The following is a 51,128-nucleotide window of genomic DNA, read 5'->3' as shown; positions in this document are numbered from 1 at the left end:
TAACTATCAGCGCGGGGCGCGTTGCCACGATCACAGCTCCATCGGGGGACTGGAATGGCAGCGAAACGATCACTTTTACGGCAAAAGACCCGGGCCTTTTGAGCGACAGCGATGCTGCCACTTTCACGGTCACCTCGGTCAACGATGCCCCGGTGGTGAGTAACATTCCCGATCAAACGATCAGTGAAGGGAACACCTTTACCACGATCAACCTGGATGATTACGTGAGCGATGCTGACCATGCAGATTCGGAGATAAGCTGGAGTTATGCAGGAAATACGGACTTGACAGTGAGCATCAGTGCAAGCCGGGTTGCTACGATCACGGCACCATCGCCCACCTGGAACGGCAACGAGACAATTACCTTTACGGCGACCGACCCTGGCCTTTTGAGCGACAGCGATGCTGCCACTTTCACGGTCACCTCAGTCAACGATGCCCCGGTGGTTGGCGATATACCGGGGCAGACGATTGCCGAAGGGAGCAGTTTCATCACGATCAGTTTGGATAATTATGTGACCGATCCGGACAATTCGGATTCGGAGATGACCTGGACGGCAACGGGTCAAAGCCAATTGACGGTAACCATCAGCGCAAGCCGCGTTGCCACGATCACCGCTCCATCTGCTGAATGGAACGGCAGCGAAACGATCACCTTTACGGCTACCGACCCGGGCAGTCTGAGCGACAGTGACGCGGCTACGTTCAGGGTAACAGCGATTAACGATGCTCCTGTGGTAAGTAACATTTCGGATCAGAACATCAGTGAGGGCAATATTTTTTCTACGATCAACCTTGATGCGTATGTTTCTGATATCGACAATTTGGATTCAGAGATAATTTGGACTGCATCCGGGCAAAGTCAACTGTCTGTTGTTATTAGTATTGGCCGTGTTGCGACGATCACAGCTCCATCGGAGGACTGGAATGGCAGCGAAACGATCACCTTTACGGCTACCGACCCAGGCAGTTTGAGCGACAGCGATGCTGCAACTTTCACGGTGACAGCCGAAAATGATGCCCCCGTTGTGAGTGATATTCCACCTCAAACTATTTCGGAGGGGGGTAGCTTCGGAACAATCAGTTTAGATATATTTGTTAATGATCCGGATAATGCAGATTCCGAGATTACCTGGACCTATTCTGGTAATACAGACCTGATTGTTACTATAACCAATCGTGTCGCAACGATCACAACACCTTCGTCAAAATGGTTTGGGGTCGAAACAATCACCTTTACAGCGAGAGATCCGGGTGGCTTGGAGGGAAGCGATGCGGCTGTATTCACTGTAAATGAAGTTCCGGATACAACCCCACCCACGATTAGTAATTGTCCCGGGAATATTACTGTAACAACGCAAGCAGGAAGTCCTGGCTCTTGTAAGCAAACTGTCAGTTGGGCTGAACCTACGGCTATCGATGATGAAGATGGTCTGTTAACCACCCCTTTCAGTCAAACCCACTCTTCAGGAGATGAATTCCCCAAAGGAACGACAACGGTAACTTATATTTTTAAGGATAGTGCCGGAAATGAAAGCACGTGTTCTTTTACCGTAACTGTGGTGGATAATACTTCTCCTGTTATCAACGGGTGTCCGTCAAATATTACTTTGTACAGCGAAAGCGGTAATCCGTCGACTTGTTCCCAGATTTACAGCTGGACAGAGCCTACGGCTACTGATAATTGCGATGGGCCAGTGGTGGTCAGCAGCAAAACTCATTCTCCAGGGGCATCGTTCCCTAAAGGAACAACAGAGGTAACTTATACCTTTAAAGATGCTGCCAACAACACAGCCACTTGTTCTTTCACCGTAACGGTGGAGGATAATACCAAACCGGTAATCAGTGGTTGTCCTAATGACATTATTTTTAACACCAGCAGCGGAAACCCGTCAAATTGTAACCAGGCGGTAAGCTGGGCCGAACCTACTGCTACGGATAATTGTGGCGGATCGCTGAGTTACAAAAGTCGTACCCATGCTCCCGGTGAAACGTTTAATGTAGGTACGGTAACTCCGGTTACCTATATTTTTGAAGATACTGATGGAAACCAGAATACTTGCACATTCAATGTATCAGTGGTTGACAATACTGCTCCGGTGATTTCAGACTGCCCGGAAGATATAATCGTTTACAGTACCGAAGAAACAAAAAGCGCCAGCCTGGTAACAGTTAGCTGGACTGAACCTACAGCGAGTGATAATTGCGAGGGCCCTGTTCCCTATAAGAGCCGTTCTCATGCTCCGGGCGATGAATTTCCGAAGGGAACCACGGAAGTTACCTATGTTTTTGAAGATAGCAAAGGAAACCAGAGCACCTGTATCTTTGACGTGACCGTGATCGACGAAGCGGCACCAATCATTAGCAATTGCCCCATTGATATCACGGTTTCTACCGAAGACGGTAACCCGGTTAATTGTGCTCAGTCAGTTACCTGGACAGAACCTACTGCCGTTGATGATTACGACGGGCCGGTTCCGTATTTCAGCAGGACACACGCGCCGGGATCTGCTTTCCCGGAAGGAACAACAAAGGTTGTCTATGTATTCAAGGACAGCGAAGACAACCAAAGCTCTTGCTCCTTCGATGTGACGGTTATCGATAATACAGCTCCGGTAATCAGCTCTTGTCCGGGCAATGTGGTCTTTTACACCGAAGACGGAGACCCCAACGCTTGTTTGCAGGCGGTGAGCTGGACCGAACCTGCTGCAACCGATAATTGTGATGGCCCGCTTGCTTTTACCAGCCGGAGCCATGCTCCCGGTACTCCATTTAATGAAGGGGAAACAACGGTGAGTTATACCTTCCGAGATAGCGAGGGGAACCAGGCGACCTGTTCATTTACGGTGACGGTTATTGATAATACTCCGCCTGCAATTAGCGGTTGCCCGGCAAATATTACCGTTTACAGCGACGACGATGAAACGCAAGGTTCAAAACCGGTCAGTTGGATAGAGCCAACTGCCGAGGATAATTGCGATGGTTCACTGACTTTCGTGAGCCGCAGCCATACACCAGGTGATGTTTTTAGCAAGGGTACTACAACGGTTACCTATGTTTTTGAAGACAGCAATGGTAATCAAAATACCTGTTCTTTTTCGGTAACCCTGGTGGACAATACAGCCCCTATCATTAGCAATTGTCCGGGCAACATCACCTTTTACAGTAATGACGGTGATCGTTCAACTTGTTCGCAACGGGTTAGCTGGACGGAACCGACCGCTACGGACAGTTTCGATGGAGATGTGCCGGTTTACAGCCAAACCCAAGCTCCGGGCGACGAATTCCCGAAAGGAACTACGCAGGTTACCTATGTTTTCCGCGACAGTGAAGGAAATGAGAGCCGGTGTTCTTTTAATCTAACCGTTGTTGATAATACACCACCAGCCATTTCATGTGCCGAAAGTGTGACGGAAACCTTCCGGTCAGGTAGTGTGTGCAGCGTATTTGTTGATGTTCCCGATCCGGTTTACAGCGATAATTGCGGCATGGCATCGGCGGTAAACAGCTTCAATAACACTTCCAATGCTGATGGTAATTATCCGGTTGGACAAACGGTTGTCTTTTGGGTATTCGTTGATGTGAATCAGAATATATCAACCTGCATTCAAACGGTAACCGTAAAAAGCTCACCCTTGGCTCTGGATGATGTCTTTTCGGTGGATGAAGACGCTACTTCCCGCCTTTCGGTGTTGCTAAATGATTTGGATTGCGACAATAATCTGTTAGCTAATACGCTGAGTGTGGTTACCAGTCCTGCGAACGGAACGGCGGTGATCAATACCGATGGTACCATTTCATACACCTCTTCGAAGAATTATTACGGGCCCGACCAGTTTACGTACCAGATTTGTGATGCCGACGGACAATGTGACGATGCCGTGGTGTCGCTGACGGTGATGCCGAAAAATGATCCGCCTGTAGCTGTGGACGATATCAACAATACATTTGTAGATGTATCGGTTTCCGGGAATGTGCTGACCAATGATTATGATGTGGACGGCGATGTCTTGATCCCTTCCTTGCTGACCAATCCGGTTAACGGGGCCGTGGTTTTCAATTCGGATGGCTCGTACCTGTATGCACCCAATACTGGCTATGTTGGCGAAGATCTGTTTACCTACCAATTAGCTGACGGTGCAGGTGGTGAAAGAAGCGCTACCGTGTTCATCACCGTAATCAATGACCGACCGACAGAAAATCAGTCCCCGGTAGCGAACGATGATATTTTGCAGGGACAGATGAACCTCCCGGTTTCGGGCAATGTGTTAACCAATGATTTTGATCCGGACGGTGATCCGTTGAGTTTGAATACGACCCCGCAGGTGGCTCCGTCAGCCGGAACGTTGGCGCTGAACGCGGATGGCACGTTCGTTTATACGCCACCAACCGGTTTTACGGGGAAAGTTTCGTTTAAATATGAAGTGTGCGACCCCGCAGTAGTGCCGAAATGTAACTCGGCCTATGTCAATATTTTCATTGATCCGAATGCCAGCAACAATACCACAGTGGCTGTTGACGACAGTTATGCCACCAAGATCAATGGGTCGGTTTCCCGGAATGTTTCCCGGAATGATTACGATCCGCAAGGTGAAGAGACCGCTTATACTCTGCTGGATCAACCAGCGCATGGTTCGCTTCTTTTCAATAGTGACGGGTCTTTCAATTACCAGCCCGAGGTAGATTACAGTGGTCCTGACCAGTTTACTTATCAGGTCTGCGATACCGGAGATCCTGTAGCCTGCGATCAGGCAACCGTTTACCTGAATGTGTCTGGTGAAAATCACCGGCCCATCGCAATTAATGATTACTTCATTTGGACCGATGAGCTGGCCAACATATTGGATAACGACTACGATCCTGATGGTGATCCGGTTACTGCAAATACCGTTGTGGTTTTGGCACCCGAGCATGGCACGGTCATCCTCACGGCCGACGGTACATTTACATATACTCCTGATGCCTTTTATTTCGGCAAAGATTCGTTTATCTATGAAGTGTGTGATGATGCTTTCCCTGCACTGTGCGCCCAGGCAAAGGTAGTGCTGGTTCTGGATACGGATGGCGACGGTATTGATGACTTTGCTGATATCGATGATGATAATGACGGCATTTTGGATGTGGACGAGATGGATGAGTTGGGTAATGATATACACAGTGACGATGATGGCATCCCCGACCGGCTCGATCCGGACTCGGATAATGATAGTTTGTCAGATAGTTATGAAGCCCAGGGAGCAGCAGCCTATCGTCCACCTTCGGGTGTGGACAGCAACGGGAATGGTTGGGATGACGTATATGACCCGGAATCCGGCGGTACCCCGATTGTGTTGATCGATACAGACGGTAATGGCGTATCCGATTTTCAGGATGCCGATGATGACAATGATGGCATGCTGTCGATTGATGAGGATGGGAATAGTGATGACGATCTCCTGAACGATGATTGTAATTCGAATGGAGTCCCTGATTATCTCGATCCGGAATTGTGCGATATTTTAATTCCCAATGCTTTCTCACCCAATAATGATGGGGTGAATGATTTTTACAGGGTAAGAGGCCTGCATAACTTCCCGAATGCCCGGCTGGAAGTTTACAACCGCTGGGGGGTAAGAGTGTTTGAAAAGGAACAGTTTGGCAATATCCAGGTGCATGGCGAGCCGGATGCCTGGTGGGATGGTCGCGATCAGGTGAGCGGCAAGATTTTACCTGCCGGTACGTACCTTTTTATCCTGGTTCTCGATAGTTCCAATGTACAGAAGGGCATTATATATATTAACAGGTAAATCAGATGGAGATGAAGCGATTCGAATACAAATATATAATTGGCCTGCTGGTGCTACTGGCTGTAGCGAAGGGTTCCTACGGCCAGCAAGATCCCATGTATAGTCAATACATGTTTAACGTTCAGGCATACAATCCGGCCTATGCCGGAACCTGGCAGAGTATCGGGTTTATGGCATTGGGCCGTTATCAATGGGTAGGTTTCGAAGGTGGGCCAGAAACTCAGACCTTTACGATTCAGGCGCCTATGCGAAATGAAAATGTGGGATTGGGCTTGTCGGTTATCCATGATCGGATTGGTGAAGAAAAAAGGTTCGCCGTTTTTTCGGATTATTCTTATCGTTTAAAACTGGATCAAAATGTATATTTACGGTTGGGAATTAAGGCCGGATTTACCAGTTATCAAAATGACTTGTCGAAATATATCACTTATACCTCGGTTGATGATCACGATCCGGCCTTTGATGGGGTGATTGAGGAGAAGTTTATGCCGAATTTTGGGATTGGCGCCTATTTACATTCACCAAGTTATTACGTGGGGCTATCCGTTCCTAAAATGATGCAAAATGATTTTGAACAAGGACCGGAAAAAATTAAAACTGAACTTGAAATGAGGCATTTCACGTTGATAGGAGGTTATGTGTTTGAACTGAGCGAGTCCTTAAAATTTAAGCCTTCGTTCATCACACGTTACGTTAAAGGTTCGCCGGTAGTAGGTGATTTGAATGCCAGTTTTTTGTTGAATGATAAATTTTGGCTGGGTGCAATGGTTCGTACGGTTGGCATGTTTGGTTTTAACACACAGTTTGTGATTAATAATAAATTACGATTAGGTTACGCAGTCGATTTTGATACCTCACAAATCAGAAAGTATCATAACGGGACACACGAAATCATGGTTTCGTATGAATTGAGCTCAGTCAAAACACGCTACGCGTCGCCGCGTTACTTTTAAAAAAAATGACCAAATTTCAACCTATGAAAAAGAAATTTTCGCTTCTGTTTCCAACCTTCCTGCTGGCAGTTTTTGCCGCATTTTCGCAATCCCAACAGATGTTTGAGGATCAGCGCATTCTTGTTGAACCCTTTGAGGCCAACACCGCATTAAGTGATTTTGGGCCTGCATTCGTGGGAAACGAGTTGTTTTTTAACTCTATTTCAGCAGTAGGCCCGAGTATGGGAAAGAACAAGTATTATGGCTTGTATGCCTCCACCATTGATGCCGACGGACGGTTTCTCAGTTCGTCTGTTGGAATGGCTATTTCCTCCCTTCATAATGGGCCACTTTCTTTTTGCGAAAAAACAGGTCAACTTTTTCTGACCCAGTCCAACAACGATAATGCATTGTCGAAAAAGGGAATTTTCAAAGAAAGAAGGTTTCCGTTAAGTATTGTTATTTATGAACGTGCAGGGGACGGCTGGAAGATGGCTGGACAGTTTCCCTACAACAACAGCCAGTATTCGGTAGGCCATCCGGCGATCAATGTCACTGGCGACACCTTGGTTTTTGTGAGTGATATGCCTGGTGGCAGGGGTGAAACCGATTTATACTATTCGGCAAAAGTCGCCGGACAATGGCAAGAGCCAGTTCGTCTGAGTGATGACATAAATACCGCCGGAAGCGAAATGTTCCCGTTTTTGGATGTACGCGGAAACCTGATCTTCTCGTCGGATGGACATGGCGGGAAAGGTGGCCTGGATCTTTTTCAATCCAATTTGAACCCGGCTTTTGGAGTGGTTGAAATGGGGGAGCCTTTCAATTCGGAAGCCGATGATTTTGGTTTGATTTTTTCACCCGACCGTGGCTTTGGCTATTTTGTTTCGAACCGTGCCGGTGGAATTGGGGATGACGACATTTATCTTTTTAACCTGGATGAATACCAGATTGATCTGGTAACCGCATCGAAGCAAACCGGCGATGTTTTGCCCGGGGTATCCATAATTGTGTATGACCATCAGGGTGATTTGGTCACCCAGGGAAAAACAAACAATCAGGGACAACTTCCGTTGAAATTTATTCCCGGCCTGAAATACAGGCTCGAAGCCCTCTATCCCGACTATCACGATGCCATTTACGACATCAGTATGAATGCAACAGTTGGTTCGGCCATCCCGGAAGGAAAGATTTTTCTGGATCCGATTTTTCAGGTTGCGGGACAAGTGCTCAGTGCTGATCAAACCAGCCCTCTTCCGGGTGCACGTATCCTTGTTTTTCAGGATGAACAGCTTACCGATTCGTTGTTTGCCGATGCCCAGGGGGATTTTAACATGCGCATCTATCCTGGCTTTAACTACAGGTTGTTGGTTTCTGCCGCAAAATTTATGGCTACAACTGAGGAGTTTTCAACCAACGACATAAAACCCGGCGTGATGAATCTGGCAGTGAAACTTTCACCGCTTACAACAGGTACTCGTATCGAACTCGAGAATATTTATTATGAATTCGGGAGTTACGCTATTCAGGACGAAGCAGTTCGTGAACTGGATAAGTTGGTTAGTTTGATGAAAGAGTACCCGGATATGAGAATTAAGATAGAATCGCACACGGACGCACGGGGCAGCAATAGCTACAACATGAAACTGTCGAAAAAGCGGGCCCAGGAAATTTACAAATACCTGTTGGCACGGGAGATTGTTGCAGGCCGGTTGGAATTTGCCGGTTATGGCGAAACACAACTGGTAAACCAGTGTGCCGATGGCGTGGATTGTCCGGAAGAGGAACATGCCAGAAACAGACGAACGGTGATCGAAATTTTATAAACGATTATTATTGATTTGTCAGTTTTTAGAAATCAGAAAAAATAAGGTCTTGGGGTTTTCCGGTTAAGACAGTGAGGCCTAAAGACACGTTAAGCTGCCCGATACTTTTGGGCAGCTTCTTTTATAAACCTGATTAAAATATTATCTTCGCCGGCGAAAAATAACTTAAGTTGCTATGTTAAAAGGTATTTTAGCTATATCCGGACAACCGGGATTATTCAAATTGGTTGCTGAGGCGAAAAACAGCATTATTGTTGAATCGCTGTTAACCGGTAAACGCATGCCGGCTTACGCTACATCGAAAGTGAGTTCGCTGGAAGATATTGCCATTTTCACTCAAACCGGTGAAGTGGCTTTGAAAGAAGTCTTCAAAAAAATGATGGAAAAAGAGAATGGCCATGAAATTGCCAAAAAAGATTCCGGCAACGAGTTGAAAGCTTACTTTCAGGAAATTCTTCCGGAATATGACCAAGACCGGGTGTATACATCGGATATGAAGAAAGTGATCCAGTGGTACAACTTATTGCAGAAACACAACCTGCTGATCGTTGAGGAGGAACCGGTCGAAGAAGAGAAAACCGAAGAATAAACAAATAGAAAGTCATGTGCGAGCATGGCTTTTTTATTTTCCGGTCGTTGTTCAGAATAATTTCTGCTGCTTGGCTTCCAGTGTTGATCCTGCCACCATATACTTTTGTAAGATCAATTCAAATAACTTTACGGTGGCAAAAGCGTCACCGGCTGCGCGGTGCCTTCCCTCAATTCGGATGTTTAAATCGTGGCAAATTTTTCCAAGCGAGTAAGACGGATGGCCAGGCAGGTATTTCCGGCTCAACTTAACGGTGCACATGGTTTTTCGTTTGTAATCGTATCCCAATCGGTTAAATTCTTCGCGTACAAATCGGTAGTCGAACAAAACATTGTGGGCCACAAAAATGCTGCCTGCGGTAAGTTCCACAATCGTTTTGGCCACTTCGTAAAACTTGGGGGCATCGGCCACCATTTCGTTGTCGATGCCTGTTAATTTGGTTATGAAATAAGGAATGTGGCACTCAGGATTGATTAAGGTTGCAAAGGAATCAACGATTTCCAAGCCATTATGTTTGTAGATGGCAATCTCGGTAATTTTGCCCTCTTTCAGGCTTTGCCCGGTGGTCTCTATGTCGATGATGCAATACAACCTGTGCAGATTTAAATGAATTTTTCGGTTCCGAACTTCCTTTTGTTTGAACAACAGAGAACAAAAATAGAATCTCTTGCGTTGCCCGGAGATAAAATCTGCAAAAAAATGTACAACTGAAGTTTTTTGTCTGTGGTTTTCCGTTTCCTTTTTGACGATTTACCAGCCCTGTTTTACAGCAGAATCTATTATCTTTGCCGTTCCTTAAAAAAAGATGGATATGCTTATCGAACAAATAATCAAAGAGAAAATCGCCAAAGCCATTTTCGACCTGTATTCCCAGGAAATTCCTGCTGAAAGTGTTCAAATTCAGAATACCCGAAAAGATGTGGACGGCGACCTGACCGTGGTTGTTTTTCCGTTTTTACGCTTTTCAAAAAAGTCGCCTGAACAAACGGCCCACGACTTGGGCGCTTACCTGAAAGAACAGGTGGAAGAAGTCTCTGATTATTTTGTGGTGAAGGGCTTCCTGAACCTGGCCATTTCGTCCGGCTACTGGATTAGCGTGCTGGCCGCCGCTTTTGAGCAGGAGTCGTACGGGCTAGAGAGTGCAACTGACGAATCGCCGTTGGTGATGATTGAATACTCATCGCCCAATACCAACAAACCACTTCACCTGGGGCATATCCGCAATAACTTACTGGGTTTTTCGCTGGGAGAGATTCTGAAGGGCAATGGGAAAAAAGTGGTGAAAACCAACATTGTGAACGACCGGGGAATCCACATCTGCAAATCGATGTACGCCTGGCAACAGTGGGGCGAAGGGAAAACTCCCGAGAGTACCGGCATTAAGGGCGACCACCTGGTTGGCGACTTTTATGTGTTGTTTGATAAACATTACCGTCAGGAGGTGAGCGAGCTGATGGCAAAAGGACTCTCGAAAGACGATGCCGAACAACAGGCGCCGTCTATTCAGGCTGCCCGTGAGCTGTTGCGCAAGTGGGAAGCCAAAGATCCCGAAACTATTCAATTGTGGTCGGAAATGAACCAGTGGGTTTATGCAGGTTTCGACGTTACTTACAAGGAACTGGGAGTTGATTTTGATAAAATTTATTACGAATCGGATACCTACCTGGTTGGCCGCGATGAGGTGATGAAAGGTCTGGAGCAAGGTATTTTTTATCAGAAGGAAGATAATTCTGTTTGGGCCGACCTGACTGCTGACGGGCTCGATCAGAAAATCCTGTTGCGCAGCGATGGTACATCGGTTTACATGACCCAGGATATTGGTACTGCCAAGCTCCGTTTCAACGATTATAAGATCGATAAAATGGTTTATGTGGTTGGTAATGAACAAAATTACCATTTTCAGGTTCTTTCGGTTTTGCTGGATAAACTTGGTTTTGAATGGGGAAAAGGATTGCATCATTTTTCATATGGCATGGTTGAGCTGCCCCACGGGAAAATGAAATCGCGCGAAGGTACCGTGGTGGATGCCGACGACCTGATTGCCGGAATGGTGGAAGTGGCCCGGAAAACATCCGAAGAGCTTGGTAAGCTGGATGGATATAGCGAGGAGGAAGCGCTGGAAACGTATAAAACCATTGCATTGGGAGCGTTAAAATATTTCATCCTGAAGGTGGACCCGAAGAAAAATATGCTGTTCAACCCGGAAGAATCCATCGATTTTAATGGGAATACTGGTCCATTCATTCAGTACACGTATGCCAGGATCCGATCGGTGTTGCGTAAGGCCGCTGAAAAGGGGCTGACACCCAAAATCAGTGCAAACATTGGGTTGAAGATTTCCGACAAAGAGCAGGAACTGATTAAAACGATTTCGCTGTTCCCGGCCACGCTGGGCGAAGCTGCCGAGGCCTATAGCCCGGCTATTATTGCTAACTATGTGTATAACCTGGTGAAAGAGTACAACCAGTTTTACCACGATCATTCGATACTTGCCGAACCCGATGAAGCCATCCGCGATTTCCGTTTGGTGCTTTCCGAAACTGTTTCGAAGATTGTAAAAACCGGAATGGGGCTGTTGGGGATTAACGTTCCGGAACGGATGTAATTTTTAAAGAAAAAGACTAAGAAAATGGGGGCGACTGCCCCCATTTTCTTTATTTATAAAATTGCAATGCGTGAAAACGGGATCTTACTTTCCCGGTGTGATAGACAAACTTTGTGTCTGGAAATCAGCACGGATTGCTCTTCCCTCGAAAGTTGATTCATAAATTGGACACGTTCAGCTATTGTCATTCTCCGGATTTCCTTGAATATACAATTGGGGGTTTCGTTGTTCATGGGGCATCCAAACAACAAGCCATAATAATTTGCAGTCTCTTTCATCTTTTCTTTCCTCCACACGGTCCTTTTCAGGTGAATACTCGTAAGTTAATTCCCCGGCAGATACAAAGGTGACCCTCAGAAAGTCTTTTTTTAATGATCGTAAAAAATGACCCTTTCCGTTATTTTTGTATTTTTGCACGAGCTTTAAAAATCAATTGCACTTCTGCTATGTTTGAAAATCTTAATGAGAAGTTGGAACGGTCATTTAAAATGCTGAAAGGGCAGGGCCGGATCACCGAAATCAATATTGCTGAAACCTTAAAGGAAGTCAGACGGGCCTTGCTTGATGCTGACGTTAACTATAAAATTGCCAAAACTTTTACTGAAACGGTGAAAGAGAAGGCACTGGGGCAGGATGTTTTGTCTGCCGTCAAGCCAGGCGAAATGATGGTCAAGATTGTACACGATGAACTGGCCGGTTTGATGGGCGGTAAGTCGGTTGACATCAATATGCAGGGAAATCCGACGGTTATCCTTATCGCCGGTTTGCAAGGTTCGGGTAAAACTACTTTCTCCGGAAAGTTGGCCAAACACCTGAAAACCAAAAAGGCCAAAAATCCGTTGTTGGTTGCCGGCGACGTATATCGCCCTGCTGCAATAGACCAGTTGAAGGTGTTGGGCGAGCAGATCAATGTGCCCGTTTATACCGAAGAAGGGAGCAAGGAGCCGGTTAAAATTGCGAAGGCCGCCATCAAATATGCCAAGGAAAAAGGTCATAACCTGGTAATTGTCGATACCGCTGGCCGGTTGGCAATTGACGAGGAGATGATGAACGAGATAGCCGCCGTGAAAGAGGCTGTTTCTCCTCACGAGATCCTTTTTGTTGTTGACTCCATGACCGGACAGGACGCGGTAAATACAGCCAAAGAATTTAACGACCGGCTGGACTTTGACGGCGTTGTGCTGACCAAACTGGATGGTGATACCCGCGGTGGTGCAGCTCTTTCGATTCGCTCGGTGGTGAACAAACCGATTAAGTTTGTCGGTACCGGCGAAAAACTGGATGCACTGGATGTGTTTTACCCCGAACGTATGGCCGACCGTATTTTGGGGATGGGCGATATTGTTTCGTTGGTTGAACGGGCCCAGGAACAGTTTGATGCTGAGCAGGCCCGGCAATTGCAGAAGAAACTGGCCAAAAATCAATTTAGTTTCAACGACTTCCTTTCCCAAATCCAGCAAATCAAAAAAATGGGTAACCTGAAAGATTTGGCCGGCATGATTCCCGGGATGGGCAAAGCGCTTAAAGATATTGATATCGATGATGATGCCTTCAAGCATATTGAAGCTATTATTCATTCAATGACCCCGCTGGAACGGGAAGATCCTGCGGTGCTGAATGGCACGCGCAGAAAACGTATTGCTGATGGGTCCGGAACAAACATTCAGGAAGTAAACCGCCTGATCAAACAATTTGACGAAACCCGCAAAATGATGCGCATGGTTTCCCAAGGCAAAAATATGGGCCGGATGATGGGTAACATGCGACGGAGATAGCATACCAATCAGGAGAATCATCCGGGACTCGGTTCGCAGCAGTTGAATTTTGGAGTATTCTCCGGAAAAACAAATGAATAAAAAACTATGCTGGAAAGGCGTATCGCAACAGCTTTGATTGAAAATTCATAACTATGAAATTGATTGACGGAAAAAATACGGCAGCCGAAATTAAGGCTGAAATTGCAGCTGAGGTTCAGCAATTAAAAAAACAAGGAGGCAAAACGCCTCATCTGGCTGCCATCCTGGTTGGTCACGATGGTGGAAGTGAGACTTACGTGGCTTACAAAATCAAAGATTGTGAAGAAGTAGGCTTTAAATCATCGCTGGTTCGCTACGAAGATGATGTGACCGAGGAAGAATTGCTGGCAAAGGTGGACGAGCTGAACCGCGATGCAGATGTCGATGGTTTTATTGTGCAGCTGCCACTTCCGAAACACATTTCCGAACAAAAGATTATTGAAGCTATTGATCCCCGTAAGGACGTTGATGGATTTCATCCGGCAAACGTAGGACGTATGGTTATCGGGCTGCCTTCCTTTGTATCGGCAACTCCTGATGGCATCGTGGAGCTGATCAAACGGCATGGCATTGAGACATCCGGTAAAGATTGCGTAGTGATTGGTCGCAGCAATATTGTTGGCCGCCCCATGAGCATTTTAATGTCGCAAAAGGAAATGAATGCCACCGTAACGGTTGCTCACAGCCGATCCAAAAACCTGAAGGAACTTTGTGCCAAGGCCGATATTCTGATTGCGGCTATTGGTTCGCCGGGTTTTGTTACGGCCGATATGGTAAAAGAAGGAGCGGTAGTGATTGACGTGGGCACCACTCGGGTAAAATCAGACCAAACCAAATCGGGCTGGAAGTTGAAAGGGGATGTGGTATTTGAAGAAGTGGCCGAGAAATGTTCATACATCACTCCGGTTCCCGGAGGAGTTGGCCCGATGACCCGCGTTTCGCTGCTCAAGAATACCTTGCTGGCAGCAAAAAAAATGATCTATAAATAGCCAGCATATTGAAAAATTGAGAAGGTGACTTGAAAAGAGTCACCTTTTTTGTTGTGATTTGTTTAATTTTAGGGACGTATTTTTTCATGACATAAAATTTTGTTGGTATGAAATCAATCTTGATAAATGCATTTTTAGTAACCGCACTGTTGGTGGTTCAATCTTGTACTACCGTACCCCTTACCGGCCGTAGCCAGTTGAGTTTACTGCCCGAATCGTCAATGGTGGAAATGAGCCTGAGTAGTTATGACCAGTTTCTTTCCGAGAATAAACTCTCGACAAATCAGTCCCAGACCGATATGATCAAGCGAGTGGGGAAACGGGTGGCTGCCGCTGTTGAACAGTATTTGAAGGACAATGGGTTTGAGAGTTACATCGAGACCTTCAAGTGGGAATTTAACCTGGTAGAAAGTGATGTCCCCAATGCCTGGTGCATGCCTGGTGGAAAGGTCGTTTTTTATTCCGGTATCCTGCCGATGACTCAAAATGAAGCCGGCGTGGCTGTCGTTATGGGGCACGAAATTGCCCATGCCGTTGCCCGTCACGGAAACGAACGGATGAGTTACGCGATGGTGCAACAAATGGGTGGGATTGCGCTTTCCGAGGCATTGAAAGAAAAACCAGCTGAAACCCAAGCCTTGTTCTCCACGGCCTATGGACTTGGTTCCCAATATGGTGTTATGTTGCCATTTTCACGCAAACACGAATACGAAGCTGATCAAATGGGGCTGATTTTCATGGCGATGGCAGGTTACGACCCACGTTCTGCCGTCGCTTTCTGGAAACGCATGTCTGAAAGCGGAAAGTCATCAACCCCGGAATTTCTGAGCACCCACCCGGTAGATGTGAACCGGATTGCCGCTTTGGAAAAACTAATGCCTGAAGCGTTAAAATATTATCAGGGACAATAAATAAAGCCATGTCGGTTTTCTCTATTTAACTGTTTGTTAACAGGTTTGTTTTATTTTCAGAATAATTTTTTACTTTTGGTGAACTAACTGAGGAAATAACCTAAAAACGAGCAAGATGGATGGTTTTGACAAGCATGATGAAATTAACGAAGACGTTGACAGTAAGTTCAGGCAGGAAATCTATTCCAGAGCCGTAAGGGCCGGAAAAAGAACCTATTTCTTCGATGTGAAATCAACCCGTAAAGATGAGTATTACTTAACAATTACCGAGAGTAAAAAACGTTTTGACCAAGAAGGAAAATTCCATTTCGAAAAGCACAAAATCTTTTTGTATAAAGAAGATTTTGAGAAGTTTACAGATGGCTTAGCGGAGGTTGTTGGTTTTATTTTGGGTAATCAGCCGGACTATGAGCCGGAAGAATACCAGGAACCGGAAATGGCATTGGAAGAAGAAATGGAAGAGCCTTCGGAAGAGGTTTTAGTACAGGATTACACCAGTGTAGAGTTTGAAGATCTTGCCAATTAATCAGTGGTCCGCAAACGATAAAATTGAAATATTTGCCAGATAAGAAGAGCTGAATCCCACAGGGTCAGCTCTTTCCTGTTATATGGCGGGCCTGTCGCTTACCTGCCGAGTTACTCTTTAGGGGAGAGGCTTATTCTAAATGTATATAAAGGGTACTACGTCAGAAGACGCCCCGTGGCACCGGAATGAAGGATGCTACCGGCAAAGTAAAGGACCGATCTTCAAATACTGATTTCAGCTTGGTCGGGAGAGTCCTGAACTTCGTTCGATTTTTGCGCCCGGTAGGCTGTAGGTGAAACATTGAACATTTTTTTGAAGATCCGGCTGAAGTAATTCGGATCGTTGAAACCTACTTTGTAGGCAACTTCAGCCATTGTAAGTTCGGGGTGTTCAATCAATATCTTTTGAGCTTCTTTTAAATGAATGGTATTGATAAATTCGGTTGCACTCATGTCCAGAATCTGTTTCAGCTTTGTATGCAGCAAGGTGCGCCCAATGCCAAGCTCTTTGGTAAGTGTTGCTACTCCAAATTCGGGATTATTCATATTTTGTTGAATAAGTAATGTGACTTTTTCAATAAACTGTTGATCTCTGTTTTTAATCGGATGCTCAATATTTACATTTCCAAAGTGGATAAAATGCTTTTTCAGATTTGATTTGGCTGATAAGATGTTTCGGATCTGCAACTCCAGCTCCGGAAGATTAAACGGTTTGGCAAGGTAATAGTCTGCCCCTACTTCCAGACTTTCCAGTCGCGTTTCGATGTCTGACTTTGAGGTTAGCATGATGATGGGGATGTGGCAATACTCGAAATTGGATTTTAGCTCTTTGCATAGCGCTATCCCGTCCATTCGGGGCATCATCAGGTCGGTGATAACCAAGTCCGGCATGTGTTTTTTTACTGATTCAAGAGCTTCCAATCCATTTGGGGCGCTTGAGGTGGTGTATTTCTCTTTAAAGTGTTCAGACAAAAACTTCAACAATTCTTTATTGTCTTCAACAAACAGGATGTCGAATTCCTTGGGTTGCTTTACTGTTTTGGATCCATCCCCTTCAAAAGATGATTGAAGCATGAGATTATTGACAATATCCCGGTTGAAGGATATAGAATCTTGCACATCGGCAGGTTGTTTATCTTCTGTATAGGGTAGTTTTATGGTGAATGTTGTACCAATGCCGGGTTTACTTGTTACAGAAATGCTCCCGTTCAGATTTTTTACCAAACTTTGAGTTAGGGCTAATCCAACCCCACTTCCTGAATATTCATTCTGGTCATCTTCAATTTTATAGAACAGATTGAAAATTTTACTGATTTTATCTTCACTGATACCATTCCCTGAGTTGGATACTGATATTTGTAACCAAGATGTGTTTTCCTCTGTGATCGTTTCAATTCGTAAGGTTATTTCACCATATTGAGGGGTGTATTTAAAAGCGTTGCTCAATAAGTTGGAAACTATTTTTTCCAGTTTGTCAAAGTCAAAGTTTGTATGAAGGTTTTCACGGTCTGTAATAAAAATGTACTCCAAATCTTTTTGGGTAAACAGCGTGTTGAAAGCAGAAAAAACCTCGCGTAAAAATTGGATTACATTTCCCGACTGTAAGTTGGGGTGGGCGTGATCGGTTTCAATTTTTCGAAAATCCATCAGTTGATTAATCAGGAACTGGAGTCTCGAGGCATTGCGTTTCAGCGTGAAAAACCGGTTTTTTAATTCCTCCGGCAAGTTTTTATCGGAAAAGGAGGCATCCAAAGTTGCCAAGATGATTGTTAGGGGAGTTTTAAATTCATGCGATATATAAGTAAAGAAATTGATTTTGTGCTGGTGTAATTTATTCAGGTTTTCTTTTTCGATTTTCTCAATCTTCAGGGCCATTTTTTCTTTGTGTCTTATTTCATTGATCCGGTAAAGCATGTAAACAAACCCGGATAACAACGCCAGGTATATCAAGTAGGCCCCGTATGTTTGCCAAATAGGAGGGAGAATGATTAGTTTTATGCTTCGTTCCTTGCTATTGGGGTGATTATATATGTTGGTAGCTTTTATTCTGAAATAATATTCTCCCGGTGGAAGGTTGGTATAAGTGGCGCTTTGATTTTTGCCTGCTGGTTGCCAGGTTGATTCAAAGCCATCCATAAAATAGTAGAAATTGTTTTTCCCCTTGGAATAAAAGTCTAAAGCGATAAAATCAAAGCTGATCACATTTTGGTTGTATTTGAGAACAATTTCATTGGTTTGATCAATATCTTTCGTCAATACTGATTTTTCGCCAGGTAGTACCGGTTCGTTGAAAAGCTTGAAGTTGGTGAAATGAACAACAGGTTCCGATTCGATGGTTTTTATTTCATCAGGATGAAAATAAGTTAATCCGTTTACAGCTCCGAAATACATGGTTCCGTCCGCTGTCTTGAAATAGGATTTATAATTGAACTGATTTCCCACCAATCCGTGGTCAACGGTAAAATTTCGTATTTCTTTGGTAAGATAGTTGAATTTCGAGATTCCTTTATTTGAACTTATCCAAAGGTTGTTGTGGTCGTCCTCCAAAATGCCATAGATCACATTGTTGGGCAGTCCGTCTTCTATGTCATAGGTCGTGAATTTTTGGTTGTCGGGATCAAAATACACGAGTCCGCCCCCCCGTGTGCCGAACCAGATTTTCCCCTTTGAATCAATATGATGACAGATAAAATGATTATTGAAAATACCTTCAGTGCTATCTTTCAGAAAATGACTGACAGTATCTTTTTGTGGATTATACCGATACAAGCCGTGGTTATTGTTGGTACAGAACCAATAATTTTTTTGCTTATCCTGGAAAATATCGTAAATGAATTTGCCTCTGAATATCCCGGGTTTAAAGCGGGAAAACTGATTCTTACTTTTATCAAAATAATCAATTCCGGTCATGGTGCCAACCCAAAGCACATCCGAAGAATCGTTGAATAGTGAAAATACGAAATTATGCACCAAGGACTTCGGATCTCCAGGGATATGAGAAAAATTTTGGATTTTGTAGTTTTTTGGATTGATCCTGTTGATGCCGCCCAAAAAATTACCGGACCAAACATATCCCTCTTTATCGCAGGTTAGCGCATGCACATTGCTGCTGATTTTTACATTGCCGGTTTGCGGGGTGTTCAGAATATGTATAAAGGATTTTTTTTGTTGGTCTGCAATGGCGATTCCGGCGTCTTCGGTAGCAAACCAGAATTTTTCATCAGGGCCTATCATAATTTGGCTGATCGCTTTTCCTTTCAAGTTACCGTCATTGATTCCAGGTTTTATTGTTTTGAAGCCGGTCGAAACCGGTTCATAATAATTCAGGCCACCGAAGTAGGTTCCCAGCCAGATGATATTTTCGCGACTGCTAAATATTTTATAAATGGCATTGTCATTGATTGAGGCCTTGGTAGGATCGAATGATTGTGTATGGTGTTCATATTCACTTGTTTCCGGATCGTAAATGAACAGGCCTTTTTCTGTCCCGATCCAGAATGTCCCGTTTTTATCTTCCATGATGTTACGGACGTAATACATGGGATGGTTAATGCCTGCCTGATTTTTTAATGGAATTTTTCTGAATTTACCCTTTTTGATATCTAAGAAAAGTGGTCCGTCTTTGAAGGTGCCGATCCATAGCCTGTTTTTTGAGTCGATCAGGATGGACGAAATGGATGAGGGAATATAGTCCGGGAGTTCATTCTGTCTTACATGGTAGGTCTTCAAAAGTGTACCATCTTTATCGAAATTGAAAAGCCGTTGGCCTTTGTATGTCCAGAAATTTCCTAACGAGTCTTCTTGCAACCCGACCATATGGTTTTCGAGGGGAAGGCGCGATTTTATTTCCCCATCGCCAGACAAACGGTAAATACCTGTGGACGTTGAAATCAAAATGTTCTCGTCAGTGGTTTCAAAAATATCATTAATTGAGCCAAGTGACTGTTCATCTTGCCTGATTGTTGTGAAGTTGTCATAATCAGGATTGAACATGCACAATCCATCTGCCGTACCCACGAATAACCTGCCGTTGCTGCATACCAGCAGTGAACGTATTTCATTGGATGGGATGGAATGATTGTTTTTTTCTGAATAATATATTTTGAAATTGTAACTGTCGTAGCGATTTAATCCTTCTACCGTTGCTACCCATATAAATCCGTCATGATCCTGTTCAATATCGTAAACCGTGTTGTGAGAGAGCCCTTCGATTGAAGTAAAACGCTGAAACTTTTTCTCAAAGCCCCATAGATCGCTCTGGAAAAAGATAAGGAGGACTAAAAAAAGAAAGGTTAATAATCGGTTCATACATTATAAGAAATCGTTTCACAAATACGAGCATTCTAACCGGTCAAAAATTGCTCGCATCATTGTTCTGCGGCTAGCATTTAAGTTCAGGTTAATTAGCCGGTTGAAGATACGTGTTTTTTTAGAACAATCTTCCCGCTAATCCGGAAGAAATTCCTGAAAAAGACCGATGATCCAACCTATTTTTAGAAAAAATAACTACTCATGAACACACAACTTAAATGGCTCGTTTCTGTTATTTTCCTGTTTTTGATGACAGGGTGCATTTGGTCGTCCAATGTGAAAAGGGATGTTGAAAAGGAGACGGTTTCGTGTTTCAACAACCTGAAAGGATTGGTACCTGATTGCGCCGATCCGTATATTCTCAGTCACGAAGGGAAATATTATCTCTATGGAACCGGCGGTAGAAATGGGATTCGGGTTTATCAGTCTGATGATCTAGCCAATTGGTCGGGTGCTGTTGGCGCCAGCGATGGGCTTGCGCTTGATTCGACCGATGTATGGGGAAACCATTCTTTTTGGGCCCCTGAAGTTTATTTACTTGACGGGAAATTCTACATGTTCTATTCGGTCATGGAACACCTGGCCATTGCAGAAAGCGAATCGCCGTTAGGCCCGTTTATCCAGAAAGAAAAGAAACCTCTTCATTTGGATACCAAAGAAATCGATTCTCATTTATTTATTGATACGGATGGAAAAAAATACCTCTATTTTGTTCGGTTTACCGGTGGAAATGAAGTTTGGATGGCTGAAATGCTGGATGATTTGTCAGGAATAAAAGAACAAACCCTGACCCGGTGTTTCGGCGTTTCACAGGCATGGGAAATGACGACCAAAAAACCGGTGGCTAAAGTAACCGAGGGGCCTTTTATGTTGAAACATAACAACCTGTATTATTTGTTCTATTCTGCCAATCACTTTAAAAGTCAGGATTATGCAGTGGGTTATGCCATTTCAGAATCACCCTTTGGGCCTTTCCGGAAATATGAAAATAATCCGATACTGATTGGTGATGGCAAAACGATTTTCGGTACCGGGCACCATTCATTCTTCAAGTCGAATTCGGGGCAGATGTATATTGTTTACCATTCGCATAAAAGCGGCGAAGACGTTCAGCCGAGGATAACCTGCTTGGACCGTTGCGGATTTGAGAAGGATGGTAGAAATAAACCCGACAAATTTGTAGTTTATGGTCCGACCACAACCCCTCAACCTGTGAAATAATGGAACGGTTACAAAAAGGAATAAAGGTTTTGCTTGTGTTCGCAGGCCTTTTCACGATGGTGTCTTCCTGTTCCGGAAACCCGGCAATTGAAGTTATTATTCCAGCTGAAGAAGAAGCCGATAAAGATAGAGGTGATCTTTCTGGATGGGGAAAGTCGCTCGGAGTGAACTATAACGAACAGTTGCAATTTATTGATTTCAATAACCTGGAGAAGACCAACACGGAATGGGTTCGTGGTTTTGTGGATTTTTTTCAATTATTTGATAAACCGGGCACCCTTCACACGGATAAAAGAATATTGAACTATCTTTCATTGAAAGAGCATGGCTACCGGACGATTTTAAACATTAAATGGAATTTTAAGGGAAGGGGAGAGGGGCTTCCAAATGTTGATAGTGAAGTTCTGGAAGCTTATCTCAGTTTTTTAGAGAACCTGCTGGAAAAAGTATGGCACCATACTGATATAATCGTTGTCGGGAATGAGCCTTTCATTGAGACTCTTGCAGATGAAAAGGATCAGCGCTTGGTTGATTTTTACATTATTGTTGCCCGCGCCGTAGAACGGTTTCGCGACCTTCACCCCGACTGGTATGTTCCTATTTTTGTAGGGGCTTTTAATAATTTGTATGACCCCGTCTGGAGAACGGAAGCCGTTGACAGTTTAATGGAATTTGTTCAATCAGATCCAGGTATATCCGGAATCGATCTGCACATCCATCATTCAGAAATGCAACAAATGAAAGATGCCCTCCATTATGCCAGTAGCAAGATTAGTGACGACCAAAAAATATTGATTACTGAGTTTTCCCTGATGAAACATTGGAAAGCGCAACTAACAAACAATATCCCTGAATCTTTTGCTATTCAGTATCAGCTCCGTGCGGAGATGAAAAATTATCAGTACATCGATTTTGCACTAAAGAATCCGCGAACGGCCAATGAATGGTTCGCTTTCATGCAAACCAGTACCTGGTTCGAATCACGAAAACATTATCTGAAAGAAGCTTTTTCGCTGATGACGAATGATCCCAAATTTCTGGTTGCATCCTACGCCATCAGGCAAAGTTATCCAATCGGAAAGGATTTTACATCCACGACTGATCCTTGGGTGCTGAATGGATTATTTGCCAACAGAACAATTCGGCAAGATGCCGGAACCGGCCAGGACCAGCTTAATTATTCATTTATAGATGACTTTATTTCTATCCAGAACTATCGGAAGTAGTCCCTTATTATGCGTTCGGATAAATGTTCATAGGGTAGCATTTTTGTTCTTTTTGCAGGAACCTGAATACTGAATTCATGCAATTTGAACAATGATTATGAAGGTTGAATAATAGTCCTATCAAGGGTGCTGGCAGGACTTTATTTTTGATGGTGTTTTAAACCTAAATCTAAAATTATGAGAAAAATTCTGATTGTGTTATTCCTGTTTTTTTCCTATTTCATTTCCTACGGGCAATCGCATTCCGGAGATGTTACCGGAACGATTACTGATTCCTCAGGGGAAGTAATTCCTGGGGCAACGATTGTATTAAAGGGAACAACGATCGGGACCGTTAGTGACATGGATGGTTCCTTTACTTTAAAGAATGTCAAATCCACCGATGTATTAATTTTTAGTTTTATTGGTTATAAAAGCCAGGAAGTAATTGTCGGGAACCAACGAGTAATCAATATCGTTTTGGTTTCGGATGACGTGACTATGGAGGAGGTTGTGATAGTTGGTTATGGTGTCCAGAAAAAGGAGAGCTCAGTTGCGGCTATTTCGCAGGTTGAAGGTGAAACACTGAAAAAAGCAAGTACCATTTCTCTTTCCAATGCGCTTACCGGGCAAGTACAAGGGGTTTTTACTGTTCAAAAGGACGGTGAACCCGGAAGCGATGCCGCGGATGTGTTCATCCGGGGCAAATCATCGTGGGTCAGTAATAGTCCGCTGGTATTGGTCGATGGGGTGGAAGGTAACTTTAATGACATTGACCCGAACGAGATCGAAACCTTGTCCGTGTTGAAGGATGCCTCGGCTACAGCCGTTTTTGGGGTGAAAGGGGCCAACGGTGTAATCCTGATCACGACAAAAAGAGGCCAGGAAGGCGACATCAAATTAACCTTCAATTCTGAGTTTGGCTTAAAAAATCCCTTACTCCGCAGAAACATGTACAACAGTTATAACACTGCCCTAATCATGAACGAAGCCTACAGAAATGACGGAAGCTGGAACTTGTTGCTTTCAGATGAGATCCTGGAACATTACCGCACACAGGATATGCCCTATTTGTATCCCAACACGGATTGGGAAGAAATATGTGTGAAGGACTTTGGCTTTACGCAAAAACATAACGTCAGTATTTCCGGTGGGTCAAAACATGCCCGTATTTATGCTTCTTTTTCTTATTTATACGACGGCGATATTTTAAAAACGGTAAAACAACCCGAGTATGATCCTACCTTTAAGTACAACCGGTACAATTATCGTGTTAACATGGATTTCGATCTTACTCCGTCAACTGTATTATCGATGAATGCAGGTGGTTTTGTCGGAATAAAAAATCAACCCAATGAATCAGCCTCAATTCGGACTTACCGGCCGATTTTTATGCTAGGGCCAATGGTGATCCCGAACGAGTATCCAGCTTCCCTGTTAGAACAATATCCCGATCCTGCTCACCCCGAAGAAACTGGAGACAGAGCAGCAAGTACCGGGGTGATCAATGCGAATAACCCGTACAACGCGATAAATTACAGTGGATATAAACAAACAAAGTCCACCGGTTTGACGACAACTTTTGTTCTGAAACAAAAGCTGGATTTTATCACAAAAGGTTTGTCAGTGCAAGGTAAGGTCGCTTTTAACCACGATGAAGCATATTTGAAAAACTATAACTTTGACAAAGTTGCTTACAAATTATTGTCAGACGGAACATGGCAACGATTTAAGGGACGCGATAACACCGATGGAGAAGGCGCCGAGTTGCCCATTTCTCCCGGTAGTGAGGATATTACCAGTAACCCGTTTCGAAGCTGGTATTACGAGGCTTCAGTAAGCTATGCCCGTACATTTAATGACCACAATGTCTCTGCTCTTTTCCTCGGGCAGCGGCGTACCTGGCAAAGCGATGTTGATTTCCCTCATTATGAAGAAGGTATTGTTGGTCGTATCACCTATGACTATAAAACCAAGTATTTGGCCGAAGTTAATCTGGGGCTAAACGGATCCGAGCAGTTTGCTCCGAAAAACCGCTATGGTTTTTTCCCGTCCTATGCCTTGGGTTGGAACCTGCACCAGGAAAAATTTATGGAAAAACTGCAACCAGTAATTAACCGGGCCAAAATCAAATACTCTTATGGCGAGGTTGGTAGCGACAATGCCGGGGGACAGCGATGGCTGTACACATCCAGTTATGCAAACGGAACAACCAACCAGGACGAATATAAACCAGGAACGGCCGATAACCCAGGAACAAGCCTAAGACCGATTGTTGAAGGCGCGGTGGCAAACGAAAATGCTACCTGGGAACGGGCTATCAAGAAAGATCTTGGCATTGAACTGGGTTTTTTTAAAAATAACATGTTTTTGCTGACCATGGACTTTTTTAAAGAAAACCGCGACCATATCCTTTTGAGCCGTTTGTCTCTTCCCGACTGGTTTGGTGTGAGCGCAAAACAGCAAAACCTGGGAGCCACCGAAACCAAAGGTTATGAAATCGAAGTGAAATTCACGAATGGCACACGCGACGGGTTATGGTACTGGGCAAAAGCCGGCGTAAGTTTTAGCGATAACCGCATTATTTTCAGGGATGAACCCTATTATAAACCGGAATACCAGAAAATGGCCGGACGCCGGATTGATCAGCTTTTCGGTTATGTAACCACAGGCTATATTGACAATGTGGATGAAAGAGCCGCAGTTCCGCGTTACGGAAGTGGCATTGTTGGCCTTGGCGATGTTGTTTATCGGGATTTCAATGGTGATGGCAATATTGATACGAACGACCAGGTGCCCATGGGCTATGCAGGTTCTTACCCGCTGTATTTTTATAACTTTTCGGCCGGGCTAACCTGGAAAAACTTCGATTTTGATTTTACCTTCCAGGGAGCGGAAAAAACCTCGAGAACCATGGTTGATGCTTTCCTATGGCCTTTGCACCGCCTGGCAAACCAGTATTTCGATTACCAAAGCGATTACTGGACCCCGGACAATACCAATGCGAGATATCCTGCTTTGCACATGGATGCCAACCGGGTACAGAATAACATCAGCGATGGCACGAATACAACAACCAGCATACGAGATGCTTCTTACCTTCGATTAAAAACTGCGCAAATTGGTTACTCTGTTCCCAAAGACCTCATTTCAAGATATAAAATGGGGCAGTGCCGGGTTTACCTGCAGGGAAATAACTTAATCACCTGGGCGCCGGATTACCCAATCGGTGACCCCGAAGGAACGGATGCCGGCAACGGAAACCTGACATTTGGTTATTATCCGTTAATCCGTAGGATTACACTGGGGTTACAAGTAACATTTTAATCAATAAAACTGTACGATATGAAGATATATAACATACTATTTTTCATTATCCTGGTCGCATTCATTTCTTCCTGCGAGAGTGATTACCTGGATAAGATGGAGGAGTCCGAAGGATACGATTTTGAAGATGTTTTTCTGGATTCGGTCAACTTTAAAAATTTCAACGATAAACTTGTCGTTACACCCTTGTTAAAGCGCCATCGGAACGATGTCCGGCCGCTTGGCGACTTTGATGATGTTTCCGATAATTCGATTTCCGGGCCTAACTGGACGGGGGTTCCCTCGGTTCAGGCTGCTGCCGGTGATTTTTATCCCATGAGGACAAATGGCAACGCTGTGATGTGCAACAATGATACTTGGTCCAGAATTTGGAACCAGATCCGCGTCGCGAATATTTGTATCCGGAATATTGATTTTTATCCAGGAAGTATATCATCGAGAAATGTCATTCTTGGTACCAGTTATTATTTCAGGGGATATGCCTATTTCGAATTGGTGCGTCGCTGGGGAGGAATGCCCTATTTTTATAAACCAATTTCAGCAGACGAGAACATGGATGTTCCAAGACTATCGTATCAGGAAACCATGTTGCTGGCCGCTGCAGATCTCGATAGCGCCGCCATGTATTTGAAACCGGTTATTCCCGAAAGTGATTGGGGCAGGCCAACCCAGGTTGCCGCGCTTGGCTACAAAGCCAAAGCGTTGGTTTATGCAGCGAGTGAGTTTGCTGCCATGCAACCGGGAGCCTTTACCGATCTTTGGGACGATGCCGCTTTGGCTGCCGATGAGGCAATAAAGGTCGCTGAAGATAATGGATACGGATTGGTCCCGATGGACAAATACTACTACATTTTTAAGGAAAACGAAGAGGAAGTCTATACAAAAGAAATCTTGTATGGCCGTCGCTCTGATCACACCTGGGGTTCCAATTCCTATAAACAACGCTATCGTCCGCCGGGCCAGCTTTCCGGACAATATGCAACTGCTCCCAACCAATTGTTGGTCGATTGTTTTGAAATGCAGGCAACCGGCCTTCCGATCAATGATCCTGCGTCGGGGTACAATCCCCAGGATCCTTATGCAGGCAGGGACCCTCGTTTTGCCGAATCGATCATCACCAATCAACAAACAGTGATGGGTAGAAAGATGCAGATTTATGACAGGGACGAAACCAAAACGCCGGCCACGCTTGGTTCGCTGTCTCTGGTTTATTCTGACGGTCAGGTAAGTATGGGATATACCAAAACCGGCTATTACAACAATAAATGGATGGGACGGACTTTCAATGCCAACCTGGATATGCATTATCCGGAGATTCGGATGTCGGAGTTGTACCTGCTGTTTGCCGAAGCTGCCAACGAAGCCTGGGGAACGCCGGCCCAACTCAATACAGCATGCAGATATTCAGCTGAAGAGGCATTAAATGTAGTCCGGAACCGGGCGCTGATGCCTAATATCGCTTCCAAATTCTTATCCAAAGATGCCTTTAGGGAAAGGGTAAGAAATGAAAGAAGGGTAGAGTTGTGTTTCGAAGATAACCGGTTGTTTGACATTCGCAGATGGCATATTGCCCATTTACCTGAGAACAGGGACATGTGGAAAATGGATATTGCAAAAGTAGCTGTAAGTGCCGAGTGCCCAACTGGATTCCGTTATACGCCAATGCTTTACCAGCAACGGGTTTTTGAGGAAAAGCATTATCTGTTTGTTATCAAACTCGATGATACCAACATTGGCCCCAATTTTTTACAAAACCCGGGGTGGTAATATTCTAAACCATACAAATTGAAGAGATATGAATTTATATAAAAATATACTTGTCGTATTCTGTAGTTTGTTCCTGTTACTGGTTCAGGGGCTGGACTTGTCTGCACAGAACACGAATAAAAAAACCAAGACTATTAAAGTCTCTTTGGAGTCAAAAATTGTTGACGAAGCAGGTAATCCTGTTCAAGGTGCCCGGGTATATTCTTCCAAATCAAGGATGTATGCCAATGCGACAGCTGATGGTTCTTTTGAATTTAAAACTTCAACTGATGACATGTTGGTTATCAAGGCTGACGGTTATGAGTCAAAGACAATCACTTCTACAGATGAATCGTTGAAAGATGGAAAGATTGTTTTGGTTCAGGAAAAGGCATTGAACGGTGAAAATAACCAAATCATGCTGCCATTCGGCACGACTTCTGAACGTAGAAGTGTGGGTGCGTATTCTGTTGTGAAAGGTGAACAACTGGAAAATACGCCTGCCTTGTCTATTCAAAGTACCTTGGGTGGAAGGCTGAATGGATTGTTCCAGTTGCAGAATACCCAGGTTCCGGGATGGACAAACCATACCATGTTTGTGCGTGGGGGATGGGGTGATTACATAACGATTGTTGACGGTGTTGAGCGTACCTTGGAATATATTGAACCTGAGGTTATTGAAAGCGTGGAGCTGTTGAAAGATGCCACGATGAAATCACTGTACGGCGGGTTACAGGCCAACGGTATTTTGCTGATTACCACAAAAAGGGGAAAAGCCTACGAGAACAGTGTTCGGGTGAATGTCGAACACGGCGTCCAAACTCCAACACGTTTGCCCAAGTTCCTCGACTCGTATAATTATGCAACTTACTATAACCAGGCACTTGCAAACGATGGCTATGCCCCTTTGTACGATCAGACCGCTCTCGATGCCTATAAAAATCATACCGATCCAATTTTGTACCCTGATGTCGATTACTATAAGGAATTCCTGAATGAAACTTATAACATGACTCGTATCAATACTCAATTACAGGGTGGGAATGAGAAATCGCGCTATTTTGCTCACATTGGTTACCAGGGAAATGGCGGTTTGGAAAAACATACTGACTATCCGAATGCTGATGATATTTTTACCGTCAGAACATCCATTGATATGGATGTGATGGACTTTATTCGGGTTAGCGCCGGGTTTAACGGGGCTTCCCAAGTGAAGGAATGGCCAAACATTTCCACCCAGAATTTCTTTGCCCCGCTGGCAGCACATCGCCCGAACGAATATCCGATATTAATTCCGGGGGAGATGGTTGGTTTGCCGGATCAGGAATATGTTATAGGCGGTACTGCTGAAAAACAAAACAATCCTTACGGATTGTTGACAGGACAAGGCTATGCCGAACGCAGATATACATACATTCAGTCTGACCTTGGTTTGACTTTTGATTTTAATAAATGGGTAAAAGGATTGAAAGTGAAGCCTTTCGTTTCATTTGATGTGTACAATGTGGAAACGGCAACCAAAGGGGCCACATTCTCGGTTTATGAGCCTGTTTATAATACGGCTACCGGAGAGGTAACGTTCAACCAGTGGGGAACAACCACGGAGGCCACCAGTCAGTCCCGGTCAAATGCAGAGGTTCGACGGAATTATGCATTAAATGTAACTTCAACTTACGACAGAACTTTCGGGAGCCATGATATCAAAGGAATACTGAACTTTTATCAGTCACGGAACGAAATCCGGAATGTTCATGAAGATCCGCGCCGGCAAAACCTGGGCCTGCATGTTAGCGATATGATCGCTGATAAATACATCCTTGAAGCAAATATCAACCGGGTTGGTGTTACTTCGTTCTCAAAAGATAACCGGTATGGCTACTTCCCTGCTTTTGGTGCCGGTTGGATTTTGTCAGAGGAGAGTTTTCTTTCCGGGGCCAAATCGATTGACATGTTGAAGTTACGGGTCTCTTACGGGATCCTTGGTTCAACAACCTATACGGCAGAGGGTGGTTTCTCTACTCATTTATTTCAGGATGTTTGGAGACAAAATGGTACGATTAATTTGGATGGCGAGAATTACCTGGTATCGCTCGACAAAACCGGAAATCCCAATATTGGTTTTCAAAAGAGCTATGAATTCAACGCCGGTATTGATGCGGTATTATTTAACAGATCAACTCGCATAAGCCTGGGGTATTTCGATAATATAAACGATGGTTTTATCGGTGATGGTGGAAATATTACTCCTGGTGTTATCGGCAAGAACGAGGCACTCGCATTCCGGAACTTCAAGAAATTCGGGTTGAAAGGATTCGAAGGCGAACTTTGGTACAACCGGTATTTTGGAGATCTGGAATTAAATCTGGGAGCAAATATGACCTATGGGATTTCAAATCGCATTGCCGATGGTGAACCAGATTATCCGGCAGATGCTTTTGGTGGTTTAATCACTCAAGGCCGCCCGGTTGATGCGATTATGGGACTTGAAACAATTGGCGTTTTCAATGATCAGGCCGACATCGACCAGTCACCACTACAAATGTTTGGGCCGGTTCGCCCAGGTGATATTAAATATGCTGATAATAACGGTGATGGCTACGTGGATGAGCGTGACAGGGTAGAAATTGGGAATTCAAGTCCTCGTCTTCAATTCGGAATAAATCTGGATCTTAAATTCAAAGGATTTAACCTGAGTGTTTTAGCAATGGGATACGGTAAATACAATCGGTTGCTCAATACCCAATATTACCAGGTTTACGGTAACCGAAAGTATTCAAACGTAGTAGTTAACGGTTTGCCCAATGGTAATGCTCATCCGAAGCTTTCTGCCTTGGCAACGGAAAACAATTTCGTAAGCTCAACCTATTGGATTGTCAACAGCGCCTTTTTGAAACTTCGGAATGTTGAACTGGGATATACTTTGCCACACACGCTTACTCAACGTTTTAGCGTGAACGATATCAAGGTTTTTGCAAGGGGGTATAATCTGTTGACTTTGTCGAAAATTAAAGACCTGGATCCTGAAAACCTGGATGCTGGTATTGGGAACTTCCCATTGTGTACTACACTTTCAGCAGGAATTTCAGTTTCATTCTAGATCATGAACCAAATAAAATCATCAAAAATGAAAAAAATATTCAAATACAATATATTATTCCTGATACTGGCGATGGGATTTGGATGTTCTGAATATCTGGATCCTTCGTTGGACGGGTCCTTAACCGAAGAACAGGTTTTTGGGAATGATGCGTACTTCAACGGTGTGCTGAATACGGTATATGGCAGCCTGCCGGATGTTTACGATTACATGTTGGATTGTGCAACAGACAATGCAGTGACCAATGACTACAGTTCCGACTTTTTTAAAATGGGAACTGGTGCTCTTCGGCCAAATATGAACCCGGAATCGAACTGGGTAAACGCTTACCGTCAGATCCGAAGGATTAATCAATTTCTGGATAAAATGGTATTGGACACTACCGGAACAAAACCGTTTCTGACGCCGGTTCGATTTGTACGACTGGGAACTGAAGCCGACAGTATTGATAATATCAATACCTTCTACCGGATGCTGGGCGAGGCCTATTTCCTGCGCGCCTATTATGAAGCCGATCTCCTCAGACGGTACGGGGGAAAAGCCACCTCGGGTGAGTTTCTGGGAGTACCGATTGTAACCGATGTATTATATATTGAAGACAACCTGAACCTTCCGAGAAATACGTACCAGGAATGTGTGGATCAAATCAGTAGTGATTGCGATAGCGCGATTAAATATCTTCCTGTCGAATACAAGGGGACCAATGCTGTTTTGGGGGCAACCATGAATGGGCGTGCCAATGGCATTGCAGCCATGGCTTTAAAAGCGAGAGTTCTGCTATACGGTGCAAGCCCGGCATTTAATCCAGATAATGATATAACAAAATGGGAAAAAGCAGCTATTGCGGCAGGCGATGCACTTACGGCTATCGGCGGATTGAAAGATCTTCCGACAATCGATAATTACTACTTCAACCAGCTGAATAACAAAGCGTATAATATTCGCGATATCTTTTTGCGCGGAAATGTGCAAAGCGGTAACCGAGAGTTGGAAAATAACAATTATCCGCCATCGATGTACGGAAGCGGACGTGTAAATCCATCACAGAACTTTGTGGATGCATTTCCTGATAAGGCAGGATATCCGATCAGTGAAAGTGCTTTATATGCGAACAGTGACCCTTATACAAACCGCGATCCGAGGCTCAATTTGTTTGTCGCAGTCAATGAAACAACGATGGGGCCGTCAAATTACCACACCATTGAAACGTTTGAAGGTGGTGTAGATGCGTTTAATCCTTCGATCAACACTTCCCGATCAGGCTATTACCTGAAAAAGTTGCTGAAATACGGAAGTGTAAGACTTATCCCGGGACAGTTAACCGGAACTGCACGGGCTGCTATTCATTTAGGATCACCTGAATTGTACCTCAATTTTGCTGAAGCGGCATTTGAAGCATGGGGACCTACAGGCGACCCGATGGCTTACGGGTTTAATGCCGTATCGGTCATTACACGGATCCATAAGCGCGATGGCTCAGGAAATGATTATATGAATACGGTTGCAGTTAATGACGAAAATCTTTTCAGAGAACTTATTCATAATGAAAGAAGACTGGAACTGAGTTTCGAAGGACACTATTTCTGGGATATCAGAAGATGGGAAAGTACGGAAGATCTGACAGGGATTAATACCGTGGTAAACGGGGTTAAGATTACTAAAGATGCTAATGGAAACAATAGCTACGACATGGATGTACAGTTAGAAAAACGATTGTTTAACTCCATTTACATGCCGCTTCCTTACGACGAACTTTTTAATGCTCCTTTACTGGTTCAGAATAAAGGATGGGAATAATTACAACTATTAAATGATACAGAAATGAGAAAAAATATATTCATATTACTGATCCTGTCATCGATCCTGGGTTCATGCGGATTTGAGGAAGAAGTGATTTCCTACGGGACGACATCAGTATATTTTTATAATCAGGAGTATAACCGAAACATTGTGGTTGGCGAAGGCCTGGACCTGAAAGCCGGAATCATGTTTTCCGGATTGATTAACAATGATCAAGACCGGGTTGTTCAGTATGACATCGATCCTTCAGTTATTCTGGATCCCTCAAAAACCATGATGCCTGCAAATTATTACACGCTGTCGGGTACTTCCCAATTTGTGGTTCCCAAAGGTGAAGAACAGGGATATGTGGAGATTGAAATTGACTCTACTGCTTTCTTAGCTGATCCGAAATCACTGACTGGTGAGTATGTCATTCCTTTTCGCTTAATCAGTTCAACGGATGTCGATTCCATTAATACAGCAAAAGATTATATGGTAATATCAGTTAGCTATTGGGCCAAACAACATGGCAATTATAATTATTCGGGGCAAACAATCCGGAAATCAAGCGGGGTAGCGGTAGATACGCTTGTTTATGAAAATACTTCCACCATTTCGGAAAGCGTCCGCGAGTTGGAAACCGTGGGGCCGAATATGATGAAAGTAATCCCAGACGGAACTGCGGGAAGTAAGGATCCTGCATCCGGAAAGTTTTCGTTTAATGTGGAAGTTCCCACCCTGGGTGGTGGAAGCGTAATCGTAACTACCGGACAGGGATCAGCCATTGAAATTTCCCCTGACGGCAGTTCTGTATATGATGAAGCTTCAAAAACTTTTTACCTGAGCTACCAATACAATGACGGAACTTATGATTGTTTCGCAACCGATACAATGGTGTTCAGAAATCGCATTCGCGATATCCAGGCCGATGGGCAGGGGGTGAACGAATGGAGAGGTTTCTAACAGGATACAAATAATAGATTAACAATAAAAATAGAATGACCATCCCATCTGGCATTGAAGCTTTGATGGGATGGCAATGCCTTGGTCGCTTTCCCAACTTCCAATTTTAGGGAGTAGTTATTTTGTGAAGCGGATTTGTAATTGAAGAATAACATAGAAATAAAGATTAAACATGAAACGATTGCTTATTTTATTTGCATTTTTTGCAGCATGGGGTGCGAAATCTCAGAATTATTCCCCTGTCAAGGGAAAATTAATGACTGAATGGGGAGAAAAGGTTACCCCGGAGAATGTTTGGCGGGAGTATCCCCGGCCGCAATTAAAACGAACTGACTGGCAAAACCTGAATGGCTTATGGGAGTATGCAATTCTTCCCAAAGATGACAAACAACCTAAAAACTTTGGGGGGAATATTTTGGTGCCGTTTGCTGTGGAATCTTCCTTGTCAGGTGTGGGAAGAAGCGTGTTGCCTGATGAAAAGCTTTGGTACCAGAAAAAGTTTACTGTGCCTGCCGGGTGGAATGGTAAAAATGTCGTGTTGCATTTTGAGTCCGTTGATTGGGAAACCACAGTGTGGGTGAACGGGAAACTGGTTGGTACCCATAAAGGTGGTTCAACAGCGTTCTCGTTCGACATCACAAAATATCTGAAAAAAGGGGAACAGGAACTGGTGGTCTCAGTTTGGGACCCAACCGATACGGATTCGCAGGCCCGCGGGAAGCAGGTTCTCGATCCGAAAGGTATTTGGTACACTGCTGTTACCGGAATCTGGAAAACAGTTTGGATTGAACCGGTAGGTAAAACAGCTATTAAATCGGTTCAACCGGTTGCTGATATCGACCTGAGAAAAGTCGCCTTGCATACAGCCTTTTTTGGATTGAAAGGGAATGAAAAATTGGAGGTGAAGGTTTCAAAAGACGGTAAAACAATACTCACCAAAGAATTCGGCGCCAACAATGAAATTGTTTTGGATATCCCTTCTCCGGAATTATGGAGTCCGGAATCGCCGGCATTGTACCAGCTTGACTTATCGCTTTACGGAAGCGGAAAGCTTTTGGATAAAGTCGGGTCTTATTTTGCTATGCGAAAAATCGCAAAGGTAAAGGACGAACAGGGATTTGAGCGGATTCAGCTGAACAATGAGACCATCTTTCAATACGGTACATTGGATCAAGGCTGGTGGCCTGATGGTTTGCTGACACCTCCATCCGCAGAAGCGATGCTCTACGATATGGAAGTGTTGAGAGAGATGGGGTTCAATATGTTACGCAAACATATCAAAGTTGAACCCTCGCTTTATTATTATTATGCAGATTCATTGGGGTTATTGCTTTGGCAGGACATGGTTTCCGGTTTTGAGACGGCAAAACGGTCGGTGCAACACGTAAGCTGGGACGCGCCGAATGACTGGGCTCGTCCAAAAGAATCTGCAGACCAGTTTGAGTTCGAAATGAAGGAAACAATCGACCAGCTCAAATTTTTCCCAAGCATCATTACCTGGGTTATTTTCAACGAAGGTTGGGGACAATATGAAAGCAAACGGGTTGTAGAATGGAGTATGAATTACGACCCTACACGGATCATTGACGGGGTGAGCGGCTGGACAGACCGAAAAGTAGGACACCTGAATGATGCCCATCAATATCCCGGTCCCGGGATGGAGCCTGCCGAACTAAATCCGGGAAGGGCTATCGTTCTTGGAGAATTCGGAGGACTCGGATTGCCGGTTGAAAATCATTTGTGGAATCCCAACATGAGAAACTGGGGCTATCGGACCTACAGTTCCACGCCGGAATTGATTAAAGAATACACAAAATTGATGCATAACCTTTATCCTTTGCGATACAAAGGATTAGCGGCTGCTGTTTATACCCAAACCACCGATGTGGAGGGAGAAGTGAACGGGCTCATGACCTATGATCGCAAGGTGATAAAAATTGACCCGGAATTGTTACGGATCTTACATGCTCCGCTCTATTCAACAGAAACCACACTGGTAAAAAATGTGGTGAAGGATTCGCATGTGACAGGGCAAACCATTCATTATACGAAAACAGATCCGGGGAAAGATTGGTTTTCCAAGGCAGCGATTGGCAGCTTCAGTTCGGTGTCAGGTCCGTTGAATGTTGGAAAAGGTGAATCGGTTTGGTCTGCCCAATCATTCGATTTGACCAACCTTCCAAACGGTATCTCATTGAAAATACTGGCTTTCGGTAAGGTGAAAGTTTACCTGAACGGAAAGCTGGTACTGGATAAGCGGATCATTGGGAAAAGACATTACGAAGATTTTAATGTAAGTGAATTTTCTGAATATCTTAAGAAAGGTAAGAATCTGATTGCTGTGGAAGCGCTGGATTTTGAGAATGCGGCTCCTTTTGATTTTGGCGTTTATGTTTATTAGTAGGTTCGGAAATAGATAGGTTAGGGATTAGTCATGGCCTTACTCCTTAAAAGTGGGGCCTGGCTAATTTCATTTAATCTACATACTTACGCCACATTGTGAAATGAATAACCGGGCCGACTGATTTCAATAGAAAATAGAATTCAACTTCAAATGAATGTTCCCGGTGTGGGGCATCTGTAATGTAACGATGTAAGTCAAATATCAATAAAAATCGGGTCATTATGAAGAAATTACATCAAGTCGGCTCAGCTGTGCTGGCTGTGTCATCGATGGTGTTTGGATGCTCTCCTTCAGCTAAAACAGACAAAAAAAATTCTTTGCATCCCAATATTATCCTGATCATGGCCGACGATATGGGGTTTTCTGACCTGGGATGTTACGGTGGTGAAATACAAACCCCCAATCTGGATGCCTTGGCAAAAACCGGCGTTCGTTATTCCCAGTTTTACAATGCCGCCCGATGCTGCCCCACCCGGGCCTCTCTGTTGACGGGCGTTTACCCGCATCAGGCAGGTATGGGATGGATGACTAACGCAGATTTGGGGACACCTGCCTATCAAGGCGATTTAAGCAAAAATGTAGCAACCATTGCCGAAGTAGTGGAAACTGCAGGCTATGAAACATATATGACCGGAAAATGGCACTTGTCGAATACGCGAAAAGATAAAGGGATGGTCATGGACAACTGGCCGGTTCAGCGTGGGTTTGATCGCTACTTCGGGCTCGTAGGAGGAGCCGGAAATTACTTTAAGCTCCCTGTGTTTTCGAATAATACAAGATATATGTCGCCGGAGAATTTTTACCTGACAAATGCTATAAGCGATAGTTCGGCGATGTTTATTCAGGATCATTTCAATCATCATCCCAATTCACCAATGTTTATGTATGTTGCCTATACTTCGCCACATTGGCCGTTGCACGCTTTAGAGGAGGATATTGAAAAATACCGGGATGTTTATGACGTTGGTTGGGATTCCATTCGAAAAAGGCGATTGGAGAAACAGCAGGAAATAGGACTTTGGGAAGATGTTCCGGAACTTTCACCTCGTGATGAAAGAGTTCCGTCATGGGATGCACTTTCAGAAGAGCAAAAAAAGGATTTTGCCCGAAGGATGGCGATTTATGCTGCACAGGTGGATGCCATGGATCAGGGCATTGGACGGATTGTTAACAAACTGAAGGAATTGGGTCAACTGGATAATACAATTATCTTCTTTTTGGCCGACAATGGCGGGTGTGCCGAATTTATTTCAAGCGGAAAAAGCAAAAATTTAACAGGTAATCTGGCCGATACTTATGAAAGCTATCGGATTCACTGGGCCAACGCGAGTAATACGCCTTTTCGCGAATACAAACACTGGGTGCACGAAGGAGGCGTACGTACCCCTCTTATTGTGCACTGGCCCAAAGGAATAGATAAAGATTTGAACAACTGTTTTATACGCGACTACGGACATTTGACCGACATCATGGCGACTTGTGTAGAACTATCAGGTGCTCAGTATCCCGACTCATTAAATGGAGAAACCATTGTTCCGATGCAGGGTACAAGCCTGGTCCCGCATTTTTCAGGGATAATGAATGGAAAAGGCCCGATCTTCTGGGAACATGAAGCCAACATCGGGATGCGCGACGGAGACTGGAAACTCGTTGCGAAAACACCCGAGGCCGAACCATTTGATTCCGGCACGTTGGAGTTGTACAACATTCAGAAGGATCCGACCGAGTTAAATAACCTGGCAAATCAATATCCTGAAAAGTTAGATTCTATGTATCGGGCTTGGAAGAAATGGGCGGACTTTGCAGAAGTTTTTCCGATGGATACTCGTGAATACGGAGAACGCTCGAATACTTATAAACGTCAAATCAATGGTGAGTTTGATCTGAATTTTGGGGATTGGGATATCCGTAATCCTTACGATATTGCCGAATTTCAAATTGACCGGAGCTCAAAGCTCTCGGGTGCCAATTCAGCAGAAATTAGGATCGTAAAAATTTCTGAAAAGCCTGATGATGCAGCCTTGATGTGGGTTTTTCCCACGGGTGAAGCAAAACAATATAAGGTATCGTTTCGTGCAGTGGCCAATCGTAACACGAAACTGAATGTCACCTTTGAAGAGGCCGGCAAAAATAGTGATGTGCTTGCTACGAATGTTTTTCAACTTTCAACTGAAGTGAAAGTCTTTTCGTTGAATACAAAAATGATTGTCAAACCTACCCGCTATAAGTTAAGTTTCGGGGTTGGTAATAACCCGGTTGATGACAAAATATGGTTGGATGCGGTTACGCTATCACCAATTGACCCGGAAAATTGAGAGGAGAAATGAAGTATAAACCGACTAAATCAAAATCCATGAAAAGAATAGTATTCCTTTACGCTCTGTTTTTTTTAACACTCTCTAAAATCTCCTTCGGGAAACAAAGACCGAATATCCTCTTTGTTTTTATTGATGACATGGGGTACGGAGATTTAGCTTGCTACGGGAATATCATTCACGAAACTCCAAATATCGACCGGCTTGCCAGCGAAGGCATTCGTTTTACGCAGTTTTATGTCAATGCACCTATATGCTCTCCATCGCGTGTAGCGGTAACCACCGGGCAATACCCTTGCCGTTGGGGCATTTCGTCGTTCATTAACGACCATCAGTCGAATGTGAAAAGAGGAATGAAAGATTTTTTGAGTATGGAAGCTCCTTCACTTGCGCGTAACCTTAAAGATGCCGGATATTATACAGCCCACATTGGGAAATGGCACATGGGTGGTGGACGCGATGTTGGCGATGTACCATACATTGCTGAATATGGTTTTGACGAGTCAGTCACCCAGTTTGAGGGAATCGGGGAACGCTACCTGGCCACTTACGAAACCTTAAATCTGAAAGACAGCACCCGAAATCTCGAAAAAATGTCTGCTGCCTTGGGAAAGGGCGATATCCATTGGATAAAACGGGAAGACTGCACTGAAACCTATGTGGCGCGGGCTATAGAAGCAATAAAACACGCTCAGGAGAGTGGCAAACCGTTTTATATAAATCTTTGGCCCGACGATGTACATACTCCGAGCGAACCACCCCGGGAACTCCGGGGTGACGGAGGCCGCCAGGATCTTTATTCCGGTGTGATGAAGGAAATGGATTGCCAGTTGGAGCGAATATTCAGTTTAGTACGAAGTAATCCGGATTTGAGAGAAAATACACTCATTATATTGACCAGTGACAACGGTCCGGCCAAAAATGTAGGTTATCCCGGAGTCTTAAGCGGGCATAAAGGCAATTTGTATGAAGGTGGAATTCGCGAACCGCTTATCATTTGGGGGCCTTCACTCATTGCCCAAGATCAGATTGGGAACACCAATTCAACCACCGTAATTGCGGGGATGGATTTGCCCCCTTCAATTATTCAAATTGCAGGTGCAAAAATGTTCGGGAATGAGTATTTCGATGGCTTGGACATGAGCCAGTGCATGTTGGGATTTGAAACGGTAAAACGAAACCAGCCAATCATGTGGCAACGTCCAGCCGGGATAACTAAGATGGATAGAAATAAGGATAATCCGGACCTGGCCATCCGCGAGGGTGATTATAAGCTTCTCATCAATATTGACGGTTCAAATCCGGAGCTTTATAACATTGTTCTGGATGAAACGGAGTCAACAAATATTGTCGAAAAATACCCTGAAATTGTTTCTAAGATGAAAAAGAAAGTTTTGGACTGGTATGCCCAAATGCCTCAGGTAATAAACGAGGATAATTGATTCTGAAATAGAATGGTTCTAAAAGTCAACTTCATAAAAAAACAGAGCATATGAATAGCTGTAATCTTATTTTGGGTGTGGCAGCATCAGTTACACTCGTGCAAACAGTTTACGCACAGGAAAAGCAACAACATCCGAATATCATCATTGTGATGTCGGATCAGTTGCGTGCCGATCTTTTCCAGCGCGAAGGATATTCCCTAAATACGATGCCTTTTACCGACAATCTGGCCAAAGGAGGGACATGGTTTAATCACGCATATACTTCTGCTCCGGCCTGTGTTCCGGCCCGTACTTCCATGCTTACAGGCCGCTTTCCAAATGCCACCCGTGTCCGTTCGAACCATAATGTCAAGGATGCTTTCTTTGAGAAAGACCTGTTTGAAGTAGCCCAAGAACAGGGTTACAAAACTGCGCTCATCGGCAAAAATCATACATACCTGACGAAAGAAAGAGTTGATTACTGGGACCCGTACAGTCATGAAGAAAAACAGTCGAAAGATAAAGATGAAGATGCAACCAGCTTCGATAAATACCTGAGAAGCCTGAAAATGTACAGTAATCTGGAACCGTCGCCAATGGGAGTCGAAGAACAGCTTCCGTACCGGATGGTGGATGATGCGTCGCAATGGGTCGGTTCACTTTCCGGCCAACCCTTTTTAATGTGGTTTTCTGTGCCCGAACCTCACAACCCTTACCAAACATGTGAACCCTACTATTCCATGTTTCCACCGGAGTCATTGCCCAAAATGCTGACCACCGCAGCAGATCGGCACACAAAGGGGAGCGAATATGAATTGTTGGCCGAAATGATGAATCAGGGACATGCCGGGTACGAAGAAAATTTGCAGCGATTGCGTTCAATTTACCACGGGATGATGCGCATGATCGATGATAATTTGGCCAGGTTGGTAAGTGAATTGAAAAGACAAAATGTATATAATAATACCATCATTGTATTTGTTGCCGACCACGGCGATTATGTAGGAGAGTATGGATTAATGAAAAAAGGAGTTGGTCTGGACGATGTGCTGGCGCGCATCCCGATGCAGTGGAGCGGTCCTGGCATACAGGCATCTGCCCAAGCCCATGATGCGCATGTCAGCATGGTGGATATTTTTCCGACTATATGTGAAATAATGGACGCTCCGATACCGGTTGGCGTGCAGGGAAGAAGCCTGTGGCCATTGTTGCAAGGGAAACCATATCCGAAAGAAGAGTTTGCCAGCGTCATGGTTGAAGATGGTTATGGTGGCATGTATTATACAAAGGAAGACGGAACTGATTATACAGAGGAAGGTGCAGTATCCAAAAATCCGGGATTTTTCGATGAGTTAAGTACTTGGACGCAAAGTGGCACCATCCGGATGCTTCGGAAAGGCGATTGGAAACTGGTGTATGATATGGATGGCAATGGACAGCTTTATAACATGGCCAAAGACAAATCGGAGATTGACAATCTTTTCTACAATAAAAAATATCAAAAGATTAAAAACGAAATGGTTGAATCGCTGCTGAGATGGGATATTTCTACGGAGGACGCTCTGCCACTGCCACGCAGCCGTTACCGTTTCAAGACAAACGAGCATAACTACTTATTCAAAAATTGAGGCATATGGGTGTTTTTCGATCAATTTTCTCACATAAAGGTCTCATTTATACCAAACCAGTCATGTAAAAACATTCAAATCGCAAAATGAAGAATAAAATCCTATTTACTGCCGCGTTGACAACTTGCTATGCTTTAAGTGTAAGCGCACAACAGAGTAAAAAGCCCAATGTATTGTTTTTTATTGCCGACGACCTGGCCCGAAACGAGTTGGGTTGTTATGGCGGCGAGAATGTGAAGACACCACATATCGACCGGTTTGCGAAAGAAGGAGTCCGATTTAACCGGATGTTTTCATCAACAACGATGTGTGCTCCGACCAGGGCTTCCATTTATACAGGATTGTATCCGGTGCATAACGGAGTGTATAAAAATCACGGCGACACGAAACCCGAGGTCAAAAGTATAGTCCATTATTTTCAGGAGATGGGTTACCGGGTTGGTTTAACCGGGAAAACCCATTTTCGTCCCCGGTCAGTTTACAATTTTGAAATGATCGAAGGGTTTGAACCCAATTGTGTTAAAAGAACAGCAGACTATACATTTAACGGAATATCCGGTTTTATGAAACGGGACGACAAACAACCGTTCTGCCTGGTGGTGTGCAGTACACTGCCGCATGCCCCATGGACTGTCGGCGATCCGGCTCAGTTTGAGCCTGAGAAATTAAAGCTCCCCCCACATTTTGTGGACAACGCAGAAACCCGAGAAGCTCTTTGTAAATATCTGGCCGAAGTGGCTGCATTGGATCAGCAGTTTGGCGATGTGCTGGAAACCTTGGAAAAAACGGGAAAAGAAAAAGAAACGCTGGTCATATTTAGTGGCGAACAGGGCCCGCAGTTCCCTGGTGGAAAATGGACAAGTTGGGATTATGGCCAAAAAAGCGCTTTCATCATCAAATCACCGGAAGGCTATTTGAATGGCAAAACAACCGAAGCTGTAGTCCAATACGAAGATGTTTTACCAACCCTGATTGACTATGCAGGAGGTAAAATTCCGAAAGAAATGGAGGGTGAAAGTTTTCTTCCGGTTTTGAAGGGTAAAAAATCGGGACACAGAAAATGGGCCTACGGTGTGCACAATAATGTTCCCGAGGGTACACCTTATCCTATCCGTAGCATACGAAACGATAGCTACAAGCTGATCGTCAATCTGACTCCGGAGGCCAGCTATTTCGAAAAACACCTAATGAACCCGAATAAAGAAGGTTATTGGGATACCTGGGTACGAGATGCAAAATCAAATGATGTGGCAAAAAAATGGGTTGACCGGTATGTAACCAGGCCAGAGATTGAACTGTATGATACGGAAAAAGATCCATGGGAATTAACGAATCTCGCATCTGATCAGAAAATGAAGCCAATTATCGACAGGATGAAAAAAGAACTTTTCAATTGGATGAAACAACAGGGAGATACAGGGAAAGCGCTGGATGTAGAAACAGGAGAATAACTTATATTTCCAAAAAGGATAAATATACAACTATGTTAAGTTTAAAATCAACACAATTGCTTCTGCTCGGAGGGACCCTCCTGGCTGGTTGCGAGCCAAACAAGGCTTCTGAATCTCCCAAACCCAACATCATGCTCATCATGCTGGATGATATGGGCTATTCCGATTTGGGATGTTACGGGGGCGAGATCCAAACACCAAACATCGATCAGTTGGCAGCCAAAGGTATCCGGTTTACCCAAATGCACAACAGCGCGCGGTGCTGCCCCACGCGAGCTTCGCTGTTGACGGGGCACCACCCGCAGGCGGCCGGTATCACGGGCATGGGCGTGAACATGAGTATGAACACGGCTACTATTGCTGAAGTGCTGAAAGAAAATGGTTATCATACCGGGATGACCGGTAAGTGGCATTTATCGACAACAAAGGCGCTTGACGACAAAGATGAGCATTTGCGTTGGCTGGCACACCGGGCCGATCACGGGCCGTTCTCCCCGCTGGAAAATTACCCCAGTAACCGGGGGTTTGAAGAACACTGGGGGGTGATCTGGGGCGTGGTCAACTTTTTTGATCCTTTCAGCTTGGTACACAACGAGGAAGCCATCAAAGAAGTGCCGGATGATTTCTACATGACCGATTTCATTACCCAAAAATCCATCGACCTGATTGACCAGTTCAACCAGGACGACAAGCCGTTTTTTATGTATGTGGCCCACACGGCGCCGCACTGGCCGCTGCATGCCCTTCCGGAAGATATTGCCAAATATAAGGATACCTACAAGGATGGCTGGGAAGTTTTGCGTAAAAACCGTTATAAACGGATGGTGGAAATGGGACTGATTGACAGTGTTAACTATAAGTTGCCGGAGAATTCCTCGGGCAGAAGCTGGGACGAGTGCCAGGAAAAAGAATATGAATCGGCCTGCATGGCTGTTCATGCCGCAATGATCGACCGGGTGGACCATGGAGTTGGGCGGATCATTCAGAAACTCAAGGAAACCGGGCAATATGAGAATACGATCATCATGGTGCTTTCGGATAACGGGGCATCGTATGAACGAGGTTACCCGCCGGGTTTCGACCGTCCCGGGTTTACAAGGGATTCAACAATCATCGAGTTCAATTCTCCACATCCCGGGCCAGAAACCACATGGAACTACATCGGAAGGGCCTGGGCCAGCGCTTCCAACACCCCGTTCCGCTATTGGAAGATGGAATCATACGAAGGAGGAACGGCCACCTCGTTTATTGTGCACTGGCCAGCAGGCTTGAAAGGAAAAGAAAATACAATCAATCGGGGACTTGCTCACGTAATGGATGTCATGCCCACTTGCCTCGAACTGAGCGGAGCCACTTACCCCGAAATGATAAACGGTGAAAAAACCATTCCTCCGGCAGGGAAAAGCCTGATGCCGCTTTTTCTGGGTGAGACAGAAAGCATTCATGATACCCTATGCTGGGAACACCAGCGGGGGCGGGCCATCCGTATCGGCGATTGGAAAATGTCCGCTTTACCTGGTGAAAGCTGGGAATTGTTTCACATCACCGAAGATCATACCGAAATGAATGACTTGTCGGCTGAAATGCCCGAAAAGGTAGCTGAAATGAATGCCGCTTGGGAAAAATGGGCCGATTCGCTGAATATTAAATACAGACAATACAAACAGGATTGATGTCAAAGCGATTTCGGTGAATATCACTGGTCGTGGTTTTTGTAATAATAAAATAAGGAAGTATGATAAGCAGCAAAACGGGAATATTCATAGGTTGCCTTTCAGTGGTTAACTGCCTGCCGTTGTTATCTTTTTCGAATAAAAAAGAGGTTGGGGAAGTGCCTTCCAAGCCAAATGTGATCATTATTGTTGCCGACGATCTTGGATACGGTGATGTTGGATTTCACGGGAGTGATATTAAGACTCCAAATCTAGATCGCCTGGCCAAGGAAGGTGTTCGGCTTGAACAGTTTTATGCTTGTCCGATGTGTTCGCCAACAAGGGCAGGATTGCTCACGGGCAGATATCCTCTTCGCTTTGGTTTAATGCGTTCGGTCATTCCTCCGCAGCGGGAATTTGGAATTCCTGAAGATGAAGTAACTATGGCGGAAATGATGGATAAAGCCGGATATAAAAACCGGGGAGTAATCGGGAAATGGCATCTGGGTCACCGTCAGCAAAAATGGTTGCCATTAAATCAGGGATTCACTCATCATGAAGGGTGTTATAACGGAGCAGTAGATTACTTTGACCAGAAAAGAGAAGGCGAAAAAGACTGGCATCAAAACTTTTCTGTTTCCAAGAAGCAGGGGTACACCACTGATTTAATCGGGCAGGCTTCGGTTGATTTCATAAAATCGGTACCCACTTCGGAGCCATTCTTTTTATATGTTCCGTTTACTGCCCCACACTCACCTTTTCAGGCCAAAGATGAGGATTTACAAAAATATCCCGACAGGAATGGTGTTAGGAGAACCTATGCGGCAATGGTGGATTGTATGGATCAGAACATCGGGAAAATACTGGATTGTATAAAAGATCGGGGGCAACTGGAAAACACATTCATCCTCTTCTTTAGTGATAACGGAGGGGTGGAAAAAGCAGGCGACAACGGACCGTTGAAGGGGTTTAAGTTAACTCCTTATCAGGGTGGAATTAATGTTGCGGCAGCGGCCTGTTGGCCCGATGGAGGAATTTCCGGCGGTAGAATAATTAATTCACTGATGGGGTACATCGATGTTTTGCCAACGTTGTTAGAAGTGGTTGGTTACAGGACGGAGCAAACGCTCGACGGGAAAAGTTTTTTAAGCGCGGTGCAAGGTCGGGAATCAGATAACCGGGAATGGTTTACTTACCTCGATCAAAACAACGAAAAAATTGAGCAGCTATCGGTAATTGATAAAAAGTGGAAACTGATCTGGAGAAGAAACGCATCGGATAACCAGACTGCTTTTGAAGAAGCTGAATTGTACGATTTATCGGTCGATCCATTTGAAGCAAACGATTTGTCTGAAAAATATCCAGAACTTGTTCAGCAACTTCAAGCGAAAATTGACCATTTCTACCGTTTGAAGTTCGAAGATCAGATCCCCAGGTATTCCGAGAAAGAAAAACTGTCAGGTCCGGTTATTCCGGATTGGCAACCCGTTAAATAAATTATGCAAAAATAGACAGATGAGAAAATCGATATTTATTTCAGCCCCATTGACATTAAGTACAGCATTGTTGGGGTGCACTCCCAAAGAGCAGCCGTTAAAGCCCAATGTTGCTATTATTTTTATCGATGATATGGGTTATGGCGATTTGAGTTGTTATGGTAATACGGTCGTAAAAACTCCCAACATGGATGCGCTGGCACAGAAAGGTGTCCGGTTTACCAATTTTTATGTGAATTCACCTATCTGTTCTCCTTCGCGTGTTGCTCTGAATACAGGTACTTATCCGATGCGTCATAAAATCCATTCGTATATTGCCGGCTCCAAACAAAACCACAACCGGGCAATGGCAGACTACCTCGACCCACAAGTACAAACCTTAGCCCGTACCTTGCAACGGAAGCAATACCGAACCGGTCATTTCGGCAAATGGCATATGGGCGGAGGACGAGATCTTGGAAATGTACCTTATCCTACCGAATACGGATTTGATAAATCCTTGGTCTCTTTTGAAGGTATCGGTGATCGTGTTTTGTTTCCCGGTGATGGTCTAAGCCAAGAAAGCGCTAAACTGGGGAAAGGGGAAATAATATGGACCCCGAAGCACAAATCGACTTCTATTTATGTTGACAGTGCACTCACATTCATCAACAAATGTGGCGACACTCCGTTTTATATCAACCTTTGCCCCAACGATGTTCACGACCCTCATTTACCTGACTCTGTTAACCTGGAAAAATGGAAAAATGTCACGGACAACCCTTGGGAACAAAAATTCTTTGCTGTTCTGGAAGAACTCGATAAACAAATCGGCCGCTTTATTGACGGGCTGGATGAAATGGGGAAGCTGGACAACACCATCATTCTTTTCGCAAGTGACAACGGTCCGACCGACTGGCCTCATTATTACAAACCGGCAAGTTATCCCGACGATTACCGAGGAGAACTTTACCCTCCGGGCTTTACGGGTTCTTTTTACGGGCGAAAATGGAGCCTCTACGAAGGTGGAATCCGCGAACCATTTTTCGTTTATTGGAAAGGCCACTTCCCTGAGGGGAAAGTGGATGATCAAACGATCGTTTCTGCGATAGATATTTTCCCAACGATATGTTCCTTACTGGAAATACCCACTCCCGAGAAACTGGATGGTACGGATAAAAGCACAGCTTTCTTTGGAAATCCAATAGAGAAAGTTCCTCCGGTCATGTGGGAGTATTCCAGCAACCCGGGTGGTTCCATTAAACCCGGGAACAAAGACTTTATCTCTCCCAATCTGGCCATCCGTGACGGGGAGTGGAAATTGCTGATCAATGCAGACTCAACAAACATCCAATTGTTCAATCTGAAAAATGATCCCGGAGAAACGTTGAATCTTGAGGAACAGAATGAAGAAATCGTGAAAAAGCTGTCAGAAAAGGTAATCAACTGGAGAAAAGCGATGCCGGTTGAGATTCCGCGATAATAAAAAGAAAGAATAGAATTAAACCCTGTCTTCCATTCAAATCAATCCAATGAAGAAATACAATCAAGTTCTAACGATAGGTTCTGTTGCTGCATTGCAGTTATTAAATCCGCAATTAGTGGAGGCCCAGAAAAAGCCGACCAATGTTTTGTTGATAGTCATTGATGATTTAAATGATTATCCGCAAGTGTTGTATGATTATCCGGGACTAAAAACGCCAAACCTCACAAAATTTGCTGAGACAGGAGTAATATTTAAACATGCCTATTGTGCAGCTCCGGTATGTAATCCTTCGCGTGCAGCCTTTTTAAGCGGAATGGCTCCGTATAAAACAGGGGTCTATGATAACAATTATACCATCGAAAACTCTCCCGCCATTATGGAGAGTGAATTTCTTCCTGAGCATTTTAAGAAAAACGGTTATACTACGTTTACAAGAGGCAAGATTTTTCATACAATACCAGGAAAAGCCAGGTATGAAGCTATGTGGGACATCGATGGAGGGAAGGGGAATTATGGGCCGCAACCTGAAACAAGTCATTTCCCCGATACCATAAAAATGGCGAAGATGTTTGACTATCAACCATGGGAAGGCCCGGAGTCGGATCATCCGGATAATATTACTGCAGAGATGACCATTGAACAATTGCAGAAAGACCACGACAAGCCGTTCTTCCTTGCTTGCGGATTCTATAAGCCACACAATCCATGGACCGCACCCAAGCGTTTCTTTGACATGTACCCGCTTGAAACGCAGCAAATGCCACCGGTGAACGAGAACGATTTGGATGATCTGCCGGAGCTTGCAAAAAAGTGGGCTTCCGGTCCTGTCGATTATTACAATATTCTTAAGCGAACGGGGCAATATGCTTCGATTGTGCGTTCTTATCTGGCCTGTATCTCATTCCTCGATTACAATTTCGGACGGGTGCTTGATGCACTGGAGAAAAGCAACTACAGGGATAATACCATCGTTGTGGTTGTTGCAGACAATGGTTTTCATATGGGTGAAAAACTACACTTTGCGAAATATGCACTGTGGGAAAAGACCACACACATTCTCTGTATGTGGAGGGTTCCGGGCATGACAAAAACAAACGTGGAATGCCAGCGACCTGTTAATCTGCTCGATTTGTACCCAACACTCGACGAATTGTGTAATCTCCCGTCTCCTTCGCAGAAACTTGACGGGCGCAGCATCGTACCGTTACTAAAAGATCCGGATGCAAAATGGGAATATCCGTCTGTTACAACTTATTTAAAAGACAATTATGCCATTCGGGATGAGCGCTACAGGTATATTCAATATCATGACGGCACCTCCGAATTGTACGATCACGAATCGGATAAAAATGAATATAATAATTTGATGAAGTCAGATCCGGACAAGTACGGGGATGTAGTAGAACGTTTGAAGAAATATATTCCGGACGATTCAGTTGTCGGAAATCGTCAGGGGGGAAATCCTTTTGGTCTATAAGAATGAGAAGATAATTACTCAAGCAATTATTTTGGTAGCATTTTTTTCGTGTAACAAAATGAAAGAATTGTGGGCACAGCCATCTGATTATACCAATCCAGTGGTAAATCGTAATTTCCCGGACCCAACTGGCATCAAAGGTGCAGATGGATATTATTATGTGTACGGGACAAACGGGAGAACCAATGGTAATTTCTTAAACATCCCAGTGGCACGATCTTTTGATCTGGCTTCGTGGAAAATGCTTGGCAATGCGATTCCTGTGCTGCCGGATTGGGCGATTAAGGATTTCTGGGCTCCACGTGTAATTAATACTGCACTCCATCTGTTATTTCGATGTCGGCTCCTGAAGTAATTTAAATAGTGATATGAATACGTTAAATAAGACAATTTTGGGCGCTTTATTGCTACCATGCGGTTTAGTTCAAGCAACAGACCGGCCAAATGTGATTATTATCTGCACGGATGATCAGGGGGCCATCGACCTTAATTGTTATGGCGCAACAGACTTGGTTACTCCAAATATGGATAAACTGGTTAACAGTGGCATAAAATTCACTCAGTTTTACGGGGCGCCGGTTTGTTCGCCCTCTAGAGCCGGATTATTGACGGGCAAAACGCCGCAGCGTGCAGGTGTCCCTGGAAATGTGAGTTCTTTAAGCGACGAAGCCGGCATGCCAACCGAGCAATATACCATAGCCGAAATGTTTAAAGCGGCAGGTTATACGACTGCTCATATCGGTAAATGGCATTTGGGACAGGCAGATGATAAACAGCCAAATGCACAGGGATTCGACTATTCATTTGGGCATCTTGTCGGATGTATCGATAATTTCTCCCACTTTTTTTATTGGGAAGGATCCAACCGACACGATCTTTACCGAAATGGGGAAGAAGTATTTTATCTGGGTGAATTTTTTCCTGACCTAATGGTAAAAGAGGCCTCAGCTTTTTTGGAGGGAAATCAATCTGATCCCTTTTTCATGTACTATGCCATGAACACTCCCCACTATCCTTACCAAGGGGATAAAAAATGGTTGGACTATTATCGTGATAAAGGTGTAAAATATCCGCGTAACTTATACGCTGCCTTCATTTCTACGATGGATGAAAGAATCGGACAATTAATGCAGAAGCTGGAGGAACTGGGATTACGCGAAAATACCATCATCGTTTTTCAGTCCGACAACGGTTATTCAACTGAGGAACGGGCTCACAATGGCGGTGGAAGTTCGGGGATATTCAGGGGGTCGAAATTTAGTTTGTTTGAAGGTGGTATCCGGGTGCCGGCAGCTATCACTTGGCTGGCAAAATTAAATCCAGGCGAGGTACGGGATCAACTGGCTGTCAATGCCGATTGGCTGCCAACATTAGCTGAAATGTGTGGAATTGATATCGATACGAGTGATCTGGATGGAAAAAGTTTGATGCCAATCATTAACGATAAAAATATTGAATCACTTCATTCTGAATTTTCCTGGAAAAACGGGAAACACTGGGCTGCAAGAAACAGAAACTGGAAATTGCTTGGAAACCCAATGATTGCTGGTGAGAAGTTTTCACCAAAGGACTCCCTCTTCTTGGTCAATTTGGAGAATGATCCGGGGGAAAAAAATAATGTTGCAAGTCAATATCCTGAAAAGGTTAAAGAATTAACGGCCCAATATAAAAGATGGTTGAGGAACAATTAACTTGTTCTCATCAATACCATAAAAAAAACAAATGAAATAAAATATACAGGAACTAATAGGAAATTCTAACTAAAGACGGGATTGATATGCAAAAGAGACAGAAGAATCTTTTATCTGTTCTGATCAAGCCTTCAGGGCCGGATTGTAACCTGAACTGCTCGTATTGTTTTTACCTGGAAAAGTCGGCTTTGTTCGATCCGGCCAAAGCGCACCGGATGAGTCCGCAGGTGCAGGAAGAGACCATCCGGCAGGTGATGCAGCAATCGGGCGAGAGTGTTTCGCTGGCCTGGCAGGGTGGGGAACCCACTTTGATGGGGCTGGATTTTTATCAACGCGCCATCGAGCTGGAGATGAAGTACGGGCACGGACAAATGGTGGGCAATGGCCTGCAGACCAACGGTCTCCTGCTGAACCGCGATTGGGCCAAATTCCTGAAAAAATATGACTGGCTGGTTGGCCTGTCGCTCGACGGGCCAAAATTTATCCACGACCATTACCGCTTTGACCAGGGTGG

General features: G+C 44.4%; 30 protein-coding genes. 28 read left to right on the top strand and 2 right to left on the bottom strand.

Translation table 11 applies throughout. The features are described from left to right. The first annotated feature begins 98 nt into the window (after positions 1–98). The 4 genes from N2K84_RS16125 (at position 99) to N2K84_RS16110 (ending at position 9,133) form a co-directional block, all read left to right on the top strand. The gene (locus tag N2K84_RS16125; protein WP_282592862.1) at positions 99–5,786 is read left to right on the top strand and encodes an HYR domain-containing protein; all 5,688 of its coding nucleotides are present in this window, start codon (positions 99–101) and stop codon (positions 5,784–5,786) included. Between the two features lie 11 nt (positions 5,787–5,797). Next, positions 5,798–6,739 (top strand): PorP/SprF family type IX secretion system membrane protein, encoded by a 942-nt coding sequence (locus N2K84_RS16120; protein ID WP_282592861.1) that lies wholly within the window; start codon positions 5,798–5,800, stop codon positions 6,737–6,739. Between the two features lie 23 nt (positions 6,740–6,762). Continuing rightward, positions 6,763–8,544, top strand: coding sequence for an OmpA family protein (locus N2K84_RS16115; RefSeq protein WP_282592860.1), 1,782 nt, complete (start codon positions 6,763–6,765; stop codon positions 8,542–8,544). 175 nt (positions 8,545–8,719) lie between these two features. Then, complete coding sequence (locus N2K84_RS16110; protein ID WP_282592859.1) at positions 8,720–9,133, top strand: DUF5606 family protein; 414 nt, start codon at positions 8,720–8,722, stop codon at positions 9,131–9,133. Between the two features lie 51 nt (positions 9,134–9,184). Here N2K84_RS16110 and N2K84_RS16105 read toward each other — a convergent pair whose 3' ends face one another. Continuing rightward, positions 9,185–9,724 (bottom strand): 3'-5' exonuclease, encoded by a 540-nt coding sequence (locus N2K84_RS16105; protein ID WP_282592858.1) that lies wholly within the window; start codon positions 9,722–9,724, stop codon positions 9,185–9,187. Positions 9,725–9,944: 220 nt separating this feature from the next. Here N2K84_RS16105 and argS point away from each other — a divergent pair, with 220 nt between their 5' ends. The 5 genes from argS (at position 9,945) to N2K84_RS16080 (ending at position 15,960) form a co-directional block, all read left to right on the top strand. Beyond that, positions 9,945–11,738 carry an arginine--tRNA ligase gene (argS, locus tag N2K84_RS16100; protein ID WP_282592857.1) on the top strand — a complete coding sequence of 598 codons (1,794 nt, stop codon included), beginning with the start codon at positions 9,945–9,947 and terminating at the stop codon, positions 11,736–11,738. Between the two features lie 446 nt (positions 11,739–12,184). Next, complete coding sequence (gene ffh / locus N2K84_RS16095) at positions 12,185–13,513, top strand: signal recognition particle protein (RefSeq protein WP_282592856.1); 1,329 nt, start codon at positions 12,185–12,187, stop codon at positions 13,511–13,513. Between the two features lie 134 nt (positions 13,514–13,647). Further along, positions 13,648–14,523 (top strand): bifunctional methylenetetrahydrofolate dehydrogenase/methenyltetrahydrofolate cyclohydrolase FolD, encoded by an 876-nt coding sequence (folD, locus tag N2K84_RS16090; RefSeq protein ID WP_282592855.1) that lies wholly within the window; start codon positions 13,648–13,650, stop codon positions 14,521–14,523. A 107-nt stretch (positions 14,524–14,630) separates the two neighbouring features. Next, positions 14,631–15,434 (top strand): M48 family metallopeptidase, encoded by an 804-nt coding sequence (locus N2K84_RS16085; protein WP_282592854.1) that lies wholly within the window; start codon positions 14,631–14,633, stop codon positions 15,432–15,434. Positions 15,435–15,549: 115 nt separating this feature from the next. Then, positions 15,550–15,960: a DUF3276 family protein gene (locus N2K84_RS16080; protein WP_282592853.1), complete on the top strand. Its 411-nt coding sequence runs from the start codon at positions 15,550–15,552 to the stop codon at positions 15,958–15,960. A 221-nt stretch (positions 15,961–16,181) separates the two neighbouring features. Here N2K84_RS16080 and N2K84_RS16075 read toward each other — a convergent pair whose 3' ends face one another. Beyond that, positions 16,182–20,267 carry a hybrid sensor histidine kinase/response regulator transcription factor gene (locus N2K84_RS16075; protein ID WP_282592852.1) on the bottom strand — a complete coding sequence of 1,362 codons (4,086 nt, stop codon included), beginning with the start codon at positions 20,265–20,267 and terminating at the stop codon, positions 16,182–16,184. Positions 20,268–20,471: 204 nt separating this feature from the next. On the opposite strand from N2K84_RS16075, the gene N2K84_RS16070 reads away from it, so the two are divergent. From N2K84_RS16070 to N2K84_RS15985, 19 genes are all read left to right on the top strand, one after another. After that, positions 20,472–21,491, top strand: coding sequence for a glycoside hydrolase family 43 protein (locus tag N2K84_RS16070; protein ID WP_282592851.1), 1,020 nt, complete (start codon positions 20,472–20,474; stop codon positions 21,489–21,491). Then, a complete protein-coding gene (locus N2K84_RS16065) occupies positions 21,491–22,717 on the top strand; it encodes a hypothetical protein (protein WP_282592850.1) in 1,227 nt (408 codons plus the stop codon). Before N2K84_RS16070 ends, N2K84_RS16065 begins: the two co-directional genes overlap by 1 nt. 177 nt (positions 22,718–22,894) lie before the next feature. Continuing rightward, positions 22,895–26,023 carry a SusC/RagA family TonB-linked outer membrane protein gene (locus N2K84_RS16060; RefSeq protein WP_282592849.1) on the top strand — a complete coding sequence of 1,043 codons (3,129 nt, stop codon included), beginning with the start codon at positions 22,895–22,897 and terminating at the stop codon, positions 26,021–26,023. 18 nt (positions 26,024–26,041) lie between these two features. After that, on the top strand, positions 26,042–27,790 hold the full coding sequence (locus N2K84_RS16055; RefSeq protein ID WP_282592848.1) for a RagB/SusD family nutrient uptake outer membrane protein: 1,749 nt from the start codon (positions 26,042–26,044) through the stop codon (positions 27,788–27,790). Between the two features lie 28 nt (positions 27,791–27,818). Next, a complete protein-coding gene (locus tag N2K84_RS16050) occupies positions 27,819–30,866 on the top strand; it encodes a SusC/RagA family TonB-linked outer membrane protein (RefSeq protein WP_282592847.1) in 3,048 nt (1,015 codons plus the stop codon). 27 nt (positions 30,867–30,893) lie between these two features. Continuing rightward, positions 30,894–32,663, top strand: a complete 1,770-nt coding sequence (locus N2K84_RS16045; protein ID WP_282592846.1) for a RagB/SusD family nutrient uptake outer membrane protein — start codon at positions 30,894–30,896, stop codon at positions 32,661–32,663. Between the two features lie 24 nt (positions 32,664–32,687). Next, the gene (locus N2K84_RS16040; RefSeq protein ID WP_282592845.1) at positions 32,688–33,611 is read left to right on the top strand and encodes a BT_3987 domain-containing protein; all 924 of its coding nucleotides are present in this window, start codon (positions 32,688–32,690) and stop codon (positions 33,609–33,611) included. Positions 33,612–33,783: 172 nt separating this feature from the next. Further along, positions 33,784–36,012: a glycoside hydrolase family 2 protein gene (locus N2K84_RS16035; RefSeq protein ID WP_282592844.1), complete on the top strand. Its 2,229-nt coding sequence runs from the start codon at positions 33,784–33,786 to the stop codon at positions 36,010–36,012. A gap of 224 nt (positions 36,013–36,236) precedes the next feature. Next, positions 36,237–38,330 carry an arylsulfatase gene (locus N2K84_RS16030; protein ID WP_282592843.1) on the top strand — a complete coding sequence of 698 codons (2,094 nt, stop codon included), beginning with the start codon at positions 36,237–36,239 and terminating at the stop codon, positions 38,328–38,330. Positions 38,331–38,368: 38 nt separating this feature from the next. Continuing rightward, a complete protein-coding gene (locus N2K84_RS16025; RefSeq protein ID WP_282592842.1) occupies positions 38,369–39,772 on the top strand; it encodes a sulfatase-like hydrolase/transferase in 1,404 nt (467 codons plus the stop codon). Positions 39,773–39,822: 50 nt separating this feature from the next. After that, the gene (locus N2K84_RS16020; protein WP_282592841.1) at positions 39,823–41,382 is read left to right on the top strand and encodes a sulfatase family protein; all 1,560 of its coding nucleotides are present in this window, start codon (positions 39,823–39,825) and stop codon (positions 41,380–41,382) included. Positions 41,383–41,468: 86 nt separating this feature from the next. Then, positions 41,469–42,833: a sulfatase family protein gene (locus tag N2K84_RS16015; protein WP_282592840.1), complete on the top strand. Its 1,365-nt coding sequence runs from the start codon at positions 41,469–41,471 to the stop codon at positions 42,831–42,833. Between the two features lie 32 nt (positions 42,834–42,865). After that, positions 42,866–44,506, top strand: coding sequence for an arylsulfatase (locus N2K84_RS16010; protein WP_282592839.1), 1,641 nt, complete (start codon positions 42,866–42,868; stop codon positions 44,504–44,506). A 62-nt stretch (positions 44,507–44,568) separates the two neighbouring features. Next, the gene (locus N2K84_RS16005) at positions 44,569–45,981 is read left to right on the top strand and encodes a sulfatase family protein (protein WP_282592838.1); all 1,413 of its coding nucleotides are present in this window, start codon (positions 44,569–44,571) and stop codon (positions 45,979–45,981) included. A gap of 19 nt (positions 45,982–46,000) precedes the next feature. Continuing rightward, positions 46,001–47,443, top strand: a complete 1,443-nt coding sequence (locus N2K84_RS16000; RefSeq protein ID WP_282592837.1) for a sulfatase family protein — start codon at positions 46,001–46,003, stop codon at positions 47,441–47,443. Between the two features lie 49 nt (positions 47,444–47,492). Next, complete coding sequence (locus tag N2K84_RS15995) at positions 47,493–48,923, top strand: sulfatase (RefSeq protein WP_282592836.1); 1,431 nt, start codon at positions 47,493–47,495, stop codon at positions 48,921–48,923. Positions 48,924–48,981: 58 nt separating this feature from the next. Continuing rightward, complete coding sequence (locus N2K84_RS20560) at positions 48,982–49,278, top strand: family 43 glycosylhydrolase (protein WP_428221995.1); 297 nt, start codon at positions 48,982–48,984, stop codon at positions 49,276–49,278. A 13-nt stretch (positions 49,279–49,291) separates the two neighbouring features. Next, positions 49,292–50,614 carry a sulfatase family protein gene (locus N2K84_RS15990; protein ID WP_282592835.1) on the top strand — a complete coding sequence of 441 codons (1,323 nt, stop codon included), beginning with the start codon at positions 49,292–49,294 and terminating at the stop codon, positions 50,612–50,614. An 86-nt stretch (positions 50,615–50,700) separates the two neighbouring features. Beyond that, positions 50,701–51,128, top strand: a 428-nt coding sequence (locus N2K84_RS15985) for a radical SAM protein (RefSeq protein WP_282592834.1), incomplete at its 3' end; no start/stop codon positions are given.

Origin of the sequence: Gaoshiqia sediminis (assembly GCF_025907915.1) — a bacterium.
Lineage (GTDB): Bacteria > Bacteroidota > Bacteroidia > Bacteroidales > Prolixibacteraceae > Gaoshiqia > Gaoshiqia sediminis.
Note: the sequence above shows the minus strand (reverse complement) of the source record. Positions and strands in the feature narration are given on the sequence as shown.

What these genes read in the sequence shown, in the direction of transcription:
- N2K84_RS16005 (WP_282592838.1), top strand. Translation starts at nt 44,569, where the DNA reads ATGATAAGCAGCAAAACGGGAATATTCATAGGTTGCCTTTCAGTGGTT.
- ffh (WP_282592856.1), top strand. Translation starts at nt 12,185, where the DNA reads ATGTTTGAAAATCTTAATGAGAAGTTGGAACGGTCATTTAAAATGCTG.
- N2K84_RS16115 (WP_282592860.1), top strand. Translation starts at nt 6,763, where the DNA reads ATGAAAAAGAAATTTTCGCTTCTGTTTCCAACCTTCCTGCTGGCAGTT.
- N2K84_RS16085 (WP_282592854.1), top strand. Translation starts at nt 14,631, where the DNA reads ATGAAATCAATCTTGATAAATGCATTTTTAGTAACCGCACTGTTGGTG.
- N2K84_RS16040 (WP_282592845.1), top strand. Translation starts at nt 32,688, where the DNA reads ATGAGAAAAAATATATTCATATTACTGATCCTGTCATCGATCCTGGGT.
- N2K84_RS16110 (WP_282592859.1), top strand. Translation starts at nt 8,720, where the DNA reads ATGTTAAAAGGTATTTTAGCTATATCCGGACAACCGGGATTATTCAAA.
- N2K84_RS16120 (WP_282592861.1), top strand. Translation starts at nt 5,798, where the DNA reads ATGAAGCGATTCGAATACAAATATATAATTGGCCTGCTGGTGCTACTG.
- N2K84_RS16025 (WP_282592842.1), top strand. Translation starts at nt 38,369, where the DNA reads ATGAAAAGAATAGTATTCCTTTACGCTCTGTTTTTTTTAACACTCTCT.
- folD (WP_282592855.1), top strand. Translation starts at nt 13,648, where the DNA reads ATGAAATTGATTGACGGAAAAAATACGGCAGCCGAAATTAAGGCTGAA.
- N2K84_RS16075 (WP_282592852.1), bottom strand. Translation starts at nt 20,267, where the DNA reads ATGAACCGATTATTAACCTTTCTTTTTTTAGTCCTCCTTATCTTTTTC.
- N2K84_RS20560 (WP_428221995.1), top strand. Translation starts at nt 48,982, where the DNA reads ATGAAAGAATTGTGGGCACAGCCATCTGATTATACCAATCCAGTGGTA.
- N2K84_RS16020 (WP_282592841.1), top strand. Translation starts at nt 39,823, where the DNA reads ATGAATAGCTGTAATCTTATTTTGGGTGTGGCAGCATCAGTTACACTC.
- N2K84_RS16045 (WP_282592846.1), top strand. Translation starts at nt 30,894, where the DNA reads ATGAAAAAAATATTCAAATACAATATATTATTCCTGATACTGGCGATG.
- N2K84_RS15995 (WP_282592836.1), top strand. Translation starts at nt 47,493, where the DNA reads ATGAAGAAATACAATCAAGTTCTAACGATAGGTTCTGTTGCTGCATTG.
- N2K84_RS16035 (WP_282592844.1), top strand. Translation starts at nt 33,784, where the DNA reads ATGAAACGATTGCTTATTTTATTTGCATTTTTTGCAGCATGGGGTGCG.
- N2K84_RS16070 (WP_282592851.1), top strand. Translation starts at nt 20,472, where the DNA reads ATGAACACACAACTTAAATGGCTCGTTTCTGTTATTTTCCTGTTTTTG.
- N2K84_RS16030 (WP_282592843.1), top strand. Translation starts at nt 36,237, where the DNA reads ATGAAGAAATTACATCAAGTCGGCTCAGCTGTGCTGGCTGTGTCATCG.
- N2K84_RS16080 (WP_282592853.1), top strand. Translation starts at nt 15,550, where the DNA reads ATGGATGGTTTTGACAAGCATGATGAAATTAACGAAGACGTTGACAGT.
- N2K84_RS16055 (WP_282592848.1), top strand. Translation starts at nt 26,042, where the DNA reads ATGAAGATATATAACATACTATTTTTCATTATCCTGGTCGCATTCATT.
- N2K84_RS16010 (WP_282592839.1), top strand. Translation starts at nt 42,866, where the DNA reads ATGTTAAGTTTAAAATCAACACAATTGCTTCTGCTCGGAGGGACCCTC.
- N2K84_RS16000 (WP_282592837.1), top strand. Translation starts at nt 46,001, where the DNA reads ATGAGAAAATCGATATTTATTTCAGCCCCATTGACATTAAGTACAGCA.
- N2K84_RS16060 (WP_282592849.1), top strand. Translation starts at nt 22,895, where the DNA reads ATGAGAAAAATTCTGATTGTGTTATTCCTGTTTTTTTCCTATTTCATT.
- N2K84_RS16015 (WP_282592840.1), top strand. Translation starts at nt 41,469, where the DNA reads ATGAAGAATAAAATCCTATTTACTGCCGCGTTGACAACTTGCTATGCT.
- N2K84_RS16065 (WP_282592850.1), top strand. Translation starts at nt 21,491, where the DNA reads ATGGAACGGTTACAAAAAGGAATAAAGGTTTTGCTTGTGTTCGCAGGC.
- argS (WP_282592857.1), top strand. Translation starts at nt 9,945, where the DNA reads ATGCTTATCGAACAAATAATCAAAGAGAAAATCGCCAAAGCCATTTTC.
- N2K84_RS16050 (WP_282592847.1), top strand. Translation starts at nt 27,819, where the DNA reads ATGAATTTATATAAAAATATACTTGTCGTATTCTGTAGTTTGTTCCTG.
- N2K84_RS15990 (WP_282592835.1), top strand. Translation starts at nt 49,292, where the DNA reads ATGAATACGTTAAATAAGACAATTTTGGGCGCTTTATTGCTACCATGC.